Annotated in this window: 44 protein-coding genes and 5 pseudogenes (1 of these 49 cut by a window edge); 24 read left to right on the top strand and 25 right to left on the bottom strand. The window is 72.5% G+C overall.

Going from position 1 to position 57233, the window contains the following annotated elements:
* Together ACZ4M5_RS00900 and ACZ4M5_RS00895 are read right to left on the bottom strand one after the other, a co-directional pair.
* Window positions 1–73: the 5' end (the start) of a Rieske (2Fe-2S) protein gene (locus tag ACZ4M5_RS00900; protein ID WP_467731670.1), read on the bottom strand. The gene continues 878 nt to the left of window position 1, outside the view; 73 of the gene's 951 nt are visible here — the first part of the coding sequence; its start codon is at window positions 71–73; its stop codon lies beyond the left edge, outside the window.
* Between the two features lie 75 nt (window positions 74–148).
* Window positions 149–607: a DUF4383 domain-containing protein gene (locus ACZ4M5_RS00895; RefSeq protein ID WP_467731668.1), complete on the bottom strand. Its 459-nt coding sequence runs from the start codon at window positions 605–607 to the stop codon at window positions 149–151.
* A gap of 144 nt (window positions 608–751) precedes the next feature.
* On the opposite strand from ACZ4M5_RS00895, the gene ACZ4M5_RS00890 reads away from it, so the two are divergent.
* The 5 genes from ACZ4M5_RS00890 to argG all read left to right on the top strand — a co-directional run bounded on the left by ACZ4M5_RS00890 (window position 752) and on the right by argG (window position 8996).
* Window positions 752–2023, top strand: coding sequence for a cytochrome P450 (locus tag ACZ4M5_RS00890; RefSeq protein WP_467731666.1), 1272 nt, complete (start codon window positions 752–754; stop codon window positions 2021–2023).
* 445 nt (window positions 2024–2468) lie between these two features.
* Window positions 2469–4280, top strand: a complete 1812-nt coding sequence (locus tag ACZ4M5_RS00885; RefSeq protein WP_467731664.1) for a methylmalonyl-CoA mutase family protein — start codon at window positions 2469–2471, stop codon at window positions 4278–4280.
* Window positions 4277–6463, top strand: a complete 2187-nt coding sequence (gene scpA, locus ACZ4M5_RS00880) for a methylmalonyl-CoA mutase (RefSeq protein WP_467731662.1) — start codon at window positions 4277–4279, stop codon at window positions 6461–6463. The genes ACZ4M5_RS00885 and scpA overlap by 4 nt, the downstream gene beginning before the upstream one ends.
* Window positions 6460–7455: a methylmalonyl Co-A mutase-associated GTPase MeaB gene (gene meaB / locus ACZ4M5_RS00875; RefSeq protein ID WP_467731660.1), complete on the top strand. Its 996-nt coding sequence runs from the start codon at window positions 6460–6462 to the stop codon at window positions 7453–7455. Before scpA ends, meaB begins: the two co-directional genes overlap by 4 nt.
* 86 nt (window positions 7456–7541) lie before the next feature.
* On the top strand, window positions 7542–8996 hold the full coding sequence (argG, locus tag ACZ4M5_RS00870; protein WP_467731658.1) for an argininosuccinate synthase: 1455 nt from the start codon (window positions 7542–7544) through the stop codon (window positions 8994–8996).
* A 65-nt stretch (window positions 8997–9061) separates the two neighbouring features.
* Here argG and pntB read toward each other — a convergent pair whose 3' ends face one another.
* On the bottom strand, window positions 9062–10495 hold the full coding sequence (gene pntB / locus ACZ4M5_RS00865; protein WP_467731657.1) for a Re/Si-specific NAD(P)(+) transhydrogenase subunit beta: 1434 nt from the start codon (window positions 10493–10495) through the stop codon (window positions 9062–9064).
* 6 nt (window positions 10496–10501) lie between these two features.
* Window positions 10502–12058 (bottom strand): Re/Si-specific NAD(P)(+) transhydrogenase subunit alpha, encoded by a 1557-nt coding sequence (locus ACZ4M5_RS00860; protein WP_467731655.1) that lies wholly within the window; start codon window positions 12056–12058, stop codon window positions 10502–10504.
* 295 nt (window positions 12059–12353) lie between these two features.
* Here ACZ4M5_RS00860 and ACZ4M5_RS00855 point away from each other — a divergent pair, with 295 nt between their 5' ends.
* Window positions 12354–13883, top strand: coding sequence for an MFS transporter (locus ACZ4M5_RS00855; protein ID WP_467732816.1), 1530 nt, complete (start codon window positions 12354–12356; stop codon window positions 13881–13883).
* Window positions 13884–13906: 23 nt separating this feature from the next.
* On the opposite strand, the gene ACZ4M5_RS00850 is transcribed toward ACZ4M5_RS00855, so the two are convergent.
* Together ACZ4M5_RS00850 and ACZ4M5_RS00845 are read right to left on the bottom strand one after the other, a co-directional pair.
* Window positions 13907–14362 (bottom strand): VOC family protein, encoded by a 456-nt coding sequence (locus ACZ4M5_RS00850; RefSeq protein WP_467731653.1) that lies wholly within the window; start codon window positions 14360–14362, stop codon window positions 13907–13909.
* Between the two features lie 62 nt (window positions 14363–14424).
* Window positions 14425–15264, bottom strand: coding sequence for a helix-turn-helix domain-containing protein (locus ACZ4M5_RS00845; RefSeq protein ID WP_467731651.1), 840 nt, complete (start codon window positions 15262–15264; stop codon window positions 14425–14427).
* Window positions 15265–15332: 68 nt separating this feature from the next.
* Here ACZ4M5_RS00845 and ACZ4M5_RS00840 point away from each other — a divergent pair, with 68 nt between their 5' ends.
* Together ACZ4M5_RS00840 and ACZ4M5_RS00835 are read left to right on the top strand one after the other, a co-directional pair.
* A complete protein-coding gene (locus ACZ4M5_RS00840) occupies window positions 15333–16259 on the top strand; it encodes a polysaccharide pyruvyl transferase family protein (RefSeq protein WP_467731649.1) in 927 nt (308 codons plus the stop codon).
* 101 nt (window positions 16260–16360) lie between these two features.
* Window positions 16361–16681: a DUF3040 domain-containing protein gene (locus tag ACZ4M5_RS00835; RefSeq protein ID WP_467731647.1), complete on the top strand. Its 321-nt coding sequence runs from the start codon at window positions 16361–16363 to the stop codon at window positions 16679–16681.
* A 49-nt stretch (window positions 16682–16730) separates the two neighbouring features.
* Here the strand turns inward: ACZ4M5_RS00835 and ACZ4M5_RS00830 are convergent, their stop codons facing one another.
* The 3 genes from ACZ4M5_RS00830 to ACZ4M5_RS00820 are packed head-to-tail and all read right to left on the bottom strand — an operon-like array spanning window position 16731 to window position 18093.
* On the bottom strand, window positions 16731–16895 hold the full coding sequence (locus tag ACZ4M5_RS00830) for a hypothetical protein (RefSeq protein ID WP_467731645.1): 165 nt from the start codon (window positions 16893–16895) through the stop codon (window positions 16731–16733).
* Complete coding sequence (locus ACZ4M5_RS00825) at window positions 16892–17098, bottom strand: hypothetical protein (RefSeq protein WP_467731643.1); 207 nt, start codon at window positions 17096–17098, stop codon at window positions 16892–16894. Before ACZ4M5_RS00825 ends, ACZ4M5_RS00830 begins: the two co-directional genes overlap by 4 nt.
* Entirely contained in the window at window positions 17095–18093 is a 999-nt protein-coding gene (locus ACZ4M5_RS00820; protein ID WP_467731641.1) for a glycosyltransferase family 9 protein, read from the bottom strand. Before ACZ4M5_RS00820 ends, ACZ4M5_RS00825 begins: the two co-directional genes overlap by 4 nt.
* 104 nt (window positions 18094–18197) lie before the next feature.
* Here ACZ4M5_RS00820 and ACZ4M5_RS00815 point away from each other — a divergent pair, with 104 nt between their 5' ends.
* Window positions 18198–19001 carry a polysaccharide deacetylase family protein gene (locus ACZ4M5_RS00815; RefSeq protein ID WP_467731639.1) on the top strand — a complete coding sequence of 268 codons (804 nt, stop codon included), beginning with the start codon at window positions 18198–18200 and terminating at the stop codon, window positions 18999–19001.
* Window positions 19002–19096: 95 nt separating this feature from the next.
* Window positions 19097–19537 (top strand): SRPBCC family protein, encoded by a 441-nt coding sequence (locus ACZ4M5_RS00810; protein WP_467731637.1) that lies wholly within the window; start codon window positions 19097–19099, stop codon window positions 19535–19537.
* A gap of 94 nt (window positions 19538–19631) precedes the next feature.
* Here ACZ4M5_RS00810 and ACZ4M5_RS00805 read toward each other — a convergent pair whose 3' ends face one another.
* From ACZ4M5_RS00805 to ACZ4M5_RS00785, 5 genes are all read right to left on the bottom strand, one after another.
* A complete protein-coding gene (locus tag ACZ4M5_RS00805) occupies window positions 19632–20783 on the bottom strand; it encodes an XdhC family protein (RefSeq protein WP_467731635.1) in 1152 nt (383 codons plus the stop codon).
* Window positions 20784–20830: 47 nt separating this feature from the next.
* Window positions 20831–22288, bottom strand: a complete 1458-nt coding sequence (locus ACZ4M5_RS00800) for an NCS2 family permease (protein WP_467731633.1) — start codon at window positions 22286–22288, stop codon at window positions 20831–20833.
* Window positions 22289–22491: 203 nt separating this feature from the next.
* Window positions 22492–24879 carry a xanthine dehydrogenase family protein molybdopterin-binding subunit gene (locus ACZ4M5_RS00795; RefSeq protein ID WP_467731631.1) on the bottom strand — a complete coding sequence of 796 codons (2388 nt, stop codon included), beginning with the start codon at window positions 24877–24879 and terminating at the stop codon, window positions 22492–22494.
* A 2-nt stretch (window positions 24880–24881) separates the two neighbouring features.
* Window positions 24882–25463: a (2Fe-2S)-binding protein gene (locus ACZ4M5_RS00790; protein ID WP_398109606.1), complete on the bottom strand. Its 582-nt coding sequence runs from the start codon at window positions 25461–25463 to the stop codon at window positions 24882–24884.
* Window positions 25463–26353, bottom strand: a complete 891-nt coding sequence (locus ACZ4M5_RS00785) for an FAD binding domain-containing protein (RefSeq protein WP_467731629.1) — start codon at window positions 26351–26353, stop codon at window positions 25463–25465. The genes ACZ4M5_RS00790 and ACZ4M5_RS00785 overlap by 1 nt, the downstream gene beginning before the upstream one ends.
* A 379-nt stretch (window positions 26354–26732) precedes the next feature.
* Between ACZ4M5_RS00785 and ACZ4M5_RS00780 the strand changes: the two genes are divergently transcribed.
* A complete protein-coding gene (locus ACZ4M5_RS00780) occupies window positions 26733–28406 on the top strand; it encodes a PucR family transcriptional regulator (RefSeq protein ID WP_467731627.1) in 1674 nt (557 codons plus the stop codon).
* A 165-nt stretch (window positions 28407–28571) separates the two neighbouring features.
* On the top strand, window positions 28572–29336 hold the full coding sequence (locus ACZ4M5_RS00775; RefSeq protein WP_467731625.1) for a hypothetical protein: 765 nt from the start codon (window positions 28572–28574) through the stop codon (window positions 29334–29336).
* Between the two features lie 85 nt (window positions 29337–29421).
* Here ACZ4M5_RS00775 and ACZ4M5_RS00770 read toward each other — a convergent pair whose 3' ends face one another.
* The gene (locus ACZ4M5_RS00770; RefSeq protein ID WP_467731623.1) at window positions 29422–30216 is read right to left on the bottom strand and encodes a GntR family transcriptional regulator; all 795 of its coding nucleotides are present in this window, start codon (window positions 30214–30216) and stop codon (window positions 29422–29424) included.
* 203 nt (window positions 30217–30419) lie between these two features.
* On the opposite strand from ACZ4M5_RS00770, the gene ACZ4M5_RS00765 reads away from it, so the two are divergent.
* On the top strand, window positions 30420–31271 hold the full coding sequence (locus ACZ4M5_RS00765) for a (2Fe-2S)-binding protein (protein ID WP_467731621.1): 852 nt from the start codon (window positions 30420–30422) through the stop codon (window positions 31269–31271).
* Between the two features lie 304 nt (window positions 31272–31575).
* Window positions 31576–32613, top strand: a complete 1038-nt coding sequence (locus ACZ4M5_RS00760; RefSeq protein WP_467731619.1) for a DUF2637 domain-containing protein — start codon at window positions 31576–31578, stop codon at window positions 32611–32613.
* A gap of 54 nt (window positions 32614–32667) precedes the next feature.
* Here the strand turns inward: ACZ4M5_RS00760 and ACZ4M5_RS00755 are convergent, their stop codons facing one another.
* Together ACZ4M5_RS00755 and ACZ4M5_RS00750 are read right to left on the bottom strand one after the other, a co-directional pair.
* The gene (locus ACZ4M5_RS00755; protein WP_467732814.1) at window positions 32668–33162 is read right to left on the bottom strand and encodes an ATP-binding protein; all 495 of its coding nucleotides are present in this window, start codon (window positions 33160–33162) and stop codon (window positions 32668–32670) included.
* A gap of 423 nt (window positions 33163–33585) precedes the next feature.
* Window positions 33586–34209 carry a hypothetical protein gene (locus ACZ4M5_RS00750; RefSeq protein ID WP_467731617.1) on the bottom strand — a complete coding sequence of 208 codons (624 nt, stop codon included), beginning with the start codon at window positions 34207–34209 and terminating at the stop codon, window positions 33586–33588.
* 189 nt (window positions 34210–34398) lie between these two features.
* Between ACZ4M5_RS00750 and ACZ4M5_RS00745 the strand changes: the two are divergent.
* A pseudogene (locus ACZ4M5_RS00745) lies at window positions 34399–34717 on the top strand (helix-turn-helix domain-containing protein); the annotation flags it as partial.
* 1915 nt (window positions 34718–36632) lie between these two features.
* Here the strand turns inward: ACZ4M5_RS00745 and ACZ4M5_RS00740 are convergent.
* Both ACZ4M5_RS00740 and ACZ4M5_RS00735 read right to left on the bottom strand, forming a co-directional pair.
* A complete protein-coding gene (locus ACZ4M5_RS00740) occupies window positions 36633–38375 on the bottom strand; it encodes a pyruvate dehydrogenase (protein WP_467731615.1) in 1743 nt (580 codons plus the stop codon).
* A gap of 66 nt (window positions 38376–38441) precedes the next feature.
* Window positions 38442–39509 (bottom strand): protein phosphatase 2C domain-containing protein, encoded by a 1068-nt coding sequence (locus ACZ4M5_RS00735; RefSeq protein ID WP_467731613.1) that lies wholly within the window; start codon window positions 39507–39509, stop codon window positions 38442–38444.
* A 1094-nt stretch (window positions 39510–40603) separates the two neighbouring features.
* Here ACZ4M5_RS00735 and ACZ4M5_RS00730 point away from each other — a divergent pair.
* Window positions 40604–41086 carry a DUF456 domain-containing protein gene (locus ACZ4M5_RS00730; RefSeq protein WP_467731611.1) on the top strand — a complete coding sequence of 161 codons (483 nt, stop codon included), beginning with the start codon at window positions 40604–40606 and terminating at the stop codon, window positions 41084–41086.
* 25 nt (window positions 41087–41111) lie between these two features.
* On the opposite strand, the gene ACZ4M5_RS00725 is transcribed toward ACZ4M5_RS00730, so the two are convergent.
* Both ACZ4M5_RS00725 and ACZ4M5_RS00720 read right to left on the bottom strand, forming a co-directional pair.
* Window positions 41112–41606, bottom strand: a complete 495-nt coding sequence (locus ACZ4M5_RS00725) for a methylated-DNA--[protein]-cysteine S-methyltransferase (RefSeq protein ID WP_467731609.1) — start codon at window positions 41604–41606, stop codon at window positions 41112–41114.
* A complete protein-coding gene (locus tag ACZ4M5_RS00720) occupies window positions 41603–43018 on the bottom strand; it encodes a DNA-3-methyladenine glycosylase 2 family protein (protein WP_467731607.1) in 1416 nt (471 codons plus the stop codon). The genes ACZ4M5_RS00725 and ACZ4M5_RS00720 overlap by 4 nt, the downstream gene beginning before the upstream one ends.
* Window positions 43019–43514: 496 nt before the next feature.
* Between ACZ4M5_RS00720 and ACZ4M5_RS00715 the strand changes: the two are divergent.
* The 3 genes and pseudogenes from ACZ4M5_RS00715 (at window position 43515) to ACZ4M5_RS00705 (ending at window position 49301) form a co-directional block, all read left to right on the top strand.
* Window positions 43515–46572 (top strand): annotated as a pseudogene (locus ACZ4M5_RS00715) (Tn3 family transposase).
* 165 nt (window positions 46573–46737) lie between these two features.
* Window positions 46738–48570 carry a hypothetical protein gene (locus ACZ4M5_RS00710; protein ID WP_184762054.1) on the top strand — a complete coding sequence of 611 codons (1833 nt, stop codon included), beginning with the start codon at window positions 46738–46740 and terminating at the stop codon, window positions 48568–48570.
* Window positions 48571–48761: 191 nt separating this feature from the next.
* Window positions 48762–49301: a GNAT family N-acetyltransferase gene (locus ACZ4M5_RS00705; protein ID WP_423546201.1), complete on the top strand. Its 540-nt coding sequence runs from the start codon at window positions 48762–48764 to the stop codon at window positions 49299–49301.
* A 663-nt stretch (window positions 49302–49964) separates the two neighbouring features.
* Here ACZ4M5_RS00705 and ACZ4M5_RS00700 read toward each other — a convergent pair.
* On the bottom strand, window positions 49965–50591 hold the full coding sequence (locus tag ACZ4M5_RS00700; protein ID WP_356929889.1) for a TetR/AcrR family transcriptional regulator: 627 nt from the start codon (window positions 50589–50591) through the stop codon (window positions 49965–49967).
* A gap of 134 nt (window positions 50592–50725) precedes the next feature.
* On the opposite strand from ACZ4M5_RS00700, the gene ACZ4M5_RS00695 reads away from it, so the two are divergent.
* Complete coding sequence (locus ACZ4M5_RS00695; protein ID WP_467731604.1) at window positions 50726–51676, top strand: alpha/beta fold hydrolase; 951 nt, start codon at window positions 50726–50728, stop codon at window positions 51674–51676.
* A gap of 113 nt (window positions 51677–51789) precedes the next feature.
* Window positions 51790–52047: pseudogene (locus tag ACZ4M5_RS00690) on the top strand (SAM-dependent methyltransferase); the annotation flags it as partial.
* Window positions 52048–52267: 220 nt separating this feature from the next.
* Here the strand turns inward: ACZ4M5_RS00690 and ACZ4M5_RS00685 are convergent.
* The 3 genes and pseudogenes from ACZ4M5_RS00685 to ACZ4M5_RS00675 all read right to left on the bottom strand — a co-directional run bounded on the left by ACZ4M5_RS00685 (window position 52268) and on the right by ACZ4M5_RS00675 (window position 54750).
* Window positions 52268–53127 (bottom strand): annotated as a pseudogene (locus ACZ4M5_RS00685) (IS5 family transposase).
* Between the two features lie 57 nt (window positions 53128–53184).
* Window positions 53185–53613: a RacP protein gene (locus ACZ4M5_RS00680; protein WP_467731602.1), complete on the bottom strand. Its 429-nt coding sequence runs from the start codon at window positions 53611–53613 to the stop codon at window positions 53185–53187.
* Window positions 53614–53616: 3 nt separating this feature from the next.
* Window positions 53617–54750 (bottom strand): DUF6192 family protein, encoded by a 1134-nt coding sequence (locus tag ACZ4M5_RS00675; protein WP_467731600.1) that lies wholly within the window; start codon window positions 54748–54750, stop codon window positions 53617–53619.
* An 868-nt stretch (window positions 54751–55618) separates the two neighbouring features.
* On the opposite strand from ACZ4M5_RS00675, the gene ACZ4M5_RS00670 reads away from it, so the two are divergent.
* The 3 genes and pseudogenes from ACZ4M5_RS00670 to ACZ4M5_RS00660 all read left to right on the top strand — a co-directional run bounded on the left by ACZ4M5_RS00670 (window position 55619) and on the right by ACZ4M5_RS00660 (window position 57064).
* Window positions 55619–55831 carry a cold-shock protein gene (locus tag ACZ4M5_RS00670; RefSeq protein WP_467731598.1) on the top strand — a complete coding sequence of 71 codons (213 nt, stop codon included), beginning with the start codon at window positions 55619–55621 and terminating at the stop codon, window positions 55829–55831.
* 308 nt (window positions 55832–56139) lie between these two features.
* Window positions 56140–56385, top strand: a pseudogene (locus ACZ4M5_RS00665) (recombinase family protein); the annotation flags it as partial.
* Between the two features lie 121 nt (window positions 56386–56506).
* Complete coding sequence (locus ACZ4M5_RS00660; protein WP_467732872.1) at window positions 56507–57064, top strand: serine integrase family protein; 558 nt, start codon at window positions 56507–56509, stop codon at window positions 57062–57064.
* Window positions 57065–57233: the final 169 nt, after the last annotated feature.

Genomic DNA, 57233 nt, shown 5'->3' with positions numbered 1-57233 from the left:
ACTCGCGCTCGAGGCGGTCCAGCAGCCACAGCATCCGGTTCTGCCGCAGCAGGCGGCGTCGCTTGGTGGTCATGCCCGGCCGGGTCCCCACCGGCCGGGACGGCAAACGGGGCTGCGGGCGGTCGCGCGGAGGCGGCCGCCGTCCAGGTCACGCCCTCCGGGTTCCGGTGGCCGGACCGCGGGTGAGCAGGGCCCCCAGGGCGATCATGCCGATGCCGAGGAAGAAGTGCAGCCAGTCGTCGGCCGTGTTCAGCGGGACGAAGTTGGCGGCGCTGTCGTGGCCGATGATCAGGCCGTACAGCCACAGCACGAGGTAGATGGCGCCGCCGGCCAGCAGGTAGGTGCGGGCGGCCGAGGCGGTACGGGACATGGCCAGGCCGGCCACGCCGAACGCGAGGTGGACCAGGTTGTGCAGGATGGAGATCTGGAAGACCCCGAGCAGTTCGGCACCGGAGTCGTGCGAGGCGAACTCCATCGAGTCGTACCCGGTGGTGATCCCCGGTATGAAGCCCAGGATGCCGACCAGCAGGAACACTGCTCCCACCAGCAGTGCCGCCGTCTGGACGGGGGTGCGGGCACCGGTCGTCGGCTGCGTTCGTGAGCTCATGGCGGTTGCCTTCCGGCGTGAGGGGCGCGTCACGTCGAGCGCCCGGTGCGCCGCGGGTACCCCCGGTGCACAAGGCAACCTCCCGGATTCCGGGGGCGTTTCCGGGTGCGTTTCCGGGTGCGGCCGGAGGGCACTCGCGGCGCCATGGATGGAAGTCGTCGCCCTGTGCTCGCCGACAGCTCGCTCGCCCTGCTGGCGAAGGGGTACACGTGGCTGCCCGACCGCAGGCGCCGCACGGACGCCCCGCTGGTGCGCACCCGCCTCATGGGCCGGCACGCCGTGGCCCTGCACGGCCCGCAGGCGGTGCGCTTCTTCTACGACGAGCGGCACGTCGAGCGCGGTACGGCCCTGCCCGGCCCGGTGCTGAGCACACTGTTCGGGCACGGGGCCGTGCACACGCTGGACGGCCCGACGCACCGCGGCCGCAAGGGCATGTTCCTCTCCCTGCTCACCGGGCCGCAGGCGGTCGCCGGGGTGGTGGACGCCGTCACCGCGGACTGGGACGAGACGGTGCGCTCCTGGCCCGGCCGCCGGATCGTGCTGTTCGACGAGGCGAGCCGCGTGCTCACCCGGGGCGTGTGCCGCTGGGCCGGGATCCCGCTCGAGGACTGTGACGCGGTCGGGGCGGACCTGGTGTCCCTGGTCGACGGTTTCGCCACGGCGGGTCCGCGCCACTGGCGTGCCCGCCGGGCCCGGGCCCGTCTGGAGGGCCGGCTGGGCGCCCTGGTCGGGAGCGTGCGGGCCGGTGGGGCGGTCGCCGCGGACGGGTCCGTGCTGGACGTGGTGGCCCGGCACCGGGACGCCGACGGGCGGCTCCTCGACCCGCGCACCGCCGCGGTCGAACTGCTCAACGTCATCCGCCCCACCGTCGCGGTGTGCTGGTTCGTCGCCTACGCGGGCCACGCGCTGCGCCGCCCGGACGTCCGCGAGGAGCTGCGCGGCGGCGACCCGGCCTACGCCGTGGCCTTCGCCCACGAGCTGCGGCGCTTCTACCCCTTCGCTCCGTTCGTGGGCGGCCGGGCCGTCACCGACCTGGACTGGCACGGCGAGCAGATCCCGCGGGGCGCGATGGTCCTGCTCGACCTGTACGGGCAGAACCACGACCCCGAACTCTGGGACGAACCCCTCGCGTTCGCGCCGCGGCGCTTCCTCGGGCACCCGCCCGCCCGGGACGAACTGGTCCCCCAGGGCGGCGGCGATCCCGCCACGGGCCACCGCTGCCCCGGCGAGGACATCACGATCGCCCTGCTGGCCGCCCTCGCCCCGCGGCTCGCCGGGCTGGAGTACGAGGTGCCCGAGCAGGACCTGAGGATCCCGCTGAACCGTCTGCCGGCCCGCATCCGCAGCGGCTTCGTCATGGACTCCGTCCGCGTCCCGGTACCCGCCGGGCAGGCGGCGCCGATGCCCACGGCCTGAGAACCGGCGAGAAGGCGCGCCAGAACCGGCGAGAAGACCGGCCAGCACCGGCGAGAAGGCCCGCCCCCGACCCCGAGGGCGGGCCTGACCTTTCCCGGCGGGCCGCACCGCCTCCCGCCGGGCTTCGCCCGTCGGGGGCGGGACAGTCGCCGTGCACCGCCCCCTCCCGAGGGCTGGGACGTGCAGGGCGCCGTGGCCGGCGGGGGGCCTCCCCGTCGTGGTCCACATGACCCGTGTCGATCTGCCGGGCCGCCGGTCTGCGGGGCCATGGCAAGCTCCGCGAGCGCTCGGGTCGTCCGGGCCGCGGCACCGGCTTCCCTCCCGCCCCGGCCGGCCCTCCGGCGGCCCGGCGAGGGCGGCGAGAGCGGGGTCACAATCAGAGCGAGGGGAAGGTCACAGGCGTCCCCTCTGCTGCACGTTCGTGTCCGTGACCTAGCATCCGAGCATGACGGTCCTGCCTGACGACGGGCTTGAGCTGGCCGGCGAGTTCCCTGACGTGCCCCATGAGCAGTGGCAGCGCCTAGTGGCGGGTGTGCTGCGCAAGTCGGGCAAGGACGTCGGGGGCGCCGAGGCCGAGGAAGCCCTGTCCACCGCGCTGGAGGACGGGTTGCGCACCCGTCCCCTGTACACCGCCCGCGACGCCGCCCCCGAACCGGGGCTGCCCGGGTTCGCCCCCTTCGTTCGGGGTGGCCGCGCCGAGGGCAACACGGTCGGCGGCTGGGACGTACGGCAGCGGCACACGGCGGCCGACCGCGACGCGCTGCTCGCCGACCTGGAGAACGGCGTCACCTCGCTGTGGCTGACCGTCGGCGACGGCGGCGTCCCGGTGTCCTCCCTGGGCTCGGTCCTCGACGGGGTCTACCTCGACCTGGCCGGGGTGGTGCTCGACGCCGGGCGGGACGCGGAGCCGGCCGCGCGGGAGTTGTTCCGGCTGTACGAGGAGCGGGGCGTCGCGCCGGAGGCCGCCCGCGGCAACCTGGGCGCGGACCCGCTCGGGTTCGAGGCCCGTACCGGTGAGCGGCAGGACTTCTCGGCGGCGGCCGAGCTGGCGCGGCGGTGCGCCGGAGCGTACCCGCAGCTGCGGGCGCTGACCGTGGACGCGCTGCCGTACCACGAGGCCGGCGGGTCGGCCGCGCAGGAGCTGGGCGCCTCGCTGGCCACGGCGGTGGCGTACCTGCGAGCCCTGACCGAGGCCGGACTCGACGTCGAACAGGCCTGTGCGCAACTGGAGTTCCGGTACGCGGCGACCGCCGACCAGTTCCTGACGATCGCCAAGCTGCGGGCCGCGCGCCGGCTGTGGGCGCGGGTCGCCCAGGTCTGCGGCGCCCCGGCCGCCGGGGCGCAGCGCCAGCACGCCGTCACGTCGCCGGTGATGATGACGCGCCGCGACCCCTGGGTGAACATGCTGCGCACCACCATCGCCACCCTGGCGGCCGGAGCCGGCGGGGCCGACGCGGTCACCGTGCTGCCCTTCGACGACGCACTCGGCCTGCCGGACGCGTTCGCCCGGCGCATCGCCCGCAACACCTCCACCATCCTGATCGAGGAGTCGCACCTGGCCCGGGTGATCGACCCGGCGGGCGGTTCCTGGTACGTGGAGCGGCTCACGGACGAACTCGCCCACGCGGGCTGGGAGTTCTTCCAGCGGATCGAGGGCCTCGGCGGCATGGCGGCCGCCCTGCGGTCCGGTGACGTCGAGCGGGACCTCGCCGAGACCTGGCGGGAGCGCACCGGACGGCTGGCCAAGCGGCGCGAACCGGTCACCGGCGTCAGCGAGTTCCCCTTCCTGGCGGAGAAGCCGGTGGTGCGCGAGCCCGCGCCCGGGCGGCCGTCGGGCGGGCTGCCGCGGGTGCGCCGCGACGAGGCCTTCGAGGCGCTGCGCGCCCGTTCGGACGCGCACCTGGCCGCGACCGGCTCCCGGCCGCGGATCTTCCTCGCCGCGCTCGGCCCGGCCGCCGCCCACACCGCGCGCCTCACCTTCGCCTCCAACCTGTTCCAGGCGGGCGGCATCGAGCCGGTCGCCGAGGGCGACTTCGCGGCCAGCGGCGCGAGTGAGGCCGTGCTGTGCTCCAGCGACGCCCTGTACGAGGAGCAGGCGGCGGCCCGGGCCGCGGAGCTCAAGGAGGCGGGCGCCGCGCACGTGTTCCTCGCCGGGCGGCCCGGGGAGTATCCCGGTGTCGACGGTTACGTCTTCGCGGGCTGCGACGCCGTGGCCGTCCTCTCCACGACCCTCGACCGTATGGGAGTTGCCCGATGACCGCCCCCCGTGGCATCCCCGACTTCTCCGGGATCGAGCTGGGCACCCCGGCCGCCGACGGCACGCCCGACGAGTGGCGCGCCGCGGTCAAGGACGCCTCCGGCGGGGACGACCTGCTGTGGGAGACGCCGGAGGGCATCGCGGTCAAGCCGCTGTACACCGGCCGTGACCTGGAGGGCCTGGACTTCCTGGACACGTACCCGGGCGCGGCGCCGTACCTGCGCGGCCCGTACCCGACGATGTACGTCAACCAGCCCTGGACGATCCGCCAGTACGCGGGTTTCTCCACGGCCGAGGAGTCCAACGCCTTCTACCGGCGCAACCTCGCGGCCGGGCAGAAGGGCCTGTCGGTCGCCTTCGACCTGCCCACGCACCGCGGTTACGACAGCGACCACCCGCGGGTGACGGGCGACGTCGGCATGGCGGGCGTGGCCATCGACTCGATTCTCGACATGCGGCAGCTGTTCGACGGGATCCCGCTGGACAGGATGACCGTGTCGATGACGATGAACGGCGCGGTGCTGCCCGTGCTGGCGCTGTACATCGTGGCGGCGGAGGAGCAGGGCGTACCGCCCGAGAAGCTGGCCGGGACCATTCAGAACGACATTCTGAAGGAGTTCATGGTCCGCAACACCTACATCTATCCGCCGAAGCCGTCGATGCGGATCATCTCCGACATCTTCGCGTACACCTCGCAGCGGATGCCGCGCTACAACTCCATCTCCATCTCCGGCTACCACATCCAGGAGGCGGGTGCGACGGCCGACCTGGAGCTGGCGTACACCCTCGCCGACGGTGTGGAGTACATCCGGGCGGGCCGTGAAGCGGGCCTGGACGTGGACGCGTTCGCGCCCCGGCTGTCGTTCTTCTGGGCGATCGGCATGAACTTCTTCATGGAGGTCGCCAAGCTGCGGGCGGCGCGCCTGCTGTGGGCGAAGCTGGTCAGGCAGTTCGATCCGCAGAACGCCAAGTCCCTGTCGCTGCGCACCCATTCGCAGACCTCCGGCTGGTCGCTGACCGCGCAGGACGTGTTCAACAACGTCACGCGCACCTGCGTCGAGGCGATGGCGGCCACCCAGGGGCACACGCAGTCGCTGCACACCAACGCCCTGGACGAGGCGCTCGCCCTGCCGACCGACTTCTCGGCGCGCATCGCCCGCAACACGCAGCTGCTGCTCCAGCAGGAGTCGGGCACGACGCGCGTGATCGACCCGTGGGGCGGCAGCGCGTACGTGGAGAAGCTCACGTACGACCTGGCGCGGCGGGCCTGGCAGCACATCCAGGAGGTGGAGGCCGCGGGCGGCATGGCCAAGGCCATCGACGCGGGCATCCCGAAGCTGCGCATCGAGGAAGCGGCGGCCCGCACCCAGGCCCGCATCGACTCGGGCCGGCAGCCGGTCATCGGCGTCAACAAGTACCGCGTGGAGACCGACGAGCAGATCGACGTGCTCAAGGTCGACAACTCCTCGGTGCGCGCCCAGCAGATCGAGAAGCTGCGGCGGCTGCGCGCCGACCGCGACGAGCGAGCCTGCCGGGACGCGCTGGACGCGCTGACCCGGGCCGCCGCGGGCGAGGGCAACCTGCTGGAGCTGGCCGTGCACGCGGCCCGCGCCAAGGCCACGGTCGGGGAGATCTCCGACGCCCTGGAGAAGGTGTACGGGCGGCACGCGAGTCAGATCCGTACGATCACCGGCGTGTACCGCAACGAGACGGGAGAGTCCCCGAGCGTGGACCGCACCCGCACCCTGGTGTCCGCCTTCGAGGAGGCCGAGGGCCGCCGCCCGCGCATTCTGGTCGCCAAGATGGGCCAGGACGGCCACGACCGCGGCCAGAAGGTGATCGCCACCGCCTTCGCCGACCTCGGTTTCGACGTGGACGTCGGCCCGCTGTTCCAGACGCCCGCCGAGGTGGCCCGGCAGGCCGTCGAGGCGGACGTGCACATCGTCGGCGTCTCGTCGCTGGCGGCCGGTCACCTCACCCTCGTCCCGGCGCTGCGCGAGGCGCTGGCCGAGGAGGGGCGCGAGGACATCATGGTCGTGGTCGGCGGGGTCATCCCGCCGCAGGACGTCCCGACGCTGCTGGAGATGGGAGCGGCGGCCGTCTTCCCGCCCGGGACGGTGATCCCGGACGCGGCGTACGACCTGGTGCGGCGGCTGTCGGACGGTCTCGGGCACGAGCTGTGATCGATGTCGACGCGTATGTGAAGGGCGTGCTCGACGGGAAGCGGGCGGTCGTCGCGCGCGCCATCACGCTCGTCGAGTCCACCCGCCCCCAGCACCGGGCGCTGGCCCAGGAGTTGCTGACCGCGCTGCTGCCGCACAGCGGCCGGGCCCGGCGGATCGGCGTCAGCGGGGTGCCGGGCGTCGGCAAGTCGACGTTCATCGACGCGTTCGGCACGCTGCTGACCTCGCTCGGGCACCGGGTGGCGGTGCTGGCCGTCGACCCGTCCTCCAGCCGTACGGGCGGCTCCATCCTGGGTGACAAGACCCGGATGGAGCGTCTGGCCGTGGACCCGGCGGCGTTCGTGCGCCCCTCCCCCACGGCCGGCACGCTGGGCGGCGTCGCCAAGGCCACCCGCGAGTCGATCGTGGTGATGGAGGCGGCCGGCTACGACGTGGTCCTGGTGGAGACGGTCGGCGTCGGCCAGTCGGAGACGGCCGTGGCGAACATGGTCGACACCTTCCTGCTGCTCACCCTCGCCCGCACCGGCGACCAGCTCCAGGGCATCAAGAAGGGCGTGCTGGAGCTGGCCGACGTGATCGCCGTGAACAAGGCGGACGGGCCGCACGAGCGCGACGCCCGGGCCGCCGCCCGGGAACTGGCGGGCGCGCTCAGGCTGATGCACGGCAAGGACGCGTTCTGGACGCCGCCGGTGCTGCACTGCAGCGCCCGGGAGTCGACGGGCCTGGACACGGTGTGGGAGCGCCTGGAGCAGCACCGCACACTGCTGGACTCCACCGGCCGCCTCACCGCCAAGCGCCGCGACCAGCAGGTCGACTGGACCTGGAGCATGGTCCGCGACGAACTCCTCGGCCGTCTCCAGGCCGATCCCGCGGTACGGGCGCTGGCGCCCGTGCTGGAGGAGCGGGTCCGGCAGGGCGAACTGACCCCGACCCTGGCCGCCGAACGGATCCTCGGCGCGCTCGGCGGCGGTACCGAGGCCGCGGGAACCTGAGCCGGAAGCAACCGGAACGAGCAACCGGAACGGGGAATGCGCACGCCCGGCTTGCATGACTATGCAAAGTGATACATACTCTTTCTATGTCCAAGGTCCTCACCTCCCTGCCCGCCGGCGAACGCGTCGGCATCGCCTTCTCGGGCGGTCTCGACACCTCCGTCGCGGTCGCGTGGATGCGCGACAAGGGCGCCGTCCCCTGCACCTACACCGCCGACATCGGCCAGTACGACGAGCCCGACATCGCCTCGGTGCCCGGCCGTGCCCAGACCTACGGTGCCGAGATCGCGCGCCTGGTCGACTGCCGTGCGGCGCTGGTCGAGGAGGGCCTGGCCGCGCTGACCTGCGGCGCGTTCCACATCCGCTCGGGCGGGCGGGCGTACTTCAACACCACCCCGCTCGGCCGGGCCGTCACCGGCACGCTGCTGGTGCGGGCGATGCTGGAGGACGACGTCCAGATCTGGGGCGACGGCTCGACCTTCAAGGGCAACGACATCGAGCGGTTCTACCGCTACGGCCTCCTCGCCAACCCGCACCTGCGCATCTACAAGCCCTGGCTGGACGCGGCGTTCGTGACCGAGCTCGGCGGCCGCAAGGAGATGTCGGAGTGGCTGCTCGCCCACGGCCTCCCCTACCGCGACAGCACCGAGAAGGCGTACTCCACCGACGCCAACATCTGGGGCGCCACGCACGAGGCCAAGACGCTGGAGCACCTGGACACCGGCGTCGAGACGGTCGAGCCCATCATGGGCGTGAAGTTCTGGGACCCGACGGTCGAGATCGCCACCGAGGACGTGACGATCGGCTTCGACCAGGGCCGCCCGGTGTCGATCAACGGCAAGGAGTTCCCCTCCGCCGTCGACCTGGTGATGGAGGCCAACGCCATTGGCGGCCGGCACGGGCTCGGCATGTCCGACCAGATCGAGAACCGGATCATCGAGGCCAAGAGCCGCGGCATCTACGAGGCCCCGGGCATGGCCCTGCTGCACGCCGCCTACGAGCGCCTCGTCAACGCGATCCACAACGAGGACACCCTCGCCCAGTACCACACCGAGGGCCGGCGGCTCGGCCGGCTGATGTACGAGGGCCGCTGGCTGGACCCGCAGGCCCTGATGATCCGCGAGTCGCTCCAGCGCTGGGTCGGCGCGGCCGTCACCGGCGAGGTGACGCTGCGGCTGCGGCGCGGCGAGGACTACTCGATCCTCGACACGACGGGCCCGGCGTTCAGCTACCACCCGGACAAGCTGTCCATGGAGCGCACCGAGGACTCGGCCTTCGGCCCGGTGGACCGGATCGGCCAGCTCACCATGCGCAACCTGGACATCGCCGACTCGCGCGCCAAGCTGGAGCAGTACGCCGGCATCGGCCTGATCGGCACCGGCAGCCCCACCATCGGCGCCTCCCAGGCCGCCGCGACCGGGCTGATCGGCACCATGCCGGAGCTGCCGCAGGGCGGCGCCGAGGCCATCGCCTCCCGCGGCGAGGTCTCGGAGGAGGACGCCTGGCTGGACCGCGCGGCGATGGAGTCCGGCACGGACTGACCGCATGAATGCGAGGGCCGGCTCGACGGTGTCGAGCCGGCCCTCGCGCGTGGGTGTGTGTCGGCTCAGCCCGACGTGCCGGCCATCTCGCGGACCGGGCTGTCCAGGGCGTCCAGCCCGCGCAGGATGTCCTCGACGCGCTGCTTGGCGTCGCCGAAGAGCATCTGGGTGTTCTCGCGGAAGAACAGCGGGTTCTGCACGCCCGCGTAGCCGGCGGCCATGGACCGCTTGAAGACGACCACGTTCGCCGCCTCCCACACGTGCAGCACCGGCATGCCCGCGATGGGACTCGACGGGTTGTCGGTGGCGGCCGGGTTGACCGTGTCGTTGGCGCCGATGACCAGGACGACCGAGGTGGCGGCGAAGTCGTCGTTGATCTCGTCCATCTCCAGGACGATGTCGTAGGGCACGTTGGCCTCGGCGAGCAGCACGTTCATGTGCCCGGGCAGCCGGCCGGCGACCGGGTGGATGCCGAAGCGGACCTCGACGCCCCGCTCGCGCAGCTTGCGCGCCAGTTCGGCGACCGGGTACTGCGCCTGGGCGACGGCCATGCCGTAGCCCGGGGTGATGATCACCGAGGAGGCGTCGCGCAGGAGTTCCGCGGTCTCCTCGGCGCTGATCTCCCGGTGCTCGCCCTGCTCGCCCTCCTCGGCCGCCGCGGCCGGGGTGCCGAAGCCGCCGGCGATCACCGAGATGAAGGACCGGTTCATCGCCTTGCACATGATGTACGACAGGTAGGCACCGGAGGAGCCCACCAGCGCGCCGGTGACGATGAGCAGGTTGTTGGCGAGCAGGAAGCCCGAGGCGGCCGCCGCCCAGCCCGAGTAGCTGTTCAGCATGGACACCACCACCGGCATGTCACCGCCGCCGATGGACGCGACCAGGTGCGCGCCGAGCGCCAGGGCGACCACGGTGACCGCGATGAGCAGGCCCATGTTCGGCCGGGCCACGAACGCGATGGTCAGCCCCACGAAGGCGACCAGCGCGCCGATGTTCAGCACGTGCTTGCCCGGCAGCGTCAGCGGACGGGAGGCGATGCGCGCGGAGAGCTTCAGGTAGGCCACCACGGAACCCGTGAAGGTGACGGCGCCGATGAACACCCCGATGAACACCTCGGCGTGGTGGATGCCCAGCAGCGAGCCGGACAGTTCGGCGTCGACGTCGAGGTAGCCGTTCCAGCCGACCAGCGTGGCGGCGAGACCGACGAGGCTGTGCATGATGGCGATCAGCTCGGGCATGCCGGTCATCTCGACGACCCGGGCCCGCCACAGGCCGAGGCCGGCACCGGCCGCCGTGGCGACGGCGATCAGCACCAGTCCGGTGGCGGTGATGCTGCGCGAGGCGAGACCGACGGTCGCGGCGAGCGCGACGACCATGCCCGCGATGCCCCAGACGACTCCGGAACGCGAGGTCCGGTGCTGGGAGAGTCCGGCGAGGCTGAGGATGAACAGCAGCGCCGCGACGACGTAGGCGGCCTGGGCGGCCGTGTCTGTGGTCATCCCTGATCAGCCCTTCGAGAACATGCCGAGCATGCGGCGGGTCACGGCGAATCCGCCGAAGATGTTGATGCTCGCCAGCAGGATCGCGGCGAACGACAGCACGGTGACGGCGGTGTCCCCCTGCCCGATCTGCAGCAGCGCGCCGACCACGACGATGCCGGAGATGGCGTTGGTGACCGACATCAACGGGGTGTGCAGCGCGTGGTGCACGTTGCCGATGACGTAGAAGCCGATGACGATCGCCAGGACGAACACCGTGAAGTGGCCGAGGAGTTCACTCGGGGAGAAGGCCGTCACGAGGAACAGCGCGAGCGCGCCGGCGGCGACGAGGGCGTAGGAGGCCCACGCGGGCCGGGCGGACTTGGCCGCCGCCTCTTGGGCCGGCGCGGCGGCGTCCTTCGCGGCGGCGGGGGCCGGGGCGGCGGACACCTGCACCGGGGGCGGCGGCCAGGTCTTCTCGCCGTCGCGGACCACGGTCATCGAACGCTGCACCACGTCGTCGAAGTCGAGGACGAGGCGGCCGTCCTTGCCCGGCGTGAGCAGCTTCATCAGGTTGACGAGGTTGGTGCCGTACAGCTGCGAGGCCTGGGCCGGGAGCCGGCCGGGCAGATCGGTGTAGCCGATGATCGTCACGTCGTTGTCGGTGACGACGGCCTTGCCCGCGACCGTGCCCTCGACGTTGCCGCCCTGGGCGGCGGCCATGTCGACGATGACGCTGCCGGGCTTCATGCGCGCGACGTCCTCGGCGGTGATCAGCCGCGGCGCCGGGCGGCCCGGGATGAGGGCGGTGGTGACGATGATGTCGACGTCGGCGGCCTGCTCGGCGTACAGCTGCGCGGCGAGCCGGTCGTAGTCCTCCGACGTGGCCTTGGCGTAGCCGTCGGTGCTCACCTCCTGCTCGGTGGAGACGGCGAGGAACTCCCCGCCCAGCGAGCGGACCTGCTCGGCGACCTCGGGCCGGGGGTCGGTGGCGCGGACCACCGCGCCGAGGCTGCGGGCGGCGCCGATCGCCGCGAGGCCGGCCACACCGGCGCCGGCCACCAGGACCTTGGCGGGCGGCACCTTGCCGGCGGCGGTCACCTGGCCGGTGAAGAACCGGCCGAAGGCGTGCGCGGCCTCGACCACGGCCCGGTAGCCCGCGATGTTCGCCATCGAGCTGAGGACGTCCAGCGACTGGGCGCGCGAGATGCGCGGCACGGCGTCCATGGCGAGCACGGTGACGGGCCGCCGGGCCAGCTCCTCGACCAGCTCGGGGTTGAGCGCGGGGCTGATCAGCGCGACCAGGGTCGCCCCGTCGCGCAGCCGGCCGATCTCCTCGGGGGAGGGGCCGTTGACCTTGAGCACGATCTCCGCCTGCCACGGGTCGCCCAGGCGGGCCCCCGCCTCCTCGTAGGCCGTGTCGGAGAAGCGGGACGCGGCTCCCGCTCCCGGTTCGACCACCACGTCGTACCCGAGCGCGACGAGTCTGCCCACGGTGGCCGGTGTGGCCGCCACCCTGGTCTCGCCCGCAGTGGATTCGGCCGGAATGCCGATCCTCTGGGGTTCAGCTTCCGCTGGAACCATCGTCTGCCTCTCCTCGTCTTTGTGCCTGTCCTCCTTGGTGCCCGCATCCTGCACGGTCGACGCGGTATCCGTGGCGGACCACGGTCACATGGCCGGGGAGGTCGTCCTCACACGACCGAGGTATTGCCGTGAGGTCCGTTCGGCGGTATTGCCGTTACGCAAGAGGCGGCAGATGCCCCGTGATGCGGCATGTTTCCGCCGCGCGCAGACTGGCCGTGTGAGCAATGTGCGCCCGGGGCGCGGGACCGCGTCCCCCTCCCGAACCGTGTCACAGCAGTCGCTGGCGCTGGCGGCGATGATGTTCGCCGTCGCCATGACCTTCATCGACCAGACCATCGTGTCGATCGCGGCTCCGGACATCGTCCGGGAACTGGGTCTGTCGTCCTCGGGGATGCAGTGGGTGGTCAACGCCTATCTGCTGTCCCTCGCGGCGTTCTTCGCGCTCGGCGGGCGGCTCGCGGACCTGTACGGCCCGCGCCGGGTCGTCGTCATCGGCACGCTGGTCTTCGTCGTCTCGTCGGTGCTGTGCGGCTGCGTCCCCGCGGGCGACGCCGCGCAGGCCTGGCTGATCGTCTTCCGGGCCACACAGGGGCTGGGGGCGGCGCTGCTGTTCCCCGCGGCCCTGGCCGTGGTGGTGGCCGTCTTCCCGGTCGAGCGGCGCGGCCGCGCCCTCGCCCTGTTCTTCGGAGTCACCGGTGCGCTGACCGCCATCGGGCCGCTCCTGGGCGGCTGGCTGACCAACTGGACCTGGCGGTCGGTGTTCTGGGTCAACGTCCCGGTGGCGATCGTGGCGCTGGTGCTGACGGCCCTGGCACACATCTCCGACCGGCGGCGCTCCGGCACGCTGGACGTGCCCGGTGCCGTCCTCATCGCCCTCGGCATGGGCCTGAGCGTGCTCGGCTTCCAGCAGGCGTTCTCCTGGGGCTGGGGCAGCTGGGCGACCTGGCTGTGCATCGTGGGCGGCCTCGCGGTGCTGGCCGGGTTCGTCCGCTACGAGCGCCGGGTGGAGCATCCGCTGATCGACCTGCGGGTCTTCCGGGACAAGGCGTTCAGCGTGGACGCGCTGGTGCTGTTCTTCGCGATGCTGGCGTTCGTCCCGCTGTTCTTCTTCGCGTCGGTGTACGCGCAGGTGTCGCTGAGCGCCTCGCCGAACCAGGCGGCGCTGTTCCTGCTGTACTTCTTCGTGGGCTTCGCGATCGCCTCCCAGTGGGGCGGCCGGATCCTCGACAAGAAGGGGGCGCGACCGGCGCTGAAACTGGGCGGTGTGGTGGGCGCCGTCGGGTTCGCGCTGTGGGCGGGCGAACTGACCAACCTGACCATGCACGACCAGTGGCTCTACGCGGCGCTGGCCGGGGCGGGAGTCGGCTTCATCCTGGCCCCGGCGTCGACGGACGCCGTGAACCGGGCCATCGGCACCTCCTACGGCGAGGTCACCGGCATCACCCAGACGGTGCGCAACTTCGCGGCCAGCGTGGGCATGGCGATCTACGGCACGATGCTGACGCACGTCACGACGGACAAGGTGACGGGCTCCCTGGAGTCGCGGGGCGTGCCCACCGGGACGGCCGAGAGCGTCGCGCGGGACGTCACCGAGTCGGTCACGGGCAACGGCGACGCCCGGCCGCCCACCGGCACCGGCCCGGCCGCCGAGGCGACCCGGGACGCGATGTCGGCGATCCGCATGGACTTCGCCGAGGCCAACCAGTGGGTCTTCTACGGCATGGCCGTCGCCCTGGGCATCGCCTTCCTGTGCGCCCTGCGCCACCCGGGCGGCAAGGTGGACGCGCAGGCCCCGATCGAGGAGCCGGTCGCGGGCCGCACCTGACCGCCACCCGGGCGGGTTCCGTCTCAGGACGAGAACAGCTCGTCGGTGCGCCGCTGGATCTGATCAGGCGTCAGGTCTTCGAGGGGCTGGGAGATCATCCACTGGTGCCCGAACGGGTCGGCCAGCCGTCCGCCGCGCTGTCCGTAGTGCTGGTCGGCCACGGGGTGCACGACGCTCGCCCCGGCGCGCAGCATGGCGTCGGCGACGGCGTCGGCGTCGGACACGTCGAGGGCCATGATCACCGGGGTGCCGCCGAGAGTGGGGGGCGCCTGGTCGCCGTCGGCGGCGTCCTTGACGGCGATGACCGCGTCGCCGAGCCGCAGCATGGCGTGGACGATCCGGCCCCCGGGGCCGGTGTACCGCTCGATCTCCTCGGCGCCCAGCGCGGTGCGGTAGAAGTCGACGGCCCGGGGCCCGTCGGAGACCACGAGCCGGGCGTGGAGCCGGGTGAGGGCGGGCTTGCCGCCGGCGTTCGTCATGGCCCCACGATGACGGGTGGGCGGTGGCCGTGGATTGTAGAAAACAGCCGTCCCGGCGCGCCTCACCCGGGAAGCGGTACGTGGTTGCCCTCCCGCGGCGAGCGCGGGGCGTACGCGCCCGGGGTGATGCCGGCGTGCGCGCGGAACTCGTGGATCAGATGGGCCTGGTCGTGGTAGCCGCAGTCCGCGGCGAGCGCCGCCCAGTCCGGCGGCGCTTGCCCGGCGTTCACCCGTCGCAGCAGCCGCTGGAAGCGCCGGACCCGCGCGTAGCGCTTGGGCGGGACGCCCAGTTCGCCGGTGCAGCGCCGGGCCAGGCGCCGCGGTGTCCAGCCGAGCCGGTCGGCGACCTCGGCCACGGGCGCGCCCCGGTCGAGCAGCAGCGCGGCGCGGCTGATCGCCGGGTCGGGCGTCAGAGGGCCCCGGGACCGCTCCAGCAGGACCGTCTCCAGCGTGCGCAGTGCGGCATGGGGACCGCCGGCGGCCATGGCCTCCAGCAGCCGCTCGCGCAGCACCGCGCCGTCGGCGCCCCACAGGTCGCCGAGCCCGGCCAGTTCGTCGCGCACCTCACCGACGGGGACGGGCAGGAAGGGGCGCAGCCCGGCGGGACGGAACGCCACCCAGACGACGGCGCTCTGCTGCGCCGGGTCGATCACGGCCGGACCGGTGAACGGCCCGAGCACGGCGGCGCCCCCGGTGCTGCGCCGGGCGCCGCGGGGCGGCGCGGTGGTGAGGGTGTCCCGGTCGAGGTTCACCAGCAGTTGCGCCCCGCCCGTCGGCAGGGCCAGTTCGGCGGCGTGCGTGCACCGGGTCGCGGCGTACCCCATCGCCCCGATCAGCGGAGCCAGGGCGGGCGCCGACGGCCGGACCGTGAGGGGAAGCGGCGGCTGCGGCGAGGGGCGCATGGGTCCAGCGTACGACGGCGTACCTTTTGCCCCGATTGCTCCGGTGCCGGGCGGGGCACTCAGGGCGTGTGCAGACACACGAGGACATACGACCGCGCAGGGTCCTGCTGACCGGGTGGTTCAGTTTCCCCGACGGGGAGGCGACCGCCGGGGACGTCCTGGCCCTGCGGCGGGTGGAGGACGTCCTGCGGGGCACGGGCATCCCCCACGACATCGCCTGGAGCCCGGGGTTCCGGCCGGAGGCCCTGCATCTGGACCGGCTGCGGCCCGCCGACTACACGCACCTGGTGTTCGTCTGCGGTCCGCTGCACGGGCCGCAGGTGGAGGAGCTGCACCGGCGCTTCGCGCACTGTGTGCGGATCGCGGTGGGCACCTCGGTCATCGACCCGGACAGCGTCGCGGTGACCGGCTTCCACCGGGTGCTCCCCCGGGACGCACCGGACCGGGAGCCCGTGGAGGACCTGGCGGCCCGCGCCCCGCAGGTGCCGGCGCGGCCGGTGGTCGGCGTGATCCTCACCCACGGCCGGCACGAGTACGGGGCGCAGCGGCGGCACGGCCAGGTCGCCGAGGAGGTGACGCGCTGGCTGGCCGCGAAGGACTGCGCCCGGCTCGAGCTGGAGACGCGGCTCGACACGCACGACTGGCACCTGAGCGCGACACCCGCCCAACTGCAGTCCGTCCTGGCCCGGCTGGACCTGGTCGTCACCGACCGGCTGCACGGGCTGGTCATCGCGCTGCGGGTCGGCACACCGGTGCTGGCCGTGGACCCGGTGCGGGGCGGCGCCAGACTCAGCGCGCAGGCCCGGGCCTGCGGCTGGCCCGCGCTGGTGCCCGCCGAAGGGCTGCGCGTACGGCAGTTGGACCGCTGGTGGGACTGGTGCCTGACCGGCGGGCGGGTGGCCGCGCGGCAGATCCGGGACGGGTTCCGGGAGGGCGCCGCGCCGGACAGCGCGGACCGGCTCGTCGAGGCACTGGCCCGGCCCGTGCCCGGTTAGTCCCCGGGACTCCGGGGGCACCCGCTGTACGTCCCCGCCTGCACGTCCCGCGGCACGTTCCCCGGGAGGCGACGGTCCGGCCGTCCGGAAGGAGAAAGCGCGTGTCCATCGGCCGACTTCCCGAGAACGAGCAGCGCATCCTCGACGAGATGGAACGCGTGCTGCGCCGCGACCGCCGCCTGAACCGCCGGATGCGCACCGGCCGGCTCAACCGCCGCCCCGACCCGACCCGGATCGTGGCCCGCGTCGGCGCCTACCGTCCCCGCGGGTGGACCGTGCTGCTGCTGCTCGCGGTGTCGGTCACGCTCATGGTGGCCGGCATCGTCACCGGTGAGCCGGGCGTGATCTGGGCCTTCGCCGCCCTGTGGCCGCTGACGCTGTTCGCCGCCTTCCGGCTCATGTGCCGCTGGTGCGGCGGCTGAACGACCCCGCACCTTCCGGCGCCGGGGCCCGTACCGGCCCGGTGCGGGTTCAGCCCGTGCGGCGGCGCGCCTCGGAGACGCGCTGAGCGGGCTCCAGCAGGCGCAGCCGGGACGCGACCTCGTGGGGTGGGACCCGGCGCTCGCGCAGCACCCAGGACAGGGCGAAGGCGCGCAGCGAGGCCGCGTCCCGCGCCACCGTACGGGCCGGGCTCACGGTCCGGCGCAGGGCGGTGCCGACCGGGCGGCACAGCCGGGTGAACGGGCGAGGGCGCCGTGGTCGAGCGGCAGGGCCGGCTGGTGCACCTCGGGGAAGTCCTGCGCGAGCAGGTGGCCGAGGGGCTCGGCGAGCGCGGCGGAGCGGTCGCGCGCGGCGATGACGGTGCCCACCCGGCAGGCGTCCGGGTCCCGGCCGTTCATGGGTGCCGGGTTCCCTTCCGCCCGGACCGGATTCCGGGCAGTTCGCCGGCGGCCCGCAGCACCTTCTCAGGCGTGATGCGCAGCAGGGCGGGGTCGGGGCGGCGGCCGTGCGGGTCGCCCTCCGGGCCGTACCAGAGCGCCCGGTGGCGGGGGTCGGGCGGCGGGCCCCAGCGGCTGGGCGCCACGGGCCCGAACAGGGTGACGGACGGCGTGCCGTGGGCGACCGCGAGGTGCGCTATGCCGGTGTCGCCGCTGATGACGCAGGACGCGCCGGCGACCAGGGCGGACAGCCGGCCGAAGGGCAGCCCGCCGCCGAAGACGTCCGTGTCGGCGAGGTCCGCCTGCTTGGCGAGCCGCGCCACCAGGTCGCCCTCGTCGGCGCCCCCCGTGACGACGACCCGCAGGCCCCTGGCGCGCAGCCCGGCCGCGACGGCCGCGTAGCGCTCGACGGGCCAGCAGCGGGCGGGCGATCCGGCGCCGGGGTGCAGGACGGCCGCGCCGGGCGCCGGGGAGGGGGTGTGCGGCGGGGGCAGACGCAGGTCGCCCGGGTCGGCGTCGACGCCGTACCACCGCAGCAGCCGGCACCAGCGGTCGCGTTCGTGTTCCTCGGCGTACCAGGGCGGTCCGGCGATGTCCGGCGTGTCCGGGTGGGCGAAGGCGAGCAGCTTCGCGGGGTGCAGGTGCGTCAGCAGCCGGTGGCTGAGCGGTCCGTTGCCGTGCAGGTCGACGGCGATGTCCGGGGGCGGGCCGCTCCAGTCGAGCGATGCGGGCACCTCCCGCCCCGGCGCGGACGCGGGCAGCAGCCGGTCCACGGCTCCCGTCGCCCGCGCGAGCGGTGCCAGCCCGGCGGGGGCCGCGAGCACCAGTTCGTGGTGCGGGTGGGCCCGGCGCAGGGCCCGCAGGGCGGGGACCCCGGCGAGGAGGTCGCCGAGGCCCAGGGCGCGCAGGACGAGAAGACGGGGCGGCGTCGGCTCGGCTGCCGGGTCCGGTGTCATGCCAGCAGCCTGCCGTGCGCCCCGGCGGTACGCCTGCGCAGGCGGCCATCGGGTACCCGGGACCGCTATACATATCGTGTATACACCACATGTATAGTCCCGGCATGCCTTCTCCGACCAAGAAGATTCCGACCGGCAAGACGACGAACACGGGGGCGGGGTTCCGGACGTTCGGGGCGCTCGCGGTGACCGTGGCCCTGACCGCCGCCCTGAGCGGCTGCTCCGGGTCCGACGCCACGGCTCCCAGCACCGTCCGCGCACGCGGAGCCGCGGGCACCCAGGCGGCCCGCATCGGCGTCGCGGACTGCCGCGAGGTCAAGTGCATCGCCCTGACCTTCGACGCCGGGCCGAGCGAGCACTCGGCCCGCCTGCTGGACATCCTGAAGGAGAAGCAGGTCCCCGCGACCTTCTTCCTCCTCGGCGAGCGGCACATCGCGAAGTACCCGGAGCTGGTGCGGCGCATGGCCGACGAGGGCCACGAGGTGGCCAGCCACACCTGGGACCACAAGATACTGACCGAGCTGAGCCCCGAGCGGATACGCGAGGAACTGCGCCGCCCCAACGAGGAGATAGAGCGCCTCACCGGACGGCGTCCGACCCTGATGCGCCCGCCGCAGGGCCGCACGAACGAGACCGTGCACGAGATCAGCCGCGAACTCGGCCTGTCCGAGGTGCTGTGGAGCGTGACGGCGAAGGACTACACGACGACCGACCCGGCCCTGATCACCCGTCGCGTCCTGGCCCAGTCGTCCCGGGACGGCATCATCCTGCTCCACGACATCTACGACGGCACGGTGCCGGCCGTGCCGGGGATCATCGACGCCCTGAAGGAACGGGGCTATGTGTTCGTGACGGTCCCCCACCTGCTGGCCCCGGGGAAGGCGGAGCCGGGCGAGGTGTACCGGTGACGGGCGGCCGGACCCGGCGGGCCGGTGGCTGAGCCGACCGGGTGACGGGGGCGCGACCGGCGCGGTGGACGGCGCGGGTTCCCTACGATCGGGGGGTGGCCAACTTCCTGCTCGAGCGCACGGTGCCGCTCCCCCTCGACGAGGCGTGGCGGCGGATCACGCGATGGGAGCGGCACGGCGAGACCGTGCCGCTGACCGTCGTCCGGGTGGTCCCGCCGGGGCCGACGCGCGAGGGCACGCGTGTCGTGGCCCGCTCGGGCGCCGGTCCGCTCGGCTTCGACGACCCGATGGAGGTCACGGTGTGGGAGCCGCCCGCGGACGGCGCCCCGGGGAGGTGCCGGCTGGTCAAGCGCGGCCGGGTGGTGCTCGGTTGGGCCGAGCTCGAGGTGCGGCCGGGGCCGGGCGGGCGCACACGGGTGCTGTGGCGCGAGGAGATCCGCGTCCGGTTCGTGCCGTCACTGTTCGACGGTGTCCTGCGGCGTTCCGCGCGCCGGGTCTTCGGGCGGACCGTCAACCACCTGCTCCGGCTGCCCTGACGGCACCGGTGCGGCGCCGGCCGGTGTCAGGTGCGGCCCCGCCGGGTGTCAGGTGCGAGCCCCACCGGGTGTCAGGTGCGGCCCCCGCCGGGGGTCAGGCCACCGAGCCGATCCGGCCCACCGTGCCGGACTCCGGCGCGTGGTGGATCGGCGTGTGCGCCCCGGTCAGCGGCACCCCGCTCCCGCCGCGCCGCCCGGCGACGATCTCGGCCGCGATCGACAGCGCCGTCTCCTCGGGCGTACGGGCGCCGAGGTCCAGCCCGATCGGCGAGTGCAGGCGGCTCAACTCCATGTCGGTGACGCCGACCTCGCGCAGACGTGCGGTGCGGTCCAGATGGGTGCGCCGGGAGCCCATGGCCCCCACGTACGCCACCGGCAGGCGCAGGGCCCGCTGCAGCAGGGGCACGTCGAACTTGGCGTCGTGGGTCAGGACGCACAGCACCGTGCGGGCGTCGACCTCCGTGCCCTCCAGGTAGCGGTGGGGCCACTCGACGACGATCTCGTCGGCCTCGGGGAAGCGGGTGCGGGTGGCGAAGACGGGGCGGGCGTCGCACACCGTGACGTGGTAGCCGAGGAACTTGCCGACGCGGACCAGGGCGGAGGCGAAGTCGATCGCGCCGAACACGATCATGCGCGGTGCGGGGACCGAGGACTCGACCAGGACCGTGAGCGGCGCTCCGCAGCGGGAGCCCTGCTCCCCGATCTCCAGGGTGCCGGTGCGGCCCGCGTCCAGGAAGGCGGCCGCCTCGGCGGCGACCGTGCGGTCCAGTTCCGGATGGGCGCCGAAGCCACCGGCGGTCGAGCCGTCGGGGCGGACCAGCAGCGCCCGGCCCGTCAGGTCGACCGGGCCGGAGACGATCCGCGCCACCGCCGCCGCCTCCCCTCCGGCGGCGGCGGTGAGCGCGGCCGCGACCACCGGCCGGACCGGGTCGGCGGCCCGTACCGGGGTGACCAGGATGTCGATGACGCCACCGCAGGTCAGGCCCACGGCGAAGGCGTCGTCGTCGCTGTAGCCGAAGCGCTCCAGGACGGTTTCGCCGTCCCGCAGCGCCTGCGCGCACAGCTCGTAGACCGCGCCTTCCACGCAGCCCCCGGAGACCGAGCCGATCGCCGTGCCGTCGGCGTCCACCGCGAGCGCGGCGCCGGGCTGGCGGGGTGCGCTGCCGCCGACGGCCACCACGGTGGCCACGGCGAAGTCACGGCCCTGCTCGACCCACCGGTTCAGCTCCTCGGCGATGTCCAGCATGTGTCTCGGTCTCCTTCGGGCTGTCGTGTCGGGGCGGGGGCGGGGCGTCAGTGGACGCCGAGCCAGCTCTCGATCGGGTGGAGGGCGAAGTACACGAGGAACACCGCCGTGAGGATCCACATGAAGGCGCCGATCTCGCGCCACTTGCCCTGGGCGGTCTTGATGGCGACGTAGGAGATGACACCCGCGGCGACACCGGTGGTGATGGTGTACGTGAAGGGCATCAGCACCACCGTCAGGAACACCGGGACGGCGGTGGCCCGGTCGGCCCAGTCCACGTGCCGGGCGTTCATCAGCATCATCGCGCCGATGACGACGAGCGCAGCGGAGGCGACCTCCTGGGGCACGATCGCGGTGAGCGGGGTGAAGAACAGGCAGGCCGCGAAGAACAGGCCGGTGACCACGGAGGCCAGACCCGTGCGGGCGCCCTCCCCGACACCGGTGGCGGACTCGATGAACACGGTCTGGCCGGAGCCGCCCGCGACACCGCCGATCGCGCCGCCGGCACCGTCGATGAACAGCGCCTTGGACAGGCCCGGCATCCGGCCCTTGGCGTCGGCGAGCCTGGCCTCGGTGCCGACGCCGATGATGGTGGCCATCGCGTCGAAGAACCCGGCCAGCACCAGCGTGAAGACGATCATGCCGACGGTCATCGCGCCGACCTCGCCCCAGCCGCCGAACTCGACGTCGCCGAAGAGCGAGAAGTCGGGCATGGACACGGCGCTGCCGTGCAGTTCGGGAGCGCCGCCCGCCCACTGCTTGGGGTCGACGACCCCGGCGGCGTTCAGGATCGCGGCGACGACCGTGCCGCTGACGATGCCGATCAGGATGGCGCCCGGGACGTTGCGCGCCTGGAGCATGAAGATCAGCAGCAGGGTGCCGGCGAAGAGCAGCACGGGCCAGCCGGCCAGCTCGCCCGCCGGGCCGAGGGTGACGGGGGTGGCCTCACCCTGGTGCACGAAGCCGGACTTGTAGAAACCGATGAGCGCGATGAACAGGCCGATGCCCATGGTGATGCCGTGCTTGAGGGCGAGGGGGATCGCGTTCATGATCATCTCGCGCAGGCCGGTCACCACCAGCAGCATGATGACGACGCCGTACATGACGCACATGCCCATGGCCTGCGGCCAGGTCATCTCGGGTGCGACCTGGGAGGCGAGGACCCCGGAGACGGAGAGGCCGGCGGCGAGGGCGAGGGGCACCTTGCCGATGAAGCCCATCAGCAGGGTGGTCAGGGCCGCGGCGAACGCGGTCGCGGTGATCAGGGCCTGCTGCCCGAGCGTGCCCCCGGCCACGTCCTTGCCGGACAGGATCAGGGGGTTGAGCAGGAGGATGTACGCCATCGCCATGAAGGTCGTGATGCCGCCGCGCACTTCGCGGGCGACGGTCGACCCTCTGAGGGATATGTGGAAGTACCGGTCGAGCCAGGACCTGCCGGCCGGGACGCGGGTGCCTTCGCCCGCGTCGTCGGCTGTGGTCCTCGGCTCTACGGACTGCTGGGTCATGTGGGCCTACTCCCAAGGTTCAAAGGGGCACCCGCTGCTCGTCACGGCGACGTACGGGATTTGGGAAGGTGCTTCGGCCGCACGACCCGGGGGACGGCCCGAGACGAACGATCAGTCGGTTCCCGGGGACCGCGAGCGGTGCGGTTCCCGGTCCTCCGGGCGGCGCGGAAGTGTGACGTTCCGGTGCGCCGCCCGGAGAGCTCTCACGCGGTGCCGGTCAGGTGCTCCGGGCGGACCGGCGTCCTGTTCAGCTCCAGCCCGGTCGCGGCGCGGATCGCCGCGAGCACGGCCGGGGTGGACGACAGGGTGGGTGCCTCGCCGATGCCGCGCAGGCCGTACGGGGCGTGCTCGTCGGCGAGTTCGAGGACGTCGACCGGGATGGTCGGCGTGTCGAGGATGGTCGGGATCAGGTAGTCGGTGAAGGAGGGGTTCTTGACCTTCGCCGTCTTCGGGTCGACGACGATCTCCTCCATCACCGCCACACCCAGGCCCTGGGTGGTGCCGCCCTGGATCTGGCCGATCACCGACAGCGGGTTGAGGGCCTTGCCGACGTCCTGGGCGCAGGCCAGTTCGACGACCTTCACCAGTCCCAGCTCGGTGTCCACCTCGACGACGGCGCGGTGGGCGGCGAAGGAGTACTGCACGTGCCCGTTGCCCTGCCCCGTGCGCAGGTCGAAGGGCTCGGTCGGCCGGTGCCGCCACTCCGCCTCGATCTCGACGGTCTCGCCCTCCAGCACGTCGACCAGGTCGGCGAGGACCTCACCGCCGTCGGTGACGACCTTGCCGCCCTCCAGGACCAGTTCGGCCGTCGCCCAGGCAGGGTGGTAGGTGCCGAACTTGCGGCGGCCGATCTCCAGCACCTTCTCGCGGACGAGTTCGCAGGAGTTCTTCACCGCGCCGCCGGTGACGTACGTCTGCCGGGAGGCGGACGTGGAACCGGCGCTGCCCACCTGGGTGTCGGCCGGGTGGATGGTCACCTGGGTGACGCCCAGCTCGGTCCGGGCGATCTGGGCGTGCACGGTGACGCCGCCCTGGCCGACCTCCGCCATGGCGGTGTGCACGGTCGCCACCGGCTCCCCGGCGATGACCTCCATGCGGACCTTGGCGGTGGAGTAGTCGTCGAACCCCTCGGAGAAACCGACGTTCTTGATGCCGACGGCGTAGCCGACACCACGGACGACGCCCTCGCCGTGCGTGGTGTTGGACAGGCCGCCCGGCAACTGCCGCACGTCGGCGCCCTCGCTGGACTCCCACTGCCGCTCCGGCGGCATCGGCATGGCCTTGACGCGGCGCAGCAGGTCGGCCACCGGGGCCGGGGAGTCGACGGGCTGGCCCGTCGGCATCAGCGTGCCCTGCTCCATGGCGTTGAGCCGGCGGAACTCCACCGGGTCCATGCCGAGTTTCGCGGCGAGCTTGTCCATCTGCGCCTCGTAGGCGAAGCACGCCTGCACCGCGCCGAAGCCGCGCATGGCGCCGCAGGGCGGGTTGTTGGTGTAGAGGGCGACGGCCTCGATGTCCACGTCGTCGATGACGTAGGGGCCGGCCGACAGGGAGGAGGCGTTGCCGACGACCGCCGGGGACGCGGAGGCGTAGGCGCCGCCGTCCAGGACGATCCGGCACTTCATGTGGGTGAGCTTGCCGTCCTTGGTGGCCCCGTGCTCGTAGTACAGCTTGGCGGGGTGGCGGTGGACGTGCCCGAAGAAGGACTCGAAGCGGTTGTAGACGATCTTGACGGGCTTGCCCGTGCGCAGGGCGAGCAGACAGGCGTGGATCTGCATCGACAGGTCCTCGCGGCCGCCGAAGGCGCCGCCGACGCCGGACAGCGTCATGCGCACCTTGTCCTCGGGCAGGCCGAGGACGGGCGCCATCTGGCGCAGGTCGCTGTGCAGCCACTGGGTGGCGATGTAGAGGTGGACGCCGCCGTCCTCCTCCGGCACGGCGAGGCCGGACTCGGGGCCGAGGAACGCCTGGTCCTGCATGCCGAAGGTGTACTCGCCCTCGACGATGACGTCGGCCCGCTCGCGGGCCTCGGCCACGTTCCCGCGCACGATCGGCTGGCGGTGCACGATGTTGGGGTGCGGGACGTGACCGCTGTGGTGGTCGTCGCGGTTCTCGTGGACGAGGATCGCGTCGGGTGCGGTGGCCGAGGCCTCGTCCGTGACGACGGGCAGCTCCCGGTACTCCACCTTGATCTTCGCGGCGGCGCGGCGCGCGGTCTCCGGGTGGTCGGCGGCGACGAGCGCGACCGGCTCGCCGTGGTGGCGGACCTTGCCGTGCGCGAGGACCGGGGTGTCCTGGATCTCCAGGCCGTAGTTCCGCACCTCGGTGGGCAGGTCGTCGTACGTCAGCACGGCGTACACGCCGGGGGTGGCCAGGGCCTCGCCGGTGTCGATCGAGACGATCTCGGCGTGGGCGACCGTGGAGCGCAGGATCTGGCCCCAGAGCATGTCCTCGTGCCACATGTCGGACGAGTACGCGAACTCGCCGGTGACCTTGAGGGTGCCGTCGGGGCGCAGCGTGGACTCGCCGATGCCGCCCTTGGTCGGGGTGCCCTGGGTGATCTTCGTGGGGGTTCCGCTGGGGGATGACACGATCAGACCGCCTCAGACTGCCGGGCGGCCGCCAGGCGGACCGCGTCCATGATCTTCTCGTAGCCGGTGCAGCGGCACAGGTTGCCCGACAGCGCCTCGCGGATGTCCGCGTCGGTCGGGTTGGGGTTGCGCTCCAGCATCTCGTCGGCGGCGACCAGCAGCCCCGGGGTGCAGAAGCCGCACTGGACGGCGCCGGCGTCGATGAACGCCTGCTGGATGGGGGCCAGTTCGCCGCCCTCGCCGGTCTGCGAGTCGGTGCCCCGGGCCTGCCAGCCCTGGGCGTCCTGGAGCGACGTGCCACAGGCGCCGGAGGCGCAGCCGCCCTCGGCGCGCTGCCTGGCGTGGTCGGCGAGACCCTCGACGGTGACGACCTCGCGGCCCTCCACCTGCCCGGCGGCGACCAGGCACGAGCACACCGGCACGCCGTCCAGGCGGACCGTGCACGAACCGCACTCGCCCTGCTCACAGGCGTTCTTCGAGCCCGGCAGGCCGAGCCGCTCCCTCAGCACGTACAGCAGGGACTCGCCCTCCCACACGTCGTCGGCTTCCTGCGGACGGCCGTTGACCGTGAAGTTGACGCGCATCACGCAGCTCCCTCGGTGAGGCGGCGTTCGCCGCGGTAGGACTCCCAGGTCCAGGTCAGCGTGCGGCGGGCCATGACGCCGACCGCGTGGCGGCGGTAGCTCGCGGTGCCCCGGACGTCGTCGATGGGGTTGCAGGCGGCGGAGCACAGGTCCGCGAACTGCTTGGCGACCGACGGAGTGATGATCTTTCCGTTGTCCCAGAAGCCGCCCTCCTCCAGTGCGGCGTTCAGGAACTCCTCGGCGGCCTTGGCCCGCACGGGGGTCGGCGCGGCGGAGCCGATGCCGGTGCGCACGGTCCGGGTGGTGGGGTGCAGCGCGAACCCGAAGGCGCACACGGCGATCACCATGGCGTTGCGGGTGCCGACCTTGGAGAACTGCTGCGGCCCGTCCGCCTTCTTGACGTGCACCGCGCGGATCAGCTCGTCGGGCTCCAGCGCATTGCGCTTCACACCCGTGTAGAAGGCGTCGATCGGGATGAGGCGGGTGCCGCGCACCGACTCGGCCTCCACCTCGGCGCCCGCGGCCAGCAGGGCGGGGTGGGCGTCCCCGGCCGGGGACGCGGTGCCGAGGTTGCCGCCGACGCCGCCGCGGTTGCGGATCTGCGGGGAGGCCACGGTGTGCGAGGCGAGGGCGAGACCCGGCAGCTCGGCGCGCAGGTTCTCCATGATCTTCGTGTAGGGCACGGAGGCGCCCAGGCGCACGCTCTCCTCGCCGACCTCCCACTCGGAAAGGTCGCCGATGCGGTTCAGGTCGAGGAGGTACTCGGGCCGGCGGTGGTCGAAGTTGATCTCGACCATCACGTCGGTGCCACCCGCAATCGGCACAGCGGTGGGATGCTCTGCCTTCGCGGCGAGCGCCTCCTCCCAGCTGGCGGGGCGAAGGAAGTCCATGACCGGCTCTCTTCTTCGTCTTCTCGTGGGGCGTTCAGATTGAGCCAATCCGTGTGCGGCGGTCCCGGCTCGTTCATGTGCTGTTTACGCGTAGTGGCCTCAGTACACAGGCCCGTGCTCCGACGGGGTCAGTCACGGAAACCATGAAGGAGTTGGCTGGCCACGGCGGGCATCTTGTAGATTCGTATGAACGGAGGCCATCCGAAACCTCCTCGTTCTCCTGTGGAAACGCGCGACACAGCCGCGTGACCTGGGACACAACCGGGACACGGTTCCCAGGCGGCGAGCCCTGCTCATCCACCCGCCGAACAGGCGTTCCCCGGGGATGCCTTTCCTAGATCCACCATAGTTTTCGAGACAAAGAACGGCGGCGACGAGAATGCGGCTGCGCGCACTGCTGGAGACGGACGCGCTGGGCCTCAAGCTGCTCGGCGGCCAGGACGAGCTGGACCGCACGGTGCGGGGCGTGATGACCACCGACCTGCGGGACCCCAGCCGCTACCTCTCGGGCGGCGAACTGGTGCTCACGGGCCTGGCCTGGCGCCGGGACGCCGGTGACTCGGAGCCGTTCGTCCGGATCCTGGTGCAGGCGGGCGTGACGGCCCTGGCCGCGGGCGAGGCCGAGCTCGGGGACGTGCCGGAGGACCTGGTCGCCGCGTGCGCCCGGCACCGCCTGCCGCTCCTGGCCGTACACGAGTCGGTGGCCTTCGCGACGATCACCGAGCATGTGGTGCGCCAGGTCTCCGGCGAGCGCGCCGGGGACCTGGCGGCGGTGGTCGACCGCCACCGCCGGATGATGACGTCCGGCCCGGCGGGCGGCGGCCCCGACGTGGTCCTGGACCTGCTGGGCTCCGACCTCGACCTGCGCGCCTGGGTCCTCTCCCCCACCGGCCGCCTGATGGCGGGCTCCAAGAGCGCCGGGGCCGCCCTGCCGGCCGAGGTGTGCGCCCGGCTCGCGGGCGAGCACCTCACCGCCACCCGCACCGGCCGCCGCGGCCCCCACCGGGTCGTCCTGGGTGCCACCACCTACTCCCTGTTCCCCGTGCGCTCCACCGGCCGTCCCCCGCAGCCGGTCCGGGACGCCCGCGAGAGCGCGCTGTCCGACTGGCTGCTGGCCGTGGAGGCGGACGCCGGCGACTGGGCCGAGGAGCGCCTGGACCTGCTGCACGGCGTCACCCAGCTGATCGCCGTCGAACGGGACCGCCGCGACGCGGCCCGTACGGTCCGCCGCAGGCTCGCCCAGGAGGTGCTGGAGCTGGTCCAGACGGGCGCCGCGCCCGGTGAGATCGCCGCCCGGCTGCGCGTGGCCGCTCCGGTGCTGCTGCCCGGCCTGGGAGCGGCGCCGCACTGGCAGGTGATCGTGGCCCGGGTCGACTGGGACGGCGAGCAGACCGAGACCGGCCCGGTGGCGCAGGCCCTGCTGGAGGAGATCCTCGTCGACCCCGCGGCGGCCGGGCCGGACCCCTCCGACCGCATCGCCGTCGCCCACACGGGCGAGGAGGCCATCGCCCTGGTCCCCCTCCCGGCCGTCACGGCGGAGCCCGACGGGTCGGAGACGGGCGTCCTCGCCGACGCCCTGCTGGAGTCGGTCCGCGACCCGTTGACGGCGGGGCTCGACGGCGACGGGCGGCTCACCCTCGGAGTCAGCGCGGCCGTCCACTCGGCCGAGGGCCTGCGCGGCGCCCTGGAGGAGGCCCGGCACGCCCGCCGGGTGGCCGCCGCCCGGCAGGGCCGGGTCTGTGCGGCGGGCCACCAGGAACTGGCCTCCCACGTCCTGCTGCTCCCCTTCGTCCCCGACGACGTCCGCCGCGCCTTCACCGCCCGCCTCCTGGATCCCCTGCGCGACTACGACCAGCGCCACCGGGCGGAGCTGATCCCCACCCTGGAGGCGTTCCTCGACTGCGACGGCTCCTGGACCCGCTGTGCCACCCGTCTGCACCTGCACGTCAACACGCTGCGCTACCGCGTCGGCCGGATCGAGCAGTTGACGGGGCGTGACCTTTCCCGGCTGGAGGACAAGCTCGACTTCTTCCTGGCACTGCGGATGAGCTGAGACAAGGGCTGGCACGGCCCGGGTCCCGGGCCGCCGCCGAGTCCCACGACTTTGTGAAATCCTTCACCCGCCCTCTTGGCCCGGCCCGCCGATTCATGCTGAGATGCCGCCACCACTCAACAGCTCGATGGCGTGCTCGGGGAGGGCAACGTGGCGCATACCGCCATGTCTGGTAACGGAACGACCGCCGGTGACGATCCCCTCCAGACCGCGGTATGGCGGCTGCGCTCGCGCGGGTGCTGGGCCGACGCGGCCGCACTGCTGCCGCCGACCACCCCGGCGGCGGCGCTGCAGCGCGCGGCGCTGCTGGTCGAACGGTGTCTGTACACCGAGCAGGGCTGGGAGGAGGCCGAGGACGCGCTGCGCACGGCGGAGGCGGTGGCCCACGGCGACGAGGAGCGGGGCGCGGCCGCTTGTGAACGCGGGTACTTGGCCTACGCGGCGACGGTGCTCGCGGTGCGCGACCGGGCCGACGAGGCCCGTGCCGCGCTCGGCCGGGCCGCGGCGCTGGTACCTCCGGGGGCTCCGCAGCGGGCCCTGCTCGACTTCCGCCGCGGGCTGGTGGCGGAGAACCTGACCAGTTCGCCCCAGGCCGCACGCGCCGCCTACCGCCGCGCCCACGCCGGGGCGACGGCCCTGGCCGACCCGCTGCTGCTGTCCTTCACCTGGCGCCACATGGCCGGACTGGCCTTGCGGGAGGGCGAGTTGGCGGAGGCGCGACACGGCTTCGCGGAGTCGCTGCGGATCCGTGAGGAACTGGGCTACCTGGTGGGCACGGCACCCGCGCTGGTGTCCCTGGCCGAAACAGAGACCGAGCCGGAGGCGTCGCGCCTGCGGGAGGAGGCCCGCCGCCTGTTCCGCCTGCTCGGCGGCGTTCCCACCTGGCTGGCCCGCCATCTCGCCCCCGTGCCCCCGGCGGCAACGGCCTGACCCCGGGCCCTCCCCGGCCCGTCCGCCCCCGGCCTGCGGCAGGAGAGGGCGGGCCAGGGGGTGTCGGCGTACGGCGGATGTCCGCTCAGCCCGCGCCCACGGCCCCCGCGAAGTGCTCCCCGGCCAGCGCCCGCACGACCTCCAGGTCCCGGGCGATCAGCGCGTCCAGCAGCGCCGTGTGCTCATGCGCGTCCGCCACCAGGTCGGCCCGGCCGCGCACACCCGGCCCGCCCCCGACCAGCGGCCACTGCGCCCTGCGGTGCAGGTCCTCCGCGATCTGCACGAGCTGGCGGTTGCCGGCCAGGGACAGCACCGCCCGGTGGAAGCCCCGGTCGGACTCCGCGTAGGTCGCCCGGCAGCCCGAGGACGCCGCCCGGACCGTCGCCTCGGCGAGGGGACGCAGCTCCGCCCAGCGCTCCGCGGGGACGGTGCGTGCCAGGCGCAGCAGCACCGGCACCTCGATCAGCGCCCGCACCTCCGCCAGTTCCGCCAGCTCCCGCGCCCCGCGCTCGACCACCCGGAAGCCGCGGTTGGGCACGACCTCCACGGCGCCTTCCAGGGCCAGCTGCTGCATGGCCTCGCGCACGGGTGTGGCGGAGACCCCGAACCGCTCCCCCAGCACGGGCGCCGAGTACACCTCGCCGGGCCGCAGGTCCCCGGCCACCAGCGCCGCGCGCAGCGCGTCGAGGATCTGCCCGCGCACCGAGGCCCGCTGCACGACCGGCCGCTCCCGCGCGGCACCCGGGGCGGGCGGCTCACTGTGCGTGTGCTCACCGCGCACCGCCCCGGCCTGCCGCGGCACCCGGGCCTCCCCGGCCGCGGCGGCCGGACGCGTGCGGGGCAGTCCGGTCCCGGCGGGGCCCTGCGTGCCCTGCTTCACAAGGTCCTCCTCCGGACGTGTCGGTGACGTGTCGGTACTTGGGGTCATTACGGCGGGTTGCTACTCGCCCGTCAAGCACCATAAGCGCATCGGCCGGCGGTTCACATCCGCGGTCCCCCTGCACGGTTCCCTTTTCCGCGATCTTCGGTAAGGTAAGCCTTACCTTCAGGAAGCCTGTTCGACCCAGACGGATCGGTGATCACATGCCCGCGCCCCGCTCGGCCGTCTCCGGCGCCTACGCCCGTCTGGCCGAGGTCCTCCCGGGGCTCGCCGTCACGGAACTCGCTGCCGGGGACGCGCTGCCGCGAGGCGCCGGCTGGGCCGCCGCAGCCGACCTCGCGGCGGCCGGCCCCGCGCTCGACGCCTTCCTGGCCTGGGACGAGGAGCAGATCCAGCGGGACTACGGACAGCGCGCCCGCCCCGACGTCGTCGCGAGCTTCGGTCTGCACCGCTACGCCTGGCCCGCCTGCCTGCTGATCACCGTCCCCTGGTTCCTGCAGCGCAGGGTCCCGTACTACCCCGTGACGCACGTCTCGTACGACCGGACCGCCGCGGGACACCCCCTCGGGCACCTGGCCGTCCGCCCCGCAGGCTTCGCCTGCCTGCCCGGCGACGAGGCGGCCGTCCTGCCCGGGGCCCGCGTCGTGCCCGACGAGGAGGCGCTGCGGGCGCAGGTGCGGTCGGCTGTGGCCGCGCACATGGAACCGGTCCTGGCCGGGTTCGGGCCCCGGATGCGGCGCCGCGGCCGGGCCCTGTGGGGCATGGCGACGGACGAGATCGTCGAGGGCGTCTGGTACATCGCGCAGCAGCTCGGCGAGATCGAGGAGCGGCGGGCGATGCGCGAGCTGGAACTGCTGCTGCCGGGCGCGGTCAAGCCGTACGTCGGCACACCGGCCTTCCGGGAGCTGACCGGGCCGGGCGGCGAGCCCCTGCGCACCCGGGAGCGGGCGAGCTGCTGCATGTTCTACACCCTGCGCCCCGAGGACACCTGCGCCACCTGCCCCCGCACCTGCGAGGCGGACCGGGTCGGCAAGCTGCTGGCCACAGCAGGGTGACGCGGCGTCGGGCGTGATCACCCCCCGGCGACCCGTAAGATCATCACAACACCGGCCCCCCGTACGCCTCCAGGCGGATCACCGTCTCCCCGCGCGTGGCGGGAACTTTCCGGAGAACCACTCGTACGGGTAGTCTTGTTCGAACTCAACTCCCGCCCCTCAAGCGGCAGTTCGAGCAGAACGTCGCCCTGGGCATCCCCTTGCACTTCCTTGGCGGCCTCTTGCCCCGAAACCCCCTGAGGGCCGACGGGATTGGGCCACTATGGCGGGCGTTACGCCCTATCCCACTGCAAGGGACCCCCGAATGAGACTGACCGACATATCGCTGAACTGGCTGCTTCCCGGCGCCGTGCTCCTGCTGGGCATGCTGGCGGCGGTGGCGGTGCTCGCGCGCGGCAAGCGCTCCTCGGTCAAGGACACGAGCGCGGACGACTCCTGGGAGCGCAGCGAGGAGCGCCGCAGGCGCAAGGAAGCGATCTACGGCACCGTTTCCTACGTCCTGCTGTTCTGCTGCGCGGCCGTCGCCGCCGCACTCTCCTTCCACGGCCTGGTCGGCTTCGGCGAGCAGAACCTCGGCCTGACGGGCGGCTGGCAGTACCTCGTCCCGTTCGGCCTGGACGGCGCGGCGATGTTCTGCTCGGTGCTGGCGGTGCGCGAGGCCAGCCACGGTGACGCCGCGCTCGGCTCCCGGATACTGGTCTGGACGTTCGCCTTCGCCGCGGCCTGGTTCAACTGGGTGCACGCGCCCCGGGGCGTCGGCCACGCGGGTGCCCCGCACTTCTTCGCCGGCATGTCCCTGTCCGCCGCGGTGCTCTTCGACCGGGCGCTGAAGCAGACCCGCCGCGCCGCCCTGCGCGAGCAGGGCCTGGTGCCGCGCCCGCTGCCGCAGATCCGCATCGTGCGCTGGCTGCGTGCTCCCCGGGAGACGTACGGCGCCTGGTCGCTGATGCTGCTGGAGGGCGTGCGCAGCCTCGACGAGGCGGTGGACGAGGTCCGTGACGACAAGCGCAAGAAGGACGAGGCCCGTCAGCGGCGGCGCGACCAGCAGCGCGTGGAGCGGGCGCAGCTGAAGGCGATCAGCCGCGGGAACCGCGGGCACTTCGGCCGCGGTGGCGGCCGGCAGGTGGAGGTGCAGGTGGAGCGCGCATCCTCGCAGGCCTCCGCGGAGCCTGCCATAGCGCCGGATCCCCTGCCCGTCCGCTCGCGTCCCTCCCTGCAGCCGGTCCGTCAGGGAGCTGACCCGGTGACCGTGGACCTGACCGCGGAGGACGACACCCAGGCGCTGCCGCGTCTGGACTCCCTGGAGCGCAAGCTCAAGGACCTGGAGCAGCAGTTCGGCTGACGCAGCGGCACCGGAAGGGGGCGCGGTTCTGGCGGACCGCGCCCCCTTCGGCGTTCACGCCGCGCGGGCCTGGAGCTCGAACCAGACCGACTTGCCCACGTCGTGCGGCCGTACCCCCCAGTCGTCCGCGAGGGACTCCACCAGGAACAGGCCGCGCCCGCCCGTGCCCTCGTCGGGGACCGGGGTGCGCACCCGGGGTCTGCGGGCCACGAAGTCCCGTACCTCCACGCGCAGTCCGCGGGGTCCGACGGTGGCCGTGAGGACCGCGTCGTGGTCGGTGTGCACGATCGCGTTGGTGACGAGTTCGCTGGTGAGCAGTTCCGCGATGTCGGGGAGGTCGGAGCGTCCGGGTGGCCTGCCCCACCGCCCGAGCAGTTCCCGCAGGGCCCTGCGGGCCTCCGGGACGGCCCGCAGGTCCGCCCGCCCGAGTCTGCGGCGCAGTTGCGGTTCGGGCTCGCGCTCCGCGACCTCTTCCGCCCCGTCCCCCGTCGTGTCCACCGAGAAGGCCCCCGTCGCCGTGGGACCGCCTCCCCGTGCCTGCCTCTCCATGGCCCCCGCCCGCGCGCCGATGTCGGTTCCCCCTTGGTCGAACACGTTCACGGGGATCCATGCCCCACCGGGCACGCGCCAGTCATGCCCGCTCGCCGACGGCCGGGTGTTCGGCCACCGGAACGGGCATCCGGGTCCGGTGGCGGCCCGCCGGGCAGTACACCGGCCGGGGGCAGCGGGTCAAGTGGGTGGCCGGTCAGGGTCTCCGCACGGTTGCTGACCGCCGGAGATCGGACGACGAGCCGTGTGTCGGCTGTCGCCGGACGCGTGCGCGGGGACGGGAGGAGCGCACCGGCTCGCGGGGGCGGGGCTCGCCGGAAGTTGGCCGAAGTACGACGGTTTCCGTCGCCGGGCACGGCCGGTGCGGGGCCGTCCTCCTCACCCCCGTGGCGGAGGACGGCCCTTGTGCCGGTGGCCGCCCGGTCAGTAGAGCTTGTTGACGGCGGTGGTCGTCGTCTTCTTGAAGGCGCTCACCGGGGCGTCGCCGAAGTCGCCCATCTGACCCCACTGCACGACGGTGACGGTCCTGCCGTCACGTCCGACCGACATCAGCGAGACGTCGTTGGCACCCCACGAGGTCTCCGTGTGCAGGCCCCGCACCTGGGCGCCCTCCTCGACCGCCAGCTTGCCGTAGTAGCGGCTCCCGGCCTCGGTGTCGGGGTAGGCCTGCTCGATGCGGTCGGCGCAGGTGCGGATCAGGTCGTCGTAGTGCTTCGCCAGGGCCTTGGCCAGGGTGGCCGTGTCCGCCACGACGGTCAGCTGTACGGCGCTGGTGTCCAGGTCGGTCCGGAACTCGCGGTAGCGGTAGTCGTAGGACGGCACGCCCTCCGTGCTGACGCAGGTGCCGAGTCCCTCCGGGAACCCTTCGGTGACAGGGCCGGCCGTCCAGGTGGAGCTCGGGTGCGGCGGCAGCTGGGACGCCGACAGGAACTTCGGTGCGGCGGCCTGCGTCGCGGCACCGGCGGCCGGTGCCGTGAGGACCGTGCCCGCCGCGAGGGCCGCGACGGTGAGTGCGGTGAGCGCGCTCGCTCGGATGTGCTTGGGCATGGGTGTCCCCCCGTGAATGCGTACGTGGATGGTCGATGCCGCCCGAGGCCGGCCGGTCGGCCAGGACCTGCTCGGTGCGGCACCAGAAGCATCAGCGGTCACACCGGGCGGATGCAACAGCCCGCGCCCGATCCGGCACGGTGGAACCATCCCAGCCCGTCTGACGTGCAGGTACAGGGGGTGCCTGGGATGCCGTTCCGGGCCCGGTCGGACCACGAGGACGGGGGAACGGTGTCGGCACGCAAGGACGTGGACGGCGTCGGGGAGTTCGCGGCGCTGCTGAGGGCCCTGAAGGAGCGCACGGACCGCAGCTACGGTGCGCTGGCCCGCCGCCTGGCCATGAACACCTCGACGCTGCACCGGTATTGCGCCGGCGACGCGGTCCCGGTGGACTTCGCGCCCGTGGAGCGCTTCGCGGCGCTGTGCGGGGCCACGGCCGACGAACGCCTGGAACTGCACCGCCGCTGGCTCGTCGCGGTGGCGGCACGGCAACGGCCACGCGGCGGCGGCATGGCAGGGGCTGGTGCGGCCGCGGGCGGACCGGTGGAGGGCACGGACAGGACGGGGAGCACGGACGGGACGGGGAGCACGGGCGCGGCGGGCGTCGCCGCGGGCGCGGCGGGCGTCGCTGCGGGCGCGGCGAGCGTCGCTGCCGGTGCGGTGGACGGCCCGGGGGTGGCGGGCGTTTCCGGTGCGGCGCACGGCGCTGGTGCGGGGCGGGGTGGCGCGGATGCGGGGCAGGGCGCAGGCTCGGCGAGCGTTGCCGGTGCGCCGCGAGGCGCCGGTGCGGGGCAGGGCGCGTCTGCGGCGGGAGGCGCGGGTGCGGCTGCCGTCGTCGCCGGTGCGGCGGGAAGCGCGGGCGCGGGGCAGGGCGCAGGCTCGGCGGTCGCTGCCGGTGACGGAGAGGGCGCGGGTCCGGCGGGAGGCTCTGGTGCGGCGGGCGTCGTCGCCGGTGCGGCGGGCGACTCGGGCGCCGAGAGCGGTGAGGGCCCGGCGGAGGGTGACGCGGCCGCAGCGGCCGGGGAAGCGGCGGAGGGTGACAGGCCGACAGGGATCCAGGACGCGGCGGAGGGTGACCGGCCGACGGGGATCCAGGGCGCGGCGGAGGGTGACGGGCCGACGGGGATCCAGGGCGCGGCGGAGGGTGACGGGTCCGCACGGGACGGGGGCAGGGCGGAGGCCGGGGAGCCGGCGGCGGTGGGGGACGCCGCCGAGGAGGGGCGCGCGGCGCCGGGCCGGGGCGCCCCGCAGGGCGCGCACGCGGTGCGGGACGCCGAAGCGGCGCGGGGCGCGGGCGCGTACCAGGAGGCGGGCGCCCCGTCGAGCGTGCGCGCGGCGGACGCCTCTGCCGGGACGGACGGAATTCCGCGAGGCGAGGACGGCCCGGGCGAAGCGGACCCGGTGACTCTCCCTGCCCCGCACGCCGCACGCCCCCGCCGCCCCTGGCACCGCCACAGGCGTCTCGCGGCCGGCCTCGCCGCCGCCGGCGCGCTGCTGGCGGCCCTGGGAGGTCTCGCCGCTCTGCCGGACGGACGGCGGGACGCCGCCGACGGCCCGGCCCGTACCGTCGCCCCGGCCGATCCCGGGGCGGACCCGACCGGACGGCCCGGACGGCACGGCTCCTCCGCGCCGAGCGACTCGCCCACCCCGGACCCGTCGTCGTCCTCCACCGCCCCGGAGAAGGACGGGAGGAAGGGGCGGAAGCACGGCACGGCCGGCCCTTCGCCGTCCGCCCGGTCCGCCGCTCCCCCGCGGAACGGCACGTCCGCCGCCGTACCCCTCACCTGGTCCGCCGACTCCCAGGCGTGGAAGCTGGGTTGCGGACACGACTACGTGATCACCAAGCCCCCGGCCCAGGTTCCCCCGCCCCCCGTACCGCAGGACGCGGGCACCTGGGCCGCGACCCAGGGCGCGGTGCACGCGGGCGAGACGCTCGTACGGCTGTCGGTGCAGGGACGGACCGACACGGCCGTCGTGCTGGAGGACCTGCGCGTGCGCGTGGTGGGGCGCACGGCACCCGTCGAGGGCAACGCCTACGCGATGGACCAGGGCTGCGGCGGGGCCGTCACCCCGCGGTACTTCGAGGTGGACCTGGACAAGGACCGGCCTCTCGCCCGCGCGGTCGCAGGGAGCGACGCCGGGAGGCCCATACCGGCGGTGCGCATGCCCTACCGGGTCTCCGCGCGGGAGCCCGAGGTGCTGCTGGTAACGGCGGGCACCCGGTCGTGCGACTGCCGGTGGTACCTGGAGCTGGACTGGTCCTCGCAGGGCCGCAGGGGCACGGTCCGGATCGACGACCGGGGCCGGCCCTTCCGCACCAGCGCCCTGGAGGGCCGGCCCCGCTATCTGTACGACACCTCGTCCCGCCGGTGGACGCCCTACGGCTAGAGTCCGCGGAACGTCGCGAGCGACGGTCAGGCCCCCTACGGCCGGGGCATGTTGCGCAGGTTGGAGCGGGCCATCTGCAGCATGCGGCCGACGCCGCCGTCCAGCACGATCTTCGAGGCCGACAGGGCGAACCCGGTCACCATCTCGGCCTTGATCTTCGGCGGGATGGACAGCGCGTTGGGATCGGTGACGACGTCGACGAGGGCCGGGCCCTTGTGCTTGAAGGCGTCCTTCAGGGCCCCCCGGAGGTCCTTGGGCTTCTCGACCCGCACCCCGTGGGCACCGCAGGCCCGGGCGACGGCCGCGAAGTCCGGGTTCTTGTTGGCGGTGCCGTGGGACGGCAGGCCGGCGACCAGCATCTCCAACTCGACCATGCCGAGGGAGGAGTTGTTGAAGAGGACGACCTTCACCGGGAGGTCGTACTGCACCAGCGTGAGGAAGTCGCCCATCAGCATGGAGAAGCCGCCGTCACCGGACATCGACACGACCTGCCGCTTGCGGTCGGTGAACTGCGCGCCGATCGCCATGGGCAGGGCGTTGGCCATCGAGCCGTGCGAGAAGGAGCCGATGACGCGGCGGCGGCCGTTGGGTGAGATGTACCGGGCGGCCCAGACGTTGCACATGCCGGTGTCGACGGTGAACACGGCGTCGTCGGCGGCGACTTCGTCGAGCACGGCCGCCACGTACTCGGGGTGGATCGGCGTGTGCTTCTCGACGTTGCGGGTGTAGGCCTTCACCACCCCCTCCAGCGCGTCGGCGTGCTTCTTGAGCATCCGGTCCAGGAAACGGCGGTTCTTCTTCTCCTTCACCCGCGGGACGAGGCAGCGCAGCGTCTCCCGTACGTCGCCCCACACCGCCAGGTCCAGCTTCGAGCGGCGGCCGAGGTGCTCGGGCCGCACGTCCACCTGGACGATCTTCACGTCGTCGGGGAGGAACGCGTTGTAGGGGAAGTCGGTGCCGAGCAGGATCAGCAGATCGCACTCGTGGGTGGCCTCGTACGCGGCGCCGTACCCGAGCAGTCCGCTCATGCCGACGTCGAAGGGGTTGTCGTACTGGATCCACTCCTTGCCGCGCAGGGCGTGCCCGACCGGGGCCTTGATCTTCCCGGCGAACTCCATGACCTCCGCGTGCGCTCCGGCCGTGCCGCTGCCGCAGAACAGGGTGACCTTGCCGGCCTCGTCGATCATCTCGACCAGCCGGTCGATCTCGGCGTCACCGGGGCGCACGCTGGGCCGGGAGGTGACGAGGGCCGTCTCGGCGGCCTGTTCCGGGGCGGGCCGGTCGGCGATGTCCCCGGGCAGGGTGACGACGCTGACGCCGCTGCGTCCGACGGCGTTCTGGATGGCGGTCTGCAGCAGCCGCGGCATCTGCTGCGGGCTGGAGATCATCTCGCTGTAGTGGCTGCACTCGGTGAACAGCCGGTCGGGGTGGGTCTCCTGGAAGTAGCCGAGGCCGATCTCGCTGGAGGGGATGTGCGAGGCCAGGGCGAGGACCGGGGCCATCGAGCGGTGGGCGTCGTAGAGGCCGTTGATGAGGTGGAGGTTGCCGGGACCGCAGGAACCGGCGCACGCGGCGAGCGAGCCGGTGATCTGGGCCTCGGCACTGGCGGCGAAGGCGGCGGTCTCCTCGTGCCGTACGTGGATCCAGTCGATGGCGGAGTTGCGGCGGACGGCGTCGACCACGGGGTTGAGGCTGTCGCCGACGACCCCGTAGAGGCGCTTCACCCCGGCGCGGGTGAGGATGTCGACGAACTGTTCCGCGACGTTCTGTTTGGCCATGGTTCTCGTCTGCCCCTTCGGTCTGCCGGGATCCCTCCGGGTTCCATCACCTCACAGGCCGCGCGCTCACGCCTCCCACACCGCCGCGGCCGTACGGTCGTCCGCGTAACCCTTGACCCGGACCTGCGAGTCGGCGAGGAACGCGGCCAGGCCGGGCGGGTCCGGGAGGGACCACCGCTCGGCGAGGTACTCGCCCAGTTCGGGTTCGCCCCGCAGCGGGTCGGCGAGACCGCCGCTGCACATCAGGAGCGTGTCACCCGGGCGGGCGACGGAGGTGCGGAAGCGGAAGGGCTCGCGGGGCGGTTCCGAGGCCGGTTCGTAGGGGCTCGGCGGGGTGGGAATGCCGAAATCCATGGTGAGCCGGTCGCCCTCGGGGGTCTCGGAGGGCGGCGATCCGAAGCCGAGGACCGCCTCGCCCCGGGCGTCCGTCACCCGGGGCTCCATGTCCTGCCACTCCCCCTCGCGCAGCCGGAACAGCCCGCCCGGGCCGACGCCGAAGAACACGCGGATGCGGCATCCCGGGTCGGCGGGCAGCAGCAGGCAGCGCAGGCTGGCCCCGTACTCCTGCGGGGTGACGCCCTGTTCGCTCGCGCTGGCGCGGAGTCTGCCGAGACTGCGGTCGGTGAGGCGGTGCAGCCCGGACTTGAGGTCGCCTCGGCGGCCGCCCCTGATGTCCTCCACCAGGCGTGCGTGGCTGCGCCCCACGGCACGGCCGATCCAGTGACACGCCTCGGCGGCGGCCCGGTGCGCGCCCGGCGTGGCGCGGGCCCCGGTCGCCATCGCCACCAGCAGCAGCGCCCGTTCGCCCGTGCCGAAGCGCGCGGTGAGCAGCGAGTCGCGCCGCGGCTCACCCCGGTACCGGGCCGAGTCGCCCCGTACGGACACGGCCCGCAGGGTGCAGGACCCGTACCGGGCGCCGTCGAGCACCGTGTCCGCGACGAGGTCGCCGAGGTCGTCCGGGTCGGCGGCGGGCAGGGCGGTGGGTTCGGCGTCGTAGGTGGGCGGCCGGGAGCCGACATGGCCCCGGGGCCCGGGTTCCCCGGCGGGCCGCTCGATCCGGGACGCGGGCTGCTCCACGGCCGGTTCCGGCGGCGGCCCGGCGGGAAGCGGCGGCACGGAGACGGTCCCGACCACGCGGTGGGGCTCCGCCGGGTTGCCGGGACCCGGCCGCTCCGGCTGCACCGACGGTGGAACGACCGGCGGGGGCGGGGCGGAGGACACGTCCGCCCCGGCCACCGCGCGGCCGGGCTCTCCCGGCCAGGCCGGGGGCGAGACCGGGGGCGGCGGGACCGCCGGCATCCCCGGGCGGGGAGGAGCGACCGCGGGGGGTTGCTCGGGGGGCGTCGCGGATACCGGGGCTGCAGGTGCGGGTCCCGCTCCCTGTGCGGGTCCCGCTCCCTGTGCGGGTCCCGTTCCCGGTGGGGGCTCGGGTCCGGGTTCGGGTCCGGAGGCGGGTCCGGGCGCGGGCCCTGGTTCGTAGGTCGGTCCGGATGCGGGCCCAGGCGCGGGCCCCGGTCCGGGCGCAGGGCCCGGACTGGGCCCCGGCGCAGGTGCGGGTGCTGGATCGGATCCGGGCGTATGCCCCGGCGCGGATGCCGGATCGGCTCCTGGCGTACGTCCCGGCGCGGGGTCGCCTCCGGACTCCGGTGCGGGTGCGCGGGGGCTCGGGCTGTGCTCCGGTGTCGGTCGCCCGGACCAGGGGTGTTCGTCCTCGGGGGTCCCGGGGCGCTGTGCGGTGAGGCCCTGCGGCTGTCCCGCCGCCGGGAAGGTGACCGGGCCGGGCGGACGGGACGGCGGTGGCTCCCACGGGGCGCGCGGCGGCGGAGCCGGCAGGTCGTCGGCGCCCGCCCGGGGCGACGGTACGACGGGCCGCCCGGTCACCGTCCCCGCCGCCGAGGCGAAGCGGTCGTCCAGGGAATCGGGGGCCGGTGCCGGGCCCGTGTCGTCGGCGGAGTCCTCGTACAACTGCCTCCACCAGTCGTCCTCGTGACCGGTGGGCCTTCCCCCCTGCTGGCTCATGCCCCCGATTGTCACCGCACGAGCCGGATGAAAACGGGGCTTGTGGAAAAAACCGGCCCGCCACCCGGCGGTGATCGACACCTCGGGTGAACCTTGGAACAGCCGTGCGATCCGGGGCGCCGGGGCCGTCCGGGCGGCTGACCTGCGGGTGTGGCCCACGGTCACGCTTCTGACCTGCGCGTTCTCCCGGCTTCCGGCAGTCTGGTCAGATGGGAGTGTGGGACCTCCTGCTGGTCGGGCTGGTCATCCTGCTCGGACTGTGCGGCGTGCTGCTGCCCGCCATGCCCGGCTCGTGGCTGGTGTGGGCCGCGGTCCTGTGGTGGGCGCTGAAGGACCCGCAGCCGGTCGCCTGGTGGGTCCTGGTGGGGGCGACGGGCCTGCTCCTGCTCTCCCAGGCGGTGCGCTGGACGTTGCCGCCCCGCAGGCTGCGCTCCGACGGCACCACCCGCCGCATGCTGGCCTACGCCGGCACCGGCTCCCTCCTCGGTTTCGTCCTCGTCCCGGTCCTGGGCGCGATCCCCGGCTTCCTCGCCGGGATCTACCTCTTCGAGCGCCGCAGGCTCGGCCGTCACAGCGACGCGGTCGCCGCCCTGCGCACGGTGCTGCGCTCGGGCGGTTCCGCCGTCCTGGCCGAGCTGTTCACCTGCCAGCTCATCGCCGCGGCCTGGGTGGGCGCGGTGGTCTGGGGCTGAACCGGTCCGCCGCCGAGAAGGCCGGTCAGGCTGCGAGGACTCCCTCGTGCGTCAGCAGCCGCACCTTGCGGTCCAGGCCACCCGCGTACCCGGTCAGCGCGCCGCCCGCCCCGATCACCCGGTGGCAGGGCCGCACGACGAGCAGCGGGTTGGCCCCGATAGCCCCGCCCACGGCCCGGACCGCCGCCCGGGGCGCCCCGATGCGCGCGGCGATCTCCCCGTAGGTCACGGTCGCGCCGTAGGGGATGCCGTCGAGCGCGGCCCAGACCTGCTCCCGGAACGGTGAGCCCTCGGTGCGCAGAGGCAAGCGGAACTCCTTCAGCTCGCCGGCGAAGTAGGCCGCGAGCTGCTCCTCCGCCTCGCGGAAGGGCCCGGCGTCACGACGCCAGTCGTCGCGCACCTCCCGGCCACCTTTCTGCCCGGGCACCGACAGCGAGGTCAGCTCGCCGGAGGGGGCGGCGGTCAGGAGCAGCGGCCCGAGCGGGCTCGCCATGCTCGTCCAGTAGGCCGGAGGGTTCATCGGGTCTCCCACTCCCCTGCTGCGCGCAGGTGGTTCAGGGCGTACGAGCGCCAGGGGCGCCAGGTGTCGGGGACGTCGAGCCCGGGCGGGGCGGCGTCCGGGTCGCCGAGGGCGCGGGCGCGGATCTCGGCGAGGGTACGGGCGTCCAGTCCGGGCACGGCCCGCAGGGCGTCCTGCGCGGCGTCCCGGTCGGCGCCCGGGTCGAGGCGTACGGCGTGGTCGGCGAGGGCGGCGGTGAGGGCGCCGAGGGTACCGCCGGGTTCGGCCCCGGCGAGGACCGAGGGTTCGGGGAAGAGGTGGGTGAGGCTGCCGCAGGGGGCGTCGAGGGCCTTGCCATATCGGCGGACCAGCCGTTCCGCCTCCGCGCGCCCGACCAGTGCGCGCACCGCGAGTTCCTCGGGGTCGGCCGCGCCCGGGGACCGCAGGCCGGGCCGGGCGGCGACCAGGGGTGCGAGCCGCGGGTCGGCGCCGAGGCGGCCGTCGACGGCGTAGGGGTCGGCGTCCAGGTCGAACAGCCGCCGCAGCCGCTGGACGGCGGTGGTCAGGTCGCGGAGGTCGGTGAGGTGCAGCCGGGCGTCGAGCCAGCCGCCCGGGTGGGCGCCGGAGGTGGGCCGGGCGGCACCGGTGCGTTCGGCCACGGCGACGATGCCGGTGCCGTACGGAAGGCGGAGGGTGCGCCGGTAGGTGCGGGCGCCGGGCGGCCCGCCGATCTCCTCGATGCCGGGCACGGCCTCGCGGTGCAGCAGGTCGAAGACGGGGCCGGACTGGTACGGGCCGCGGTACGCGAGGCGCAGGGGGATGCCGGCGTCGGGGGTGGCGGCGCTCCGGCCGTGACCGCCGCGCGGAGCAGCGGCGCGCAGCTCGCTCGGGGTCGTGGCGTACACGGCCCGGATCGTGTCGTTGAATTGGCGCACGCTGGAGAAGCCGGCGGCGAACGCGATCTCGGTGATCGGCAGTCCGGTCGTCTGCACCAGGAGGCGTGCGGTGTGGGCCCGCTGGGCCCGGGCGAGGGCGACGGGACCGGCGCCGAGTTCGGCGGTGAGCTGGCGCTGCACCTGCCGTGGGCTGTAGCCGAGGCGTGCGGCGAGTCCGGTGACGCCCTCCCGGTCCACCACGCCGTCCGCGATCAGCCGCACGGCCCGGGCCACGACGTCCGCGCGTACGTTCCATTCGGCGGAGCCGGGCACGGCGTCCGGGCGGCAGCGCCGGCAGGCCCGGAAACCGGAGCCCTGCGCGGCGGCGGCCGTGGCGAAGAACCGCACGTTCGCCTGCTTCGGCGTGACGGCCGGGCAGCTCGGCCGGCAGTAGATGCCGGTCGTCTCGACGGCGAAGAAGAACACGCCGTCGAACCGCGCGTCGCGGCTGCGCACGGCCGCGTACCTGGTGTCCTCGTCCGTCCTCTGATCCGTCACCCGTCCAGTCTCCGCCGCCGCCCGGCCGCCCGCTGGCGGGAATCGGACATGGCACCGACCCCCGCCGCCCGGCGCACGCCACCCGGCCGCCGCACGGCGGGTGGCGGCCCGCACAACCGCCGGCACGCCCGGCCGGTGGCACGCCGGGTGGCGGTGCGGCGGGTGGCGGTGCGGCCGGTGGCACGCCGGGTGGCAGTGCGGCGGGTGGGGCCCGCCAGGCCGGCGATCCGCCGCGCCGTTGATCCGCCAGGCGATGGCGTGCCCGACCGGTGGCCCACCGAACCGGTGGCGCGGCGGGTGACGGTCCGCCGAACCGGTGGCGCGGCGGGTGACGGCCCACCGAACCGGTGGCGCGGCGGGTGACCGGCCTCGGGGAACATCGGTACAGCGGTTGGCGCTGAGAAAGATCATGGTCGGCTAGCACACCGGCTGTGGGCTCCACTGAGGTTCGCGGAAAGATCACCGGACGGGCACCGGGGCTGGCTACGCTCCGCTCGTGCCAGTGGAGTTTCTGACTGATGAGCAGGCCGAGGCGTACGGGAAGTTCGCCGAGGAGCCGACCCGCCCCGAGCTGGAGCGGTTCTTCTTCCTGGACGACGTCGACCGCGATCTGATCGCGCTGCGACGCTCCGCGCACCACCAGCTCGGCTTCGCGCTCCAGATGTGCACGGTGCGCTACATCGGCCGGTTCCTCCCGGACGACCCGCTGGACGCGCCGTGGCCGGTGGTCGAGCACCTAGCCGGGCAACTCGGCATCGAGGATGCGTCGGTGGTGAAGCGGTACACCGAGCGGCCGAAGACTGCGTACGAGCACGCGTGGGAGATCCGGGACGCCTATGAGTACCACGAGTACGACGATGCGGAGTGGTCCCGGCGGTTCTGCACCTTCCTGCACGGGCGGGCGTGGACGCACGCCGAGGGCCCGAAGGCGCTGTTCGACCACGCGGTGGGCTGGCTGCGCCGCAACCGGGTGCTGCTGCCGGGCGTCTCGGTGCTGGCCCGGCAGGTGTCGGAGGTGCGGAAGGTCGCGGACAAGCGGCTGCACGCCACCGTCGCGGGGGCCGCCCGCCGCGCGGACCCGGCGCTGCCCGGGGATCTGGTGGCGACGCTGAAGACGCCGGAGGGCTCGCGGTTCTCGGAGCTGGAGCGGCTGCGGCGGCCGCCGACGCGGACGACGGGGACGGCGTTCGCCCGTGCGCTGGAGCGGGTGGACGAGATCGGCGCGTACCGGCTCGGGCGGCTGAGGCTGTCGCAGATCCCGCCGAACCGGATGGCGGCGCTGGCCCGGTACGCGCTGGGGTCGAAGGCGGCGCTGCTGGAGCGGGCGGTGGAGCCGAAGCGCACGGCGATGCTCACTGCGGTGATGCGGCACCTGGAGGCGAAGGCGATCGATGAGGCTGTCGACGCTGCCGCAGCTGGAGAAGGCGTCACGGGTGCTCGCGCGGGCGGCGAAGGTGCTCTTCGAGGAGCTGGAGCTGGTTGAGGAGCAGGAGGCGGACCTGGACGTGGCCGCGCTGTGGGCGGCGGTGGAGGAGGTCGCCCCGCGTGCCGCCGTGATGAGTGCGGCGGCCACCGTGGTGACCCTGGTGCCCGAGGACGAGAACTCGACCGACGTGGCGATGCGGGCTGCGCTGGCGAACCGGTACGCGACGGTCCGCCCGTTCCTTGCGCTGCTGGGCGAGTCGAAGGCGCTGGACGCGGCGAGCGCGGGCAAGCGGGTCCTGGCCGGGGTCCGGGGTCTTCCGGCGCTGGCGCGGCGGAAGGTGGGGGTCAAGCCGCTGCTGCCGCGCGAGGTGGACGACAAGCTCGTGCCGCCGGCGTGGCGCAAGGCGGTGTACGCCAATCCGGATCTGCCTCAGGGTGCGGTGGACCGGGACGCGTACGTGGTGTGCGTGCTGGAGCAGCTGCACCGGGCCCTGAACAACCGCGACGTGTTCGCCTCGCCCTCGCACCGCTGGTCCAACCCGCGGGCCCGCCTGCTGGACGGGCCCGACTGGGATGCGGTCGAGGAGGACGTCCTGGCGGCCCTGAGCCTGGACATGCCCGTCCAGGAGCACCTGGCGGAGCTGGTGCGGGGCCTGGATGCCGGATGGAAGCAGCTCGCCGAACGCCTTCAGGAAGCGGGGCCGGCGGCGAAGGTCTCCATCGAGGTGCAGGACGACGGGCGGGTGAAGCTGAACGTCGACAAGCTCGGCGCGCTCGGCGAGCCGAAGTCCCTGACCTGGCTGCGTAAGCGGGTCGAGAAGATGCTCCCGAAGATCGACCTGCCGGACCTGCTGTTCGAGGTGAACGCCTGGACCGGGTTCCTCGATGCCTTCGTCCACCTCGGCGACGGCACCACCCGGATGAAGGACCTGCCCACCTCGGTGGTCGCGCTGCTGGTGTCGGAGGCGTGCAACATCGGCCTGACCCCGGTGGTCAACTCCGGCTACGAGGCCCTGACCCGGGCCCGGCTCGTGCACGTCGACCAGTACTACATGCGCGCCGACACCATCGCCGCGGCGAACGCGCGGCTCATCACTGCCCAAGCCGACATCCCGATCGTGCGTTACTGGGGCGACGGGCTGCTCGCCTCCGTGGACGGGCTGCGCTTCCAGGTACCGGTGCGCACCATCAACGCCGCCCCGTCGCCGAAGTACTTCGGGTTCAAGCGCGGCATCACCTGGCTCAACGCCGTCAACGACCAGGTCGCGGGCATCGGGCAGATGGTCGTCCCCGGCACCCCGCGCGACTCGCTGCACATCCTGGACGCGCTGCTGAACCTGGATGGCGGGGTGAAGCCGGAGATGGTGGCGACCGACAACGCCTCGTACTCCGACATGGTGTTCGGCCTGTTCAAGATCCTCGGCTACAACTTCAGCCCGCGGTTCCGCGACCTGGACGACCAGCGGTTCTGGCGGGCCACGATGCCCGGTGTCGAGACCGGCACCTACGGCGTGGTGGAGGACCTGGCCCGCAACCGTGTGAACCTGAACAAGGTGATCACGCACTGGCCGGACATGCTGAAGGTCGCCGGTTCTCTGGTCACCAATCAGGTCCGCGCCTACGACCTGCTGCGTATGTTCGGACGCGAGGGGCGTCCGACCCCGCTGGGGGCGGCGTTCGCGGAGTACGGGCGGATCGCCAAGACCGAGCACCTGCTGCGCGTGGTCGACCCGGTGGACGACACCTACCGGCGGCAGATGAACCGGCAGCTCACCGTGCAGGAGTCCCGCCACAAGCTGGCCCGCGACGTGTGCCACGGCAAGCGCGGCACCATCCACCAGGCGTACCGGGACGGGATGGAGGATCAGCTCGGCGCACTCGGCCTGGTCCTTAACGCCATCGTGCTCTGGACCACCAGGTACATCGGCGCCGCAGTCGCCCAGCTGCAGGACGGGGGACACGAGATCCGCGACGAGGACATCGCCCGGTTGTCCCCCCTCAAGCACCGCAACCTGAACCTGCTCGGCCGCTACAGCTTCACCGCCTCCACGCCGGCTGCCGGCGCCCTGCGTCCGTTGCGGGACCCTGACGCGGTTGCACCTGACGATGACGACGACGCAGAAGAGTGAGCCGGCGCAGACCGTAGTCGAGGGTGTCGGCTACGACCGGATGCGCCGCGGGGGCCCGCTCAGTCGAGTGATGCTTCCGTCGATTCGTCCGAGACGGGGATGCGTCCAGTTCGATACGGAACGCGGCTTCATGCCGCGGCTGAAGTGCTTCGAGATGGAGATCAGATGACGGCAAACACCAGTACGTGGCAAGCATCTGTCGAGGGCGGGCAGGAGCGCTTGGACCGGTGGCGGCGGATGCTGGCGGGAGCGCCGGCTGTCGCGTCACGTCGGCGGCAGCGGCGCCAGAACCCGGAAACGAATGTGGCGACAGGGGTATGGCTGCACGCTGCGGCGCGCGCGGAGATGGGGCTGGAGCTGACCGAGTGGGAGCAGTCGTTCTTGGCGCCGCTGGTCGGTGTGCTGGGGGAGGGCGAGGTGTGGGCGCTGGGGCGGGCCTACCGTGAGCAGCGGGATGTCGGCACGGTGGCGCTAGTGCCGCAGGCGGTCGCGCGGCGTGGCCTCGACGAGCCGTTCACGCCCGAGGACGTCGCTGCGCGCATCCGGGCCGTCGGGGAACTGGCGGCCAACCAGCCCAACGTCGCGTGGGTCAATCGCACTCGCCTGCTGGCGGGGGAGCAGTTGGAGACGGATGCGTTCAGCGAAGCAGCCGATGCCTACGGTTACGGCCTGACCCTGTTCGACGGCGCCCAGTTCGGTACCGCTGCTCAGGAACAGACAGACGGCAGCGCGCCCACGGATGAGGCGGCATCCAACACGCCGTTCAGGGCGAAGCTGGAGTGGGCCGGGTTCCGCTGCCGCCAGGCGGCCGGCGACCAGTGGGGCGGACGGGACGAGATCTACTGGACCGCGGCCTGTCAGTCCCACAACTACAAGTTCCACACGCGCACCGGCGAGACAGGCAGTGTGTCTGGCAACAACGACTACCCCATCCCCGGCGAACATGGCACCGGGAGGATGGCGTTCTTCGATGCCAGTTTCACCGGCAACCTCAGCGCCTTGATGATCACATGCTGGGAGGCCGACCAGTCCAACGACGCGTGGTACACCGCGCTCGGGAAGGCGCTCGGGGACGCCGTCGACTCGCTGAGTCTGGTCGACTTCGCGCTGAACTTCGTCCCTGGTGCGGACATGCTCGGCTACATGATCGTCGCGATGGACCTCCTGGCGACGTTCTGGGAAGCCCTGCGCAACCACGACGACATGGTCCTCACCCGCGGCTTCGCCCTCAACCGATCGGATCTGAAGGCGCTGTACTACACCGAAGGCCGACGCATGACCCTGCAGTTCAATGCCCGCTCCTCGGGGATGGGCCACTTCGCCCTGAGTGTGAAGTACACGGGCGACACCCCTCCGGGACCTCCTCCGGAGGGGAGCTTCCAGTTCCTCGCCACCGGCTGGACTGGGCTGCTCGGCTCCTCTTTCACCCGCAACCTCGACGCCGCCTGCCTCGCTCCGGGCAGCGCCACAGACGTCTACCTGTTCCAAGGAGATCAGTACGTCCGCTACGACTGCCGCAGCGAGGACATCGGCTACGGCACCAAGAAGCTCTCCGACGGCTGGCCTGGCCTGAGGGGCACAACCTTCACCAGCAACCTCGACGCCGCCTGCCTCATTCCGGGCAGCACGACCCACGTCTACCTGTTTAAAGGCGACCAGTACGTCAACTACGACTGCCGCAACGAGCGGGCCAGCATCGGCAGGCTCTCCGACGGCTGGCCTGGCCTGAGGGGCACAGACTTCACCAGCAACCTCGACGCCGCCTGCAGCGTTCCCGGCAGCTCCACCGACGTCTACCTGTTCAAAGGCGACAAGTACGTGCGCTACGACTGCCGCAACGAACGGATCCGCAACGGCGTCCAGAACATCATCACCGGCTGGCCGCGACTGGCCGACACCGAGTTCGCCTACAACCTCCAGGCCGGCTGCGCCGTCCCCGGCAGCGGAAAGGACGTCTACCTGTTCAAGGGCGAGCGTTACGTGCGCTACACCATCTGAGTGCCTGTTCCATATCTCCGGTTCTGGGTGACGCTGGTGCCTAGCCTGGGCCAGCGTTCGACGGTGCCGGGCGGCCCGGAGGGCGGGTGTGTGGGGGCTGTACTGAACGGCTGAGGCCGGGAGCGAGTCCGCCACTATCTACCTCACCGGACTCCACATCGCCGCCATCTTCATGGCTCTACGATCTTCGAATGAGTGAATGGAGCCTGGCAGGCGAAGAGCTGTCGACCGCCCGACTATCCCTGCGGCGTCCGACCGAAGCCGACATCGATGCAATCTTCGCGATCCACAGTGACCCCGCAACCTGCCTGCACAATCCCTCCGACGCCCTCGCTCGGCCCGAAGAGGCCGAGGAGCTCTATCAGCGCTGGAACAACCAATGGCAGAGCTGTGGATACGGGTACTGGGTTGTCCGACGCCACAACTCTGCCCGGCAATTGGGGTTCTGCGGGGTCAAGCCCATGGACCTGAACGGCATGAACGTTCTCAACCTCTTCTACCGTTTCGCCGCCTCGGCATGGGGTCAGGGCTTCGCCAGCGAGGCGGCGACCGCAGTGACCGACTGGGTATCGCGCCACGTTACCGACCTCCCGCTGATCGCCCGAGTCCGACCGGCTAACGCTGCCTCGCAGCGCGTGGCGGTACGTGCCGGCCTGATGCGGGCAGAACATCTCGACGGCCCCGGATACGACGGCTTCGACTGGATCTACGCAGCGAAACTGCCTGGCTAGCGCACTCCGAGTGTGTGGTCACTCGCCGAAGACCGTTCAATGTTCCGAGCTGAGCCACGAGGTAGGCCGACACCGTTCTGCCGCGAGCGGTATCCGGCTAGGGCGGGAGGCGTTAGCTGACCGCTGCCTGCCGACCGGCTCGCGAAGGCATGCGCCGACGATTCAGTCCGTGAACGTTGCCGCGTCCGGGCCGCCTTCGGCGACTGACCTGCGACAGGCTGAAGATCGCCTTGTCTGTCGTTGCGCGCCGCTCACGTGCACCGCAACTGATCTGCCGGCACGGCGATCTCCACGCCGCCGTACTGGCCCGCGCTGTGCAACCGTCGGCAGGCCCCTCGGGGCCCGAGGTTAGTCGCCGCTTCCTCCAGGCCGACCGGCCTAAGCTCGCCGACGCACCCGCCCGGGCCAGCGGTTCGTCGAGCTCGAACAACGGCTGTCCCATGTCCTCGGTCAGGAGGCCTGGCAGGCTGCTGGGCTCGGAGCTTTCACGACGCCGACGCCCTCGAGGAGAAGCTGACCCACCTCGAGCCGCAGGTTGTGGAGCTCTACTCGCGGCTTGGTGAACGCGGCGGGGATCTGGCAGCCACTCGGGCCACCAACCGCGAGCTGATGTCTCAGCTCAACAGCACCTCAGGCCGATGCCGGTGAAGCCAAGAACGGAAGTCACCGGGTCGTAGGCGAGGTCTGGCTGCGATTGAAGATCCTGTCGAGGTGGTACTGGAGTGCCGCGATGGCAGACTCCGGCGTGCGCTGTCCGACGAGGATGCTGGTGCCCATGGTTGCCGTCATGGCAAGCAGGCTGATCGCCTCAGTGCGAGCGTCGGCTCCAGCATCGGCTTGGCCCGTCTCCTGTGCCTGTCGGATCAGTTGGGTGAGGGCATTCTCGGCGGCGTCAGGGTTGTCGATGAACGGCTGGGCGGCGAGGGCCTCGTCGGTCACGGACAGGATCGAGTAGGAGCTGTAGAGAAGGTGGAAGATTCGGCTCTCCTCGTCGGTCGGCAGCGAGGCCAGCAGCAGAGCCTCGATGGTCGCGCGGGGGCCCGGGTCTTGGCCGGCAGCGGCGAGGCGGGCGCCAACGCGGGCGGTGAAGCGGTCGGTCAGGTGTTGGAGGCCGTGGAAGAGCAGCTTTTCCTTGGTCTGGAAGTAGTACTGCACCAGGCGCAGTGAAACGCCCGCCTCGGCGGCGACGTCGCGCATGCCGACCGCGTGCAGGCCCTGCCGCCCTGCGACCTGGATGAGTGCTTCAGCGATCTGGGTGCGGCGTTCATCGTGGTCCACGCGCTTGGGCATCCGTGGTGTCTCCGGGGGTTGGTGGGATCCCTGTTCGCCGTCTGGTCCGGCTCGAGGGCTCCTTTTCATGGTACCGCCGTATCACCAATATGATACGGTCGTATCATAAAGAGCGGATCTCACGGAGGTAGCCCATGCCCGAGAACACGCCCGGAACGCGCCGCGACATAGGGCGCTACGTCAATGACCAGTTGCGCGACCGCTACTTCGCCGCCTGCGACGTGCTTTACGCGAAGGGCGCACCGATCCGCTCCGAGACCGACGTGGAGACGAGCTTTGGGACGACTCACGTCTACCGGTACGGCCCCGCGGACCCGGCGGCCGAGTCCCGCACGCCGGTCGTCCTGATCCACGGCTCGGGCGGCTGCTCCGCGATGTGGTACCCCAACACGGCCGCGCTCAGCGCCGATCGCCCTGTCTACGCCCTTGACACCCCCGGCGACCCGGGCCGCAGCATCCACCGCGCGCCGATGTGGCAACCCGAGCGGGCCGCCCAGTGGATGGACGAGGCCCTCGACGCCCTCGGCCTCGACAAGGTCCACCTCGTCGGCTCCTCCTACGGCGGCTGGCTCGTCATCAACCAGGTCCACCGCCGGCCCGAACGGATCGCCTCCGTCACCGCCCTCGACCCGGGCGGGCTGGAGAAGGTGGGGCTCCGCTTCTTCGTCTGGATCTTCGCCAGCCTCTTCGCCACCTTCGCTCCCAAGCGGCTGCGCCCGGCTCTGGCCAAGTGGCTGGAACAGCCGGTCATATCCGATCCGGATCTGCGCGCCTGGATCCAGGCCGGCGTGAAGGCCTTCCGGATACGCCGTCCCGCTCCACTGCCGCTGTCCGACGCCGAGCTGGGCTCCATCCGGACGCCGTTCTACCTGATCATGGGCAAGCGCAGCCTGCTGGTGCACCCGAAGCGTCAGCTCGAACGCGTTCCTCGGGTGATTCCCGGCGCCCGCGCCGAGATCGTCGCCGCGACCGGACACGGGCCGCAGATCGACCACCCCGACCTCGTCAACGCCCGGATGCTGCGTTTCATGGAGGACATCGACTCCCTCCACCCGGCGACGCCCCGGGACGTCACCGATGCGTAGCCGGTGAGACATCCGGAACCACTCGCGGGGCGTCAAAGGGGGACAGCGAAAGCCTGGACCTCTCGACAATCGCTCGCCCCAGACAGAGAGCAGATGGGCCTCAGGGGCAGCTCATCATGCACCGTCAGGCCGGCCGTGAGTCCGAGTACGACTACTTCGACGCGACCCACTGGACCGACGAGTGGACCATGGACGGCCAGACCGCGCGGATCAGCATCTGGCACAGGCCGCCGCACGTGATGATCGAGGTTTACACCGGGGCTGGTTTCCGGATCACCGTCATCAGCGAGCCGGAGCCCGGTCCAGCCGCCCGTGAGCTGTTCCCCGAAGCCATCGTGGCCAAGCCGCGCTTCCTGTGCTTCCTGTTCTTTTCTGCGTCCTGCAGGCGGACTAGCATCCGGGCGCTTCCACCACCGCGTCACTGGCGTCAAAAATTACCTGCCGAGCAGTCTCACTTCTCACCTGTAGAGTCGTGCGGCGACTCAGAGACTGAACAGTCTGCGGCTTCAGGGAAGTCCGTGGGAAAGTAGGCTCCCGGCCGGGAGGACGGGCCTGTCCTGGTGGCGTTGCCGACCGTGAACTTGAGAACGATCAGTCCCGGTTGGCCTCATACGAGGCGGGCTGTGTGAGCTGGCTCCGGCGGGAGGACCGGCGGGTGATGCGCCTGGTCATCAGTGTGATCGCGGCCCAGGTGATCAAAGATTCCGAGTGCTGGATGAGCCGTTCGTAGTCGCGGGCGTGACGGCGGGCTTGCATGATCCAGGCCAGGCTCCGCTCCACAACCCAGCGACGGGGCAGGATGACGAATCCGGTGGCGTCCTTCGGACGGCTGATGGTCTTGAGCGTCAGGTTCAGGTGGGCCTTCGCCCAGGTCACGAGCTGTCCGGCATAGCCGGAGTCGGCCCAGACGATGGTGATCTCAGGATGCATCAGCCGCAGCCTGAACAGGACTTCCTTCGCGGCGTCGCGGTCGGTCGTGTCGGCAGGGGTGACCATCACGAACAGTGGCAGGCCCTTGGTGTCGACGACCAGGTGTCGCTTGCGTCCGTTGATTTTCTTGGCGCCGTCGTAGCCGCGCGAGTCGCGCCCGACGGTCTCGGCGGCCTTGACGGACTGGGAGTCGATGACGGTGGCGACCGCGCCGGGGGCTCGGCCCATCTCGCGGCGGATGCGTTTACGCAGCTGGTCGCGGATCTGTCCGACGACTCCGGCGGCTGCCCAGCGGGCCATGAAGTTGTAGCAGGTCCGCCAGGGCGGGAAGTCCCTGGGCAGGGCTCTCCACTTGCTTGGGTGTCCACGACGTAGCGGATGGCGTCGGCGACCTCGCGGCGTGGGTGCCTCTCGGGGCGTCCCCCCTTGGGGGACGCGCAGGCCGGCGGCGGGAGGAGGGACTCGATGAGGGCCCATTCGTCGTCGTAGGTGTCGGAGGGGTAGCAGCGGTGACGGGACAACTCAACATCCCTTCCGAAGGTGAGGGTTGGGGGACGACCGTGCCGTCCCCCAACCGGTCAGGTGTCGATGTACTCGGAGACGATGTCCAGCGTGGACTCGACCGAGCCGAGCTGGGTGTTGAGATGTTTGATCCACCGTCCTTTCGGCTGAAGAGCGGCGTGCGGGCCGACGACGGCGGTGATGAACCGGCGGATCTCGGTGAGCTTCTCCCTCACGATCGAGAGTTCGTATGCCTGGAGTTCGGCGGTGTCGGTGCAGAACCGGTAGCCGTCCTTCTTCGTCCAGATCAGGGGCGGCCAGCCCCGTTCGGAGATGATGTCGCGCAGGCAGGCCAAGCCCGCGCGGGTCTGGCTGGGTGTCAGCTCGCCGGAGCGGACGAGCTGGGGGAAGGTCAGCCCGGCAGGGCGGGCCTCGAAGAGCACGAACCGGACGGTGTCGGCGTGCCGCTGGGAGGCGGCCGATCTGCGCTCAGAAGCGCGTGGCACCGCCTATTCGCCTTCGCCTTGCAGAAGCCGGGCCAGTTCGCCGTCGACGTCGACCTTCCCGGTGTCGACGGCCGTCTCGATCCAGTCCAGGGTGGCCCGCACCCGGGCGACGTTCTCGTGGACCAGGACGCGTTCGTCGTCACCGAGCTGCCGGTCGCGCAGACCCGGGACGACGCGGCCAGCCGCCGCGACGAACGCGTGGCAGGCGGTGACAAGGTCAAGGAACTCCACCGACCGGTCGATCGCGCGGATCGCCGGGGCGAGCGGGTTGTTCTCCTTGAAGTCCTCGCGGGCCTGCTGGCCGCGTTCGACCTGGGCGCGGTTGACCTGGTGGCGGGCGGTGTCGTCACCCATCGCCTTGAACGCGACGTCCGGGCGGCGCAGCAGCCCTGTGGTCACCTCTGCAGCGACGCGCTCGTCCCTGGTCAGCTCCTCGACCACCTTCACCTTGTCGGCCGCCTTGACCTTCGCGACGACCGCGGGGCGCCGCAGGATGTCCGGAGCGATCGCGGCGGCGACCTCGTCCTCGCGGGACAGCTCCTCCACCGCCCTTACCTTGTCGGCGGGCTTGACCTGCGCGACCACGGCCGGACGGCGTAGCAGGTCCCCGGTCACCGTCGCCGCGACCTCCTCGTCCTTCGCAAGTGTGTGGATCGCGCTGACCTTCTCCTGCGGGGTGACGGGCTTGACGACCTGGCGGCCGGCCCGCCGGTTCGCCTCGTCCGGCGTCCACCGCGACTTCCCCTCCGGCGGGGTGCCGATCGCCTCGAACCGCTCCTGTTCGTCCGCGATCCCCGCCAGGATCCGGTGGACCGTGTAGGAGACGCCGGCGACCCGGCGATCCTCTGGCCACCTGGACGCCGTCCACCTCGTCTGGTTCACCATCGAGTACGACACCCCGATGTCCTCGGCCAGCCGGAACAGCGACTCCTTCACCGTGAACGGCGCCTCGCTCCTCTCCTGGCCGCCGTACTCGCGCATCGGCTCGACTTCCAGCGCGTAGTCGCCGATCGCGAACTGGATGCGGCTGGCCGTCTCCACCAGCTTCCGCAGCTCCGCCACGATCTGCGCGTACCGGCTCGCGCTGACACTGCCGACCCTGTCGCCGTCGCCGGTCTTCTCGATCTCCTTGGGCACGGTTCTCACCCCAACCCGCGGGCCGGGCACGGTCGTTGACCGTGACGAGACACAGCCCGCCTCTCGAACCCGAGAGTCAGACCGAAAATCCTATGATCGCAACGATTGACCGGCAATGACCGGTATCCGATCAGAAGTGCGATCCGGACGTGTTCGCGCAACGGTCACCGTGACCGTTCGCCGTACGAATCCTTCCGGGCCCTCCAGGCCCTTGTCACGCACCGCCGCGAGCAGTAAACGGCGTTCGACCGCCGGTCCACCCCCACCACCCAAGTCGCCCCACAGACCAGGCACTCGGCCAGCCCGTCGCCGCCCAGTTCGGCCGCCACCGGCCTCCGTAGCCGACGGACCCGACGCCACTGCCTGGCACGACACACCGCAGAACAGAACACTGCATCGGGCCGCGCTCCCGGCCTCAGCCGTTCACCACAGCCACCGCACACCCGCTCTCCGGTCCGCCCGGCGCCCTCGGACACCTGGCCAGCCTAGGCGCCAAGGCTACCCAGAACCGGAGATATGGAACAGGCACTGACATGCCCTTCCCATGTGGTCCGTCCCCGCGTGGTGCAACGGCAGTGGGCCACGAAGCAGTAGAACCAACAGTGCGCCGCAGGCACGGCCGGCGCGCTACCGCCCGGGGCGAGCTCACGCGGGGACAGACGGACGGGCGCCAGCCGCCGGGGCAGCCCGGGTGTCCCCTGACATTGAACCTGGACCGATTGCCAGGGAAGTTGGACAACTACTACGTCCTGCCAGCCGCCGCCCGACCACGGCAAGGTCTCGGCATAGGCGCCTGATCGCTTCAACTGCGCGGGAACGCCGTGGTCTGATAGAGCCAATCACTACCCTCAGAGAGAGCGGCAATACATTGAGTAATCGCCAGCAAGGCACCGTGAAGTGGTTCAACGATGAGAAGGGGTTCGGCTTCATCACCCCCGAAGGCGGAGGTGATGACCTCTTCGTCCACTTCAAGGCGATCGAGGCCGACGGCTTCAAGAGCCTTAAGGAGGGACAGGCCGTGTCCTTCGCCGTCGAACGAGGACTGAAGGGCATGCAGGCCGCTCAGGTCCGGCCCGAGTAGCACCCTCGCACCGTGTGGTCCTGTTGAGAAGCCAGCTTCAGCAAAGGGCGCCTCGCACCTTCTGACCGGGGTCCAGCTTCGATGGCAATCAGTCCAACTTCGATGTCAGAGAACACCGGGGCGGCGTTTGTCTCCATCGTTCTCCTCCTGTCGTCAAACGATCGTTTGACGACAGGCGGCCAACGCGTCCAATGAACCCGTGCAATCCAGGGTCTCGCGGCGGCCCGAATCCAATCAGATCCGATGGTGATTGCTGACAGGGTTTGACGACAGATAGGGTCCGATCCTCCGTACGGAAGGGGCCCCGAGTGGCGAACCTGGTCTACAAGCGCGTCTCCACCGACCAGCAGTCCACCACCCGGCAGAACCTCGTCCTGGACGAGGCCTGCATCGAGGACCCGGTCTTCTTCGAGGAGGACCCGGGCACCTCCAGCCGCCTCCACCCCCTCCAGCGCCCGAAGTTCCGCGCGCTCCTCGACTACGCCCGGCCGGGCGACACCGTGCACATCTCCGAAATGTTCCGTCTCGTGCGCGGCAACCAGCACATCCTCGACGTGCTCGACGTCCTGCACCGCGACCGCCTCGCCCTACGCATCCACGACGGGGCGTTCTCCGCGATGGACCTCACCGCCCGCCAACCCGCGCACCTGCGAGCTGCTGTCCACCGTGAAGTTCATGGTGCAGACCCTCGCCGCCGCCGGCGAACTCCAGCGCGACCTCCAGCGCGAGCTGACCTACGACGGGCTGCGCGCCGCCGAGGCCAAGGGCAGCAAGGGAGGGCGCCGCCCCGCCGTGGTGGCCGCGAAGGCCGGCGACGTGCGCATTGCGTACCTCGAAGGCCGCTCCATCGCCGCCCTCGCCCGCGATCACGGCGTCAGCCGCGGCGCGATCCGGACGGCCGTCGCTGACCTCCTGCCCGAGCACACCGCCAACGAGGTAGACGTGCCCGCCCCGGAGCTGCCGGTCACGCTCGACATGCCGGGCAAGGTCGCCGACTATCTCCGCACCACCGAGCTGGAGCCCGCCGAGCGCGCCGCGCTCGACCAGGGGGTGGCCGTACGGCGCGGCCAGGGGTACACCCTGCGCGTCAGCGCCGTCCCCGCCGTACACCGCCAGCTCCTCGCCCGCTGCCAGCCGCTCGACGGCGGCCAGGGCCTCCCCGCAGTCCCGGCCCAGCGCAAGGCCCGCCGCGAGTACGAGAACCGGGTCAGCACACTCACACCCGGACCATGATCGTTCTCAGCGCCAACCGCTGTACCGATGTTCCCCGACGCCGGTGACGGCCCACCGAACCGGTGGCGCGGCGGGTGACGGCCCACCGAACCGGTGGCGCGGCGGGTGACGGCCCACCGAACCGGTGGCGCGGCGGGTGACGGCCCACCGAACCGGTGGCGCGGCGGGA

The sequence above is a fragment of the Streptomyces sp. NPDC026246 genome (assembly GCF_055567995.1).
Note: the sequence above shows the minus strand (reverse complement) of the source record. Positions and strands in the feature narration are given on the sequence as shown.

Bases quoted from the DNA above. Each gene is read 5' to 3' on its own strand.
- ACZ4M5_RS00895 (WP_467731668.1), bottom strand. From the start codon at position 607: ATGAGCTCACGAACGCAGCCGACGACCGGTGCCCGCACCCCCGTCCAG.
- ACZ4M5_RS00890 (WP_467731666.1), top strand. From the start codon at position 752: ATGGATGGAAGTCGTCGCCCTGTGCTCGCCGACAGCTCGCTCGCCCTG.
- ACZ4M5_RS00885 (WP_467731664.1), top strand. From the start codon at position 2,469: ATGACGGTCCTGCCTGACGACGGGCTTGAGCTGGCCGGCGAGTTCCCT.
- scpA (WP_467731662.1), top strand. From the start codon at position 4,277: ATGACCGCCCCCCGTGGCATCCCCGACTTCTCCGGGATCGAGCTGGGC.
- argG (WP_467731658.1), top strand. From the start codon at position 7,542: ATGTCCAAGGTCCTCACCTCCCTGCCCGCCGGCGAACGCGTCGGCATC.
- pntB (WP_467731657.1), bottom strand. From the start codon at position 10,495: ATGACCACAGACACGGCCGCCCAGGCCGCCTACGTCGTCGCGGCGCTG.
- ACZ4M5_RS00860 (WP_467731655.1), bottom strand. From the start codon at position 12,058: ATGGTTCCAGCGGAAGCTGAACCCCAGAGGATCGGCATTCCGGCCGAA.
- ACZ4M5_RS00855 (WP_467732816.1), top strand. From the start codon at position 12,354: ATGATGTTCGCCGTCGCCATGACCTTCATCGACCAGACCATCGTGTCG.
- ACZ4M5_RS00850 (WP_467731653.1), bottom strand. From the start codon at position 14,362: ATGACGAACGCCGGCGGCAAGCCCGCCCTCACCCGGCTCCACGCCCGG.
- ACZ4M5_RS00845 (WP_467731651.1), bottom strand. From the start codon at position 15,264: ATGCGCCCCTCGCCGCAGCCGCCGCTTCCCCTCACGGTCCGGCCGTCG.
- ACZ4M5_RS00825 (WP_467731643.1), bottom strand. From the start codon at position 17,098: ATGAACGGCCGGGACCCGGACGCCTGCCGGGTGGGCACCGTCATCGCC.
- ACZ4M5_RS00820 (WP_467731641.1), bottom strand. From the start codon at position 18,093: ATGACACCGGACCCGGCAGCCGAGCCGACGCCGCCCCGTCTTCTCGTC.
- ACZ4M5_RS00815 (WP_467731639.1), top strand. From the start codon at position 18,198: ATGCCTTCTCCGACCAAGAAGATTCCGACCGGCAAGACGACGAACACG.
- ACZ4M5_RS00805 (WP_467731635.1), bottom strand. From the start codon at position 20,783: ATGCTGGACATCGCCGAGGAGCTGAACCGGTGGGTCGAGCAGGGCCGT.
- ACZ4M5_RS00800 (WP_467731633.1), bottom strand. From the start codon at position 22,288: ATGACCCAGCAGTCCGTAGAGCCGAGGACCACAGCCGACGACGCGGGC.
- ACZ4M5_RS00790 (WP_398109606.1), bottom strand. From the start codon at position 25,463: ATGCGCGTCAACTTCACGGTCAACGGCCGTCCGCAGGAAGCCGACGAC.
- ACZ4M5_RS00785 (WP_467731629.1), bottom strand. From the start codon at position 26,353: ATGGACTTCCTTCGCCCCGCCAGCTGGGAGGAGGCGCTCGCCGCGAAG.
- ACZ4M5_RS00780 (WP_467731627.1), top strand. From the start codon at position 26,733: ATGCGGCTGCGCGCACTGCTGGAGACGGACGCGCTGGGCCTCAAGCTG.
- ACZ4M5_RS00775 (WP_467731625.1), top strand. From the start codon at position 28,572: ATGTCTGGTAACGGAACGACCGCCGGTGACGATCCCCTCCAGACCGCG.
- ACZ4M5_RS00765 (WP_467731621.1), top strand. From the start codon at position 30,420: ATGCCCGCGCCCCGCTCGGCCGTCTCCGGCGCCTACGCCCGTCTGGCC.
- ACZ4M5_RS00760 (WP_467731619.1), top strand. From the start codon at position 31,576: ATGAGACTGACCGACATATCGCTGAACTGGCTGCTTCCCGGCGCCGTG.
- ACZ4M5_RS00755 (WP_467732814.1), bottom strand. From the start codon at position 33,162: ATGGAGAGGCAGGCACGGGGAGGCGGTCCCACGGCGACGGGGGCCTTC.
- ACZ4M5_RS00750 (WP_467731617.1), bottom strand. From the start codon at position 34,209: ATGCCCAAGCACATCCGAGCGAGCGCGCTCACCGCACTCACCGTCGCG.
- ACZ4M5_RS00740 (WP_467731615.1), bottom strand. From the start codon at position 38,375: ATGGCCAAACAGAACGTCGCGGAACAGTTCGTCGACATCCTCACCCGC.
- ACZ4M5_RS00730 (WP_467731611.1), top strand. From the start codon at position 40,604: ATGGGAGTGTGGGACCTCCTGCTGGTCGGGCTGGTCATCCTGCTCGGA.
- ACZ4M5_RS00725 (WP_467731609.1), bottom strand. From the start codon at position 41,606: ATGAACCCTCCGGCCTACTGGACGAGCATGGCGAGCCCGCTCGGGCCG.
- ACZ4M5_RS00710 (WP_184762054.1), top strand. From the start codon at position 46,738: ATGACGGCAAACACCAGTACGTGGCAAGCATCTGTCGAGGGCGGGCAG.
- ACZ4M5_RS00705 (WP_423546201.1), top strand. From the start codon at position 48,762: ATGAGTGAATGGAGCCTGGCAGGCGAAGAGCTGTCGACCGCCCGACTA.
- ACZ4M5_RS00700 (WP_356929889.1), bottom strand. From the start codon at position 50,591: ATGCCCAAGCGCGTGGACCACGATGAACGCCGCACCCAGATCGCTGAA.
- ACZ4M5_RS00695 (WP_467731604.1), top strand. From the start codon at position 50,726: ATGCCCGAGAACACGCCCGGAACGCGCCGCGACATAGGGCGCTACGTC.
- ACZ4M5_RS00660 (WP_467732872.1), top strand. From the start codon at position 56,507: ATGGTGCAGACCCTCGCCGCCGCCGGCGAACTCCAGCGCGACCTCCAG.